The sequence below is a fragment of the Synechococcus sp. PCC 7502 genome, assembly GCF_000317085.1.
GTDB lineage: Bacteria > Cyanobacteriota > Cyanobacteriia > Pseudanabaenales > Pseudanabaenaceae > PCC-7502.
Map to the genome: position 1 here is coordinate 57672 of NC_019702.1, position 57671 is coordinate 115342.

Annotated in this window: 54 protein-coding genes (2 of these 54 cut by a window edge); 25 read left to right on the forward strand and 29 right to left on the reverse strand. The window is 40.7% G+C overall.

Features of this window, described 5'->3' with window-relative positions; all coding sequences use genetic code 11:
• The 3 genes from SYN7502_RS18015 to SYN7502_RS00295 form a co-directional block, all read right to left on the reverse strand.
• Positions 1-595, reverse strand: the 5' portion of a protein-coding gene (locus SYN7502_RS18015; RefSeq protein WP_015166891.1) for a hypothetical protein. It extends 149 nt beyond the left edge of the window; the window shows 595 of its 744 coding nt (coding positions 1-595); it begins with the start codon at positions 593-595; its stop codon lies beyond the left edge, outside the window.
• Between the two features lie 153 nt (positions 596-748).
• Positions 749-1258: an RNA pyrophosphohydrolase gene (locus SYN7502_RS00290; protein ID WP_015166892.1), complete on the reverse strand. Its 510-nt coding sequence runs from the start codon at positions 1256-1258 to the stop codon at positions 749-751.
• The gene (locus SYN7502_RS00295; RefSeq protein ID WP_015166893.1) at positions 1248-2138 is read right to left on the reverse strand and encodes a CoB--CoM heterodisulfide reductase iron-sulfur subunit B family protein; all 891 of its coding nucleotides are present in this window, start codon (positions 2136-2138) and stop codon (positions 1248-1250) included. The genes SYN7502_RS00290 and SYN7502_RS00295 overlap by 11 nt, the downstream gene beginning before the upstream one ends.
• A gap of 246 nt (positions 2139-2384) precedes the next feature.
• Here SYN7502_RS00295 and SYN7502_RS00300 point away from each other — a divergent pair, with 246 nt between their 5' ends.
• Both SYN7502_RS00300 and SYN7502_RS00305 read left to right on the forward strand, forming a co-directional pair.
• Positions 2385-2816, forward strand: coding sequence for a hypothetical protein (locus SYN7502_RS00300; protein WP_015166894.1), 432 nt, complete (start codon positions 2385-2387; stop codon positions 2814-2816).
• Positions 2817-2826: 10 nt separating this feature from the next.
• Positions 2827-5490: a ParA family protein gene (locus SYN7502_RS00305; RefSeq protein ID WP_015166895.1), complete on the forward strand. Its 2664-nt coding sequence runs from the start codon at positions 2827-2829 to the stop codon at positions 5488-5490.
• 237 nt (positions 5491-5727) lie between these two features.
• Here the strand turns inward: SYN7502_RS00305 and SYN7502_RS21130 are convergent, their stop codons facing one another.
• The 3 genes from SYN7502_RS21130 to SYN7502_RS00320 form a co-directional block, all read right to left on the reverse strand.
• The gene (locus SYN7502_RS21130; protein ID WP_256377865.1) at positions 5728-5850 is read right to left on the reverse strand and encodes a hypothetical protein; all 123 of its coding nucleotides are present in this window, start codon (positions 5848-5850) and stop codon (positions 5728-5730) included.
• A 172-nt stretch (positions 5851-6022) separates the two neighbouring features.
• Entirely contained in the window at positions 6023-6562 is a 540-nt protein-coding gene (locus SYN7502_RS00315) for a transposase (protein ID WP_015166896.1), read from the reverse strand.
• 2 nt (positions 6563-6564) lie between these two features.
• A complete protein-coding gene (locus SYN7502_RS00320) occupies positions 6565-6861 on the reverse strand; it encodes a transposase (RefSeq protein WP_015166897.1) in 297 nt (98 codons plus the stop codon).
• A 175-nt stretch (positions 6862-7036) separates the two neighbouring features.
• Here SYN7502_RS00320 and SYN7502_RS00325 point away from each other — a divergent pair, with 175 nt between their 5' ends.
• The gene (locus SYN7502_RS00325; RefSeq protein ID WP_015166898.1) at positions 7037-7456 is read left to right on the forward strand and encodes a DUF309 domain-containing protein; all 420 of its coding nucleotides are present in this window, start codon (positions 7037-7039) and stop codon (positions 7454-7456) included.
• A gap of 36 nt (positions 7457-7492) precedes the next feature.
• Here the strand turns inward: SYN7502_RS00325 and SYN7502_RS00330 are convergent, their stop codons facing one another.
• Positions 7493-7945: a hypothetical protein gene (locus SYN7502_RS00330; protein ID WP_015166899.1), complete on the reverse strand. Its 453-nt coding sequence runs from the start codon at positions 7943-7945 to the stop codon at positions 7493-7495.
• A gap of 68 nt (positions 7946-8013) precedes the next feature.
• Positions 8014-9618 carry a 2-isopropylmalate synthase gene (locus SYN7502_RS00335; RefSeq protein WP_015166900.1) on the reverse strand — a complete coding sequence of 535 codons (1605 nt, stop codon included), beginning with the start codon at positions 9616-9618 and terminating at the stop codon, positions 8014-8016.
• Between the two features lie 215 nt (positions 9619-9833).
• On the opposite strand from SYN7502_RS00335, the gene SYN7502_RS00340 reads away from it, so the two are divergent.
• The 4 genes from SYN7502_RS00340 to SYN7502_RS00355 all read left to right on the forward strand — a co-directional run bounded on the left by SYN7502_RS00340 (position 9834) and on the right by SYN7502_RS00355 (position 13645).
• A complete protein-coding gene (locus SYN7502_RS00340) occupies positions 9834-10742 on the forward strand; it encodes an RnfABCDGE type electron transport complex subunit D (RefSeq protein WP_015166901.1) in 909 nt (302 codons plus the stop codon).
• Between the two features lie 56 nt (positions 10743-10798).
• Positions 10799-12184, forward strand: a complete 1386-nt coding sequence (locus tag SYN7502_RS00345; protein ID WP_015166902.1) for a DUF2330 domain-containing protein — start codon at positions 10799-10801, stop codon at positions 12182-12184.
• 294 nt (positions 12185-12478) lie between these two features.
• Positions 12479-12850 carry an AbrB family transcriptional regulator gene (locus SYN7502_RS00350; protein ID WP_015166903.1) on the forward strand — a complete coding sequence of 124 codons (372 nt, stop codon included), beginning with the start codon at positions 12479-12481 and terminating at the stop codon, positions 12848-12850.
• Between the two features lie 15 nt (positions 12851-12865).
• Complete coding sequence (locus SYN7502_RS00355) at positions 12866-13645, forward strand: TatD family hydrolase (protein ID WP_015166904.1); 780 nt, start codon at positions 12866-12868, stop codon at positions 13643-13645.
• On the opposite strand, the gene SYN7502_RS00360 is transcribed toward SYN7502_RS00355, so the two are convergent.
• From SYN7502_RS00360 to SYN7502_RS20375, 3 genes are all read right to left on the reverse strand, one after another.
• Positions 13642-14481 (reverse strand): DNA-formamidopyrimidine glycosylase, encoded by an 840-nt coding sequence (locus SYN7502_RS00360; RefSeq protein ID WP_015166905.1) that lies wholly within the window; start codon positions 14479-14481, stop codon positions 13642-13644. The genes SYN7502_RS00355 and SYN7502_RS00360 overlap by 4 nt on opposite strands.
• Positions 14482-14491: 10 nt before the next feature.
• Entirely contained in the window at positions 14492-15517 is a 1026-nt protein-coding gene (locus SYN7502_RS00365) for a WD40 repeat domain-containing protein (protein WP_015166906.1), read from the reverse strand.
• 235 nt (positions 15518-15752) lie between these two features.
• Positions 15753-15992, reverse strand: coding sequence for a glycosyltransferase family 2 protein (locus SYN7502_RS20375; RefSeq protein ID WP_371257836.1), 240 nt, complete (start codon positions 15990-15992; stop codon positions 15753-15755).
• A 134-nt stretch (positions 15993-16126) separates the two neighbouring features.
• On the opposite strand from SYN7502_RS20375, the gene SYN7502_RS00370 reads away from it, so the two are divergent.
• The gene (locus tag SYN7502_RS00370; RefSeq protein ID WP_246828948.1) at positions 16127-17398 is read left to right on the forward strand and encodes an MFS transporter; all 1272 of its coding nucleotides are present in this window, start codon (positions 16127-16129) and stop codon (positions 17396-17398) included.
• Positions 17399-17514: 116 nt separating this feature from the next.
• Entirely contained in the window at positions 17515-18720 is a 1206-nt protein-coding gene (gene coaBC / locus SYN7502_RS00375) for a bifunctional phosphopantothenoylcysteine decarboxylase/phosphopantothenate--cysteine ligase CoaBC (RefSeq protein WP_015166908.1), read from the forward strand.
• Positions 18721-18757: 37 nt separating this feature from the next.
• Here the strand turns inward: coaBC and SYN7502_RS00380 are convergent, their stop codons facing one another.
• The gene (locus SYN7502_RS00380; RefSeq protein WP_015166909.1) at positions 18758-20422 is read right to left on the reverse strand and encodes an acetolactate synthase large subunit; all 1665 of its coding nucleotides are present in this window, start codon (positions 20420-20422) and stop codon (positions 18758-18760) included.
• A gap of 210 nt (positions 20423-20632) precedes the next feature.
• On the opposite strand from SYN7502_RS00380, the gene SYN7502_RS00385 reads away from it, so the two are divergent.
• Positions 20633-21247, forward strand: a complete 615-nt coding sequence (locus SYN7502_RS00385) for a MarC family protein (RefSeq protein ID WP_041429652.1) — start codon at positions 20633-20635, stop codon at positions 21245-21247.
• A 366-nt stretch (positions 21248-21613) separates the two neighbouring features.
• Here the strand turns inward: SYN7502_RS00385 and hemE are convergent, their stop codons facing one another.
• Complete coding sequence (hemE, locus tag SYN7502_RS00390) at positions 21614-22651, reverse strand: uroporphyrinogen decarboxylase (protein ID WP_015166911.1); 1038 nt, start codon at positions 22649-22651, stop codon at positions 21614-21616.
• 118 nt (positions 22652-22769) lie between these two features.
• Entirely contained in the window at positions 22770-24722 is a 1953-nt protein-coding gene (gene ftsH, locus SYN7502_RS00395; RefSeq protein WP_015166912.1) for an ATP-dependent zinc metalloprotease FtsH, read from the reverse strand.
• A 432-nt stretch (positions 24723-25154) separates the two neighbouring features.
• Here ftsH and SYN7502_RS00400 point away from each other — a divergent pair, with 432 nt between their 5' ends.
• The 6 genes from SYN7502_RS00400 to arsJ all read left to right on the forward strand — a co-directional run bounded on the left by SYN7502_RS00400 (position 25155) and on the right by arsJ (position 30434).
• Positions 25155-26087 carry a LysR family transcriptional regulator gene (locus SYN7502_RS00400; protein ID WP_015166913.1) on the forward strand — a complete coding sequence of 311 codons (933 nt, stop codon included), beginning with the start codon at positions 25155-25157 and terminating at the stop codon, positions 26085-26087.
• Between the two features lie 68 nt (positions 26088-26155).
• Positions 26156-26485 (forward strand): ArsR/SmtB family transcription factor, encoded by a 330-nt coding sequence (locus tag SYN7502_RS00405; RefSeq protein WP_015166914.1) that lies wholly within the window; start codon positions 26156-26158, stop codon positions 26483-26485.
• Positions 26486-26571: 86 nt separating this feature from the next.
• A complete protein-coding gene (locus SYN7502_RS00410; protein WP_015166915.1) occupies positions 26572-26949 on the forward strand; it encodes a DUF6232 family protein in 378 nt (125 codons plus the stop codon).
• Positions 26950-27091: 142 nt separating this feature from the next.
• On the forward strand, positions 27092-28111 hold the full coding sequence (locus SYN7502_RS00415) for a PstS family phosphate ABC transporter substrate-binding protein (RefSeq protein WP_015166916.1): 1020 nt from the start codon (positions 27092-27094) through the stop codon (positions 28109-28111).
• 41 nt (positions 28112-28152) lie between these two features.
• The gene (locus SYN7502_RS00420) at positions 28153-29175 is read left to right on the forward strand and encodes an ArsJ-associated glyceraldehyde-3-phosphate dehydrogenase (protein ID WP_015166917.1); all 1023 of its coding nucleotides are present in this window, start codon (positions 28153-28155) and stop codon (positions 29173-29175) included.
• Positions 29172-30434, forward strand: a complete 1263-nt coding sequence (arsJ, locus tag SYN7502_RS00425; protein ID WP_015166918.1) for an organoarsenical effux MFS transporter ArsJ — start codon at positions 29172-29174, stop codon at positions 30432-30434. Before SYN7502_RS00420 ends, arsJ begins: the two co-directional genes overlap by 4 nt.
• 37 nt (positions 30435-30471) lie before the next feature.
• Here the strand turns inward: arsJ and hemH are convergent, their stop codons facing one another.
• Positions 30472-31485, reverse strand: coding sequence for a ferrochelatase (gene hemH / locus SYN7502_RS00430; protein ID WP_015166919.1), 1014 nt, complete (start codon positions 31483-31485; stop codon positions 30472-30474).
• A gap of 266 nt (positions 31486-31751) precedes the next feature.
• Between hemH and SYN7502_RS00435 the strand changes: the two genes are divergently transcribed.
• Positions 31752-33539 carry a PP2C family protein-serine/threonine phosphatase gene (locus SYN7502_RS00435; protein ID WP_015166920.1) on the forward strand — a complete coding sequence of 596 codons (1788 nt, stop codon included), beginning with the start codon at positions 31752-31754 and terminating at the stop codon, positions 33537-33539.
• A 231-nt stretch (positions 33540-33770) separates the two neighbouring features.
• On the opposite strand, the gene SYN7502_RS19500 is transcribed toward SYN7502_RS00435, so the two are convergent.
• The gene (locus tag SYN7502_RS19500) at positions 33771-34004 is read right to left on the reverse strand and encodes a hypothetical protein (RefSeq protein WP_015166921.1); all 234 of its coding nucleotides are present in this window, start codon (positions 34002-34004) and stop codon (positions 33771-33773) included.
• A 124-nt stretch (positions 34005-34128) separates the two neighbouring features.
• Here SYN7502_RS19500 and ppsA point away from each other — a divergent pair, with 124 nt between their 5' ends.
• Positions 34129-36570 carry a phosphoenolpyruvate synthase gene (gene ppsA, locus SYN7502_RS00440; RefSeq protein ID WP_015166922.1) on the forward strand — a complete coding sequence of 814 codons (2442 nt, stop codon included), beginning with the start codon at positions 34129-34131 and terminating at the stop codon, positions 36568-36570.
• Positions 36571-36594: 24 nt separating this feature from the next.
• Here ppsA and SYN7502_RS00445 read toward each other — a convergent pair whose 3' ends face one another.
• From SYN7502_RS00445 to SYN7502_RS00470, 6 genes are all read right to left on the reverse strand, one after another.
• Entirely contained in the window at positions 36595-38808 is a 2214-nt protein-coding gene (locus SYN7502_RS00445; RefSeq protein WP_015166923.1) for a molybdopterin oxidoreductase family protein, read from the reverse strand.
• Positions 38809-38828: 20 nt separating this feature from the next.
• Positions 38829-40829, reverse strand: a complete 2001-nt coding sequence (locus SYN7502_RS00450; RefSeq protein ID WP_015166924.1) for an ABC transporter ATP-binding/substrate-binding protein — start codon at positions 40827-40829, stop codon at positions 38829-38831.
• A 39-nt stretch (positions 40830-40868) separates the two neighbouring features.
• On the reverse strand, positions 40869-41726 hold the full coding sequence (locus SYN7502_RS00455; protein ID WP_015166925.1) for an ABC transporter ATP-binding protein: 858 nt from the start codon (positions 41724-41726) through the stop codon (positions 40869-40871).
• A gap of 60 nt (positions 41727-41786) precedes the next feature.
• Positions 41787-42602, reverse strand: coding sequence for a nitrate ABC transporter permease (ntrB, locus tag SYN7502_RS00460; RefSeq protein WP_246829014.1), 816 nt, complete (start codon positions 42600-42602; stop codon positions 41787-41789).
• 198 nt (positions 42603-42800) lie between these two features.
• A complete protein-coding gene (locus SYN7502_RS00465) occupies positions 42801-44066 on the reverse strand; it encodes a CmpA/NrtA family ABC transporter substrate-binding protein (protein WP_015166927.1) in 1266 nt (421 codons plus the stop codon).
• A gap of 62 nt (positions 44067-44128) precedes the next feature.
• Complete coding sequence (locus SYN7502_RS00470; RefSeq protein ID WP_015166928.1) at positions 44129-45685, reverse strand: ferredoxin--nitrite reductase; 1557 nt, start codon at positions 45683-45685, stop codon at positions 44129-44131.
• Between the two features lie 266 nt (positions 45686-45951).
• Between SYN7502_RS00470 and rpmB the strand changes: the two genes are divergently transcribed.
• From rpmB to SYN7502_RS00490, 4 genes are read left to right on the forward strand one after another with little or no spacing between them, the layout of a single operon-like run.
• Positions 45952-46188 (forward strand): 50S ribosomal protein L28, encoded by a 237-nt coding sequence (rpmB, locus tag SYN7502_RS00475; RefSeq protein ID WP_041429145.1) that lies wholly within the window; start codon positions 45952-45954, stop codon positions 46186-46188.
• 50 nt (positions 46189-46238) lie between these two features.
• Complete coding sequence (locus SYN7502_RS00480; protein ID WP_015166930.1) at positions 46239-47084, forward strand: prephenate/arogenate dehydrogenase; 846 nt, start codon at positions 46239-46241, stop codon at positions 47082-47084.
• 15 nt (positions 47085-47099) lie between these two features.
• Complete coding sequence (locus SYN7502_RS00485; RefSeq protein ID WP_015166931.1) at positions 47100-47312, forward strand: hypothetical protein; 213 nt, start codon at positions 47100-47102, stop codon at positions 47310-47312.
• 34 nt (positions 47313-47346) lie between these two features.
• Positions 47347-48102, forward strand: coding sequence for a TIGR03943 family putative permease subunit (locus SYN7502_RS00490; RefSeq protein WP_015166932.1), 756 nt, complete (start codon positions 47347-47349; stop codon positions 48100-48102).
• A gap of 223 nt (positions 48103-48325) precedes the next feature.
• Here the strand turns inward: SYN7502_RS00490 and SYN7502_RS00495 are convergent, their stop codons facing one another.
• The 4 genes from SYN7502_RS00495 to urtC form a co-directional block, all read right to left on the reverse strand.
• On the reverse strand, positions 48326-49780 hold the full coding sequence (locus tag SYN7502_RS00495; protein WP_015166933.1) for an ArnT family glycosyltransferase: 1455 nt from the start codon (positions 49778-49780) through the stop codon (positions 48326-48328).
• An 81-nt stretch (positions 49781-49861) separates the two neighbouring features.
• Positions 49862-50569 carry an urea ABC transporter ATP-binding subunit UrtE gene (gene urtE, locus SYN7502_RS00500; protein WP_015166934.1) on the reverse strand — a complete coding sequence of 236 codons (708 nt, stop codon included), beginning with the start codon at positions 50567-50569 and terminating at the stop codon, positions 49862-49864.
• Between the two features lie 26 nt (positions 50570-50595).
• Complete coding sequence (gene urtD / locus SYN7502_RS00505; protein ID WP_015166935.1) at positions 50596-51342, reverse strand: urea ABC transporter ATP-binding protein UrtD; 747 nt, start codon at positions 51340-51342, stop codon at positions 50596-50598.
• Complete coding sequence (gene urtC / locus SYN7502_RS00510; protein ID WP_015166936.1) at positions 51317-52492, reverse strand: urea ABC transporter permease subunit UrtC; 1176 nt, start codon at positions 52490-52492, stop codon at positions 51317-51319. The genes urtD and urtC overlap by 26 nt, the downstream gene beginning before the upstream one ends.
• A gap of 220 nt (positions 52493-52712) precedes the next feature.
• Here urtC and SYN7502_RS00515 point away from each other — a divergent pair, with 220 nt between their 5' ends.
• The 3 genes from SYN7502_RS00515 to nagA all read left to right on the forward strand — a co-directional run bounded on the left by SYN7502_RS00515 (position 52713) and on the right by nagA (position 55117).
• Positions 52713-52913, forward strand: a complete 201-nt coding sequence (locus tag SYN7502_RS00515) for a hypothetical protein (RefSeq protein WP_015166937.1) — start codon at positions 52713-52715, stop codon at positions 52911-52913.
• Positions 52913-53950 (forward strand): fatty acid desaturase, encoded by a 1038-nt coding sequence (locus tag SYN7502_RS00520; protein WP_015166938.1) that lies wholly within the window; start codon positions 52913-52915, stop codon positions 53948-53950. The genes SYN7502_RS00515 and SYN7502_RS00520 overlap by 1 nt, the downstream gene beginning before the upstream one ends.
• 153 nt (positions 53951-54103) lie before the next feature.
• On the forward strand, positions 54104-55117 hold the full coding sequence (gene nagA, locus SYN7502_RS00525; protein WP_015166939.1) for an N-acetylglucosamine-6-phosphate deacetylase: 1014 nt from the start codon (positions 54104-54106) through the stop codon (positions 55115-55117).
• Here nagA and accD read toward each other — a convergent pair.
• The 3 genes from accD to SYN7502_RS00540 form a co-directional block, all read right to left on the reverse strand.
• Complete coding sequence (gene accD, locus SYN7502_RS00530) at positions 55026-55964, reverse strand: acetyl-CoA carboxylase, carboxyltransferase subunit beta (RefSeq protein ID WP_015166940.1); 939 nt, start codon at positions 55962-55964, stop codon at positions 55026-55028. The two genes, nagA and accD, sit on opposite strands and share 92 nt — an antisense overlap.
• 120 nt (positions 55965-56084) lie before the next feature.
• A complete protein-coding gene (locus SYN7502_RS00535) occupies positions 56085-57224 on the reverse strand; it encodes a serine hydrolase (RefSeq protein WP_246828949.1) in 1140 nt (379 codons plus the stop codon).
• 55 nt (positions 57225-57279) lie between these two features.
• Positions 57280-57671: the 3' portion of an RNA methyltransferase gene (locus tag SYN7502_RS00540; RefSeq protein WP_015166942.1), read on the reverse strand. The gene runs 385 nt beyond the window's last position; only the last 392 of its 777 coding nucleotides appear in the window; its start codon lies off the right edge, out of view; the stop codon is at positions 57280-57282.

Below are 57671 nucleotides of genomic sequence, written 5' to 3' on the forward strand. Positions count from 1 at the left end.
TATTAATTGCGACACCAACTCCTACATAGGGAGCAAACTGAACATCATTAAATAGCTGCTGAGGTGCAAAATCATAGGTTACAGGAATTAAAATAGTGGCAAAGTCTCTTAGGATTAAAATCCCTGGACGTACAGATATGGTGTCAGTCAACCCAAGTTTACTAATAATTGCAAAACTGGTACCACCGAGATTACTGCCACCGGTGAGTCCAAAATTAGCACCAACTCCAAAATAACTAGAGCCTGACCGAGTAGCTCTAAATATACGGTTACCATCACTGTCAGTGGGGGCGATTTGAGCCGTAAAGTTAGCAGAATTTTTGAGCATTTTTGCATTACCATGAGGTACATCGTTCAAAGCTACTACCCTTGATATTTTTCCCAATGGTAGTTTCTTAATAGCCTTAGCATCAACCGAAATAGTTGCCTGCATAGTTGAGAGATTTGCAGATTTGCTAATTTCATGTTGCTTAAGTAGGGTCGGACAATTATTCGCTCCGTTGCAGTTATTGGAGTTAATTGTCTCTGCTTCTACTCTGGGAATAAAACTACCTGTGACTAAGAGGGTTAAACCAATCAGAAGATTAAGTTTCATATTTCTGCTCCTTTGCAACCCTGATAAATTATGGGATTACTTAGAACTACACTGACATAGCCATGTTTGACTTCGTGAATAAGTTGATTGATTATTCAGAAATTGTAAACGGCTGGCTCTCAATCATCTCCTTAACAGGTTTATGCTTGATTACTATTTATTGCAGTAACGCAGGTAGGTAGCGATCGCTGGGGTAAAAATCTCTAAAAGCCGAATGTAAACTTCTCTCTTAAACTCCACCACTGCATCTACGCACTCAGAAAATGGCATAAATTTAACTTGGGTAAATTCCCGTTGATGAATATCCAGATCACAGTCAGTGGCGGGATGATTCCAATAAACTAAGAACCATTTCTGCATTTGTCCACGGTACGCTGCCATTCCTGAAGTCAGTTTTAGGCTTTCGGGAAAATCATAGTATAGCCATTCCTCCGATTCTTTAACCAACTCGGCATCAGATATGCCCACTTCCTCATAGAGTTCTCTTAGGGCTGCGGTTTTTGGGTCTTCCCCTGTATCAATTCCACCTTGGGGAAACTGCCATGCCCCCAATACGTTAGTGCGCTCTCCTGCTAAAACCTCACCATTTTGGTTAAAGACAATAATTCCCACATTCTGGCGATAGGGTTTAAGCTTATTTGGTGATGTATTTTTAGATGGCATTGAGGATTTGTAATACGGGTTTAGTAGACACAATATGACGATCCAAGCCTAGTGTAGCAGGAGCAATTCCGATCCCCAAACCAATTAACTGTGGTAGATGGAGAATAGGAATCCCGAGTTTTTGTCCAATTACTTTTTCCACTTCTGGTTGACGAGAATCTAAATTCAAATGACACAGGGGACAAGGTGTAACTATACAATCTGCGCCTGCGGCGATCGCACTACTAAGATGACGACCTGCCATAGAAAAGGAAGCATTGGTGGCATAACTGGAAATGGGCCAACCACAGCACTGTACTCTACCATCGTAATAGACAGGAGTTGCACCAAGGGTTTTAAAGACATTTTCCAAGGATTCAGGCTTATAGGGATCATCAAACCGAGTCACAGTTTGCGCCCGCAATAGATAGCAGCCATAAAAAGAAGCACATTTGAGATTACTTAGAGATCGCACTACTTTAGCTTTTAATCGATCTAAGCCATAGTCCCGAATCATCACCCACAGTAAATGTAAAACTTCTGTATTCCCTTCGTAGTGGTGGGGAGCGAGAAATTCATTAATGCGATTGCGCCGAGCTTCATTATGTTGGAGTTTATCGTTAACTCGACCGAGAACTCCTTGGCAAGTACTGCACTGGGTCATGATTGGTAACTTCAACTCTTCCGCTAGGGCAATATTCCGAGCATTGACTGTATCTTCTAAAAATTCATCGGTTTCCTTAAAAGTACCTGAACCGCAGCAGGCAGCTTTTGTTAATTCTACTAACTCTATTCCCAATTTCTGGGCGATCGCCACGGTTGAACCATGTAACTCTTTACAAGCTCCTTTGGAGACACAGCCGGGATAGTAGGCATACTTGAGGGTTTTTTCAGTGGTCATCTTAAGCTGAGCTTAATTGTTTCAAGGGCATTATAGCTTTAATGCGATCATCGCCAACAAATCAACATCAAAGTAGCGATCTCCCTAAACGTCTATATTTTTGCATCACTAACCTTAATACTTAACAAGACTTGATAGTAATTAAACTTGTTTTAGGAATTTTAGGAACATAATGTTTGCAGATCTTCATCATTTTACGCGTAGAATTAGCAGAAGACTAACGTAAAAAATAAAATCTTTAACGTAGTGGAAGATTATCAATCTGCATTTCTTCAACGGCATCAAGACACTGAAATACTTTGTCAATCAGCACGAAAAGTTGCTGCTATGCACTTTGGCGGTGTTACCGTAGAATGTCTATTAAAATCAATGATCTTAGCCACATTACCAAGAGGTGCAGACAGAGAATGGAAAAATGAATCTAATAATCCTGGTCACACAATTACCAACCCAGGTCACGATTTTCAAGATGCACTAAAGAGACATAATCGTCTACGTGACAGGATTCAAAAAGTTCCTCAAGTTAGAAATTGGCTAGTTAAAGTTGAGAATCCTAATCAGCACTTCATAGATATGCGATATTCTAGCAACGAACTTAATGATACAGACTACAAGGAATGGCATTCTGCGTATAATAGTCTTATCGGATGGTTGCAAAAGCAGTTGACTACACTTTAGGAAAATCACTATGCAGGAAGTCTGGCAAGTATCGTTAAAGCATCAACTTATAGATATTTATGTACAGAACCCAAGTAGTGAATGGGCTGAAATAAATATTTCAACCTCTGGACTTTTAAATTTAACGATTGTAAGCGATCGCTTTAAGGGATTATCGTTCTCACAACGAAGAGATAATCTCCAAAATGTTCTTAATCAATTTAAAATATCTCAAGGTTTTATTTCCCTATACACAGTAGAAGAAGCGAGATCGTTGAATTTATCAGTACCTCCAATTACTAATGAAAATTCTATTAATAGTTGGCAAGATTTAGCTTTATTGGCAGCAAATCCCCAAAATCAAAGACCATCTTTAGAATCTGAACTTCGCACTCCTCGAACCATCACATTTTATTCTTTCAAAGGAGGCGTAGGACGAACAACAGCCTTAACTCATGTAGCTTGGATTTTGGCTATGAGAGGGCGGAAAGTGGTAGCTGTTGATTTAGATTTGGAAGCGCCTGGATTAAGTACGGCTTTTCGTTTAGATCCATCACCTGAATTTGGGATTGTGGATTATTTCTATGAGCGTTCTTATCAACCTGATGGAGTAGAGCCAAATGTTTTAATTACTAAAATATTTGGTGAAGTTACGATACCTGATGCAACGGGAAGACTTTTTATTGTTCCTGCGGGGGCTTTGACTCTAGACTACATTTCCAAGGTTGATGATCTACGGGCAGCCACAATTCTTGATAATGGTGAAACTCTATGGACTCTTTTTAGGCGAGAAATTCAAGAGCAGTTAAAGCCAGATGTTATTTTGGTAGATTCAAGAACAGGTATAAATGAATGGGGCGCTTTATCTCTACTACAGGCTGCGGATGAAGCAATTATATTCTTGTTCCCTAACGAGCAAAACCGACAGGGGATTGATCTGCTCCTAAAATCACTTAATTCGTTCGGCAAGTTATCAATCAATTTTGTCTTTTCTCCTGTTCCAGATCTCAGTGAAACTGGCATGAAAAAAGTTACAGAAATTTGGAAGTTATTGTCAGACGTTATAGAAAAAGAACCAAATATGGAGCAAGTAAATGAAACTGATTATGAAATTGCTGATCCATTTATAGTACCTTATCTCCCCCCTATTGCCCTAGCAGATCATTATCCTGTAACTGGACTATTAGACTATTACAACCGAATAGCTAATTTAATTGATGAAGATAACAACCAAAAGCGTTTAGGAGAGATATTAAATACAAAGGATAGTGATGAAAGATGGAGAATAATTGAAAGCCTTAACTTCCCAGCTTTAAATGCTGCTGATCCCAAAGCTAATCTTATTGACTTATTTCAGAAAACAGCTAATTTTGAAAAGTTTTTAGATGGAAGCACCTGTCTTATTAAGGGCAGAAAAGGAACAGGGAAGACTGCGCTATACTCGCTTCTACTAAATCATGAACCAAAAGCTAAAGAATTAGCTAATGGTCGTTTAGATGCTGTAACTTTTTTCTCTGGTCATGGCACATTTGATCAAAGCCGTCCATCGAGAGATGAGTTTCAATTTATTCATCGACAGCTAGGAGAAACTGGAACATGGGAAGCTTTGTGGAGAGCTTATTTGATTCTTAGATTATTTCAGTCTAGACAGTTAAATTTGGCTAGAGGAAATAACATTGAGAAGTTTAATAATTTGAGAAATACTTTATCGAATCTACCTATTGGAAGGTGGCAATCCGAGCATACTCAAGCATTAATTCAACTGACAAACGACGATAATTTTAGATTAATTGTGAAAGATGCTCTAGACTTATTTGGTGAGCAAAAAATCCAGATAAATCAGACTATTTGGATCTTGTATGATGATTTAGATGAAGATTTTTCTGAGAAAAATGGGGTTAGAGAGCAAGCATTAACTGGTCTATTTCAACTTATTCAAGCTTGTGACGCTCGCCGATTAACTTCAGTTAGATTTAAGATTTTCATACGTGAAGATATTTGGAATCGCTTAAACTTTGACAATAAAAGTCATTTTAATGGACGTGATCTTCTTCTAAAGTGGACGAGAGTTGATTTCTTACGCCTTGCCTTACGACAAGCTATGCAATCAAGAGCCTTCAAAAATTTAGTGGATATGACCTCACCTATTGAAAATATTGATACTGCCACTGAAGAAAATTTAAATAAAGCACTGGATTTACTGTGGGGTGTGCGTAGAAGAACTGGTACTAAGGCTAAGTATGTTCATAGATGGGTTTATGAACGCCTATCAGATTTAAGCGGCGCTACTTTCCCTCGAAGTTTAAGTGTATTACTTCAGGGAGCAAAAGAACATGAACTCAGTTACAAGGGACAAGCATCATTAAAATCACCATCTGATCGGTTAATTCGTGGTACATCTTTAGAGAGAGGTCTAGAAAAAGCGTCTGAAGAACGTTGTGATGCAATTAGACAAGAGTATCCAGACTTAGAAAGATTTTTTGAATCTTTAGAAGGTGTTCCAGCATTGCCTACCAAAGAAGAACTTTATGTAGTATGGCAACAAAGTTATCTAGATTCATATCCTGACTTTGATAACTTTTCTGGTTTTTTGAGCGATATAGGATTAGCTAAATGGCGTGAAAAAGAGATTCGATATGGCTTTGCCGATATCTATGTATATGGATTCAAAATGATTCGGAAGGGTGGAAGATAAATGTAGGGAGGCTTGCGCCCCCTATAAAAGCTAGTTCTAACTCCCACCGATAAGTGCAACATCGCGGGAGTTAGCTTCAAAGGCTGCATTATCACCATTCCAACCATTCGCTAACAGTAAAAATGCTCAAAATTTAACAGCAACTTTCTCTATAGGTTCCACAATCCAAAACTTGATTATAGACTGGCGATCTATATCTAAACGGGCTGACTCTCGATCAATTGCCGAAATCATCCACTAAGGCAAATCAACAGAAATAGGCTGAGTTTCTAAAGCAGGACGTTTTAATGTGGATAGATCGAATAAATCTAAGATATCTTCACCATCATCAAACTTTTTATCCAACTCTTCAGCTTTCATATAGCTTCACCTCATTTTCGCGCGATCACCTTACAGAAATAATCCTAACCACAGAACCTCGATAAGTCACAATTGCTGACTAGTTTTTGCCGTCAATCTTGCCAATGATCATAAAACGAGGCTTGTCTGTTGATAAAGTTTAGATTTCAACCCTATAGAGTGTATTTGAGATCTAGTTTTCTGCAAGCCTGATGAGCAATAGCCTGAGGAAACAGAGATTCAATTTTGTTGAAGCATTAAATAGAGTTTTCTCAAAGTTCTTAACTAAAATCTTACATCTTTCAACCCAAGCATTCGACCTTTCAATTACCCATCTTGCCTTGATAGGGACAAACCCAGACTTTCCAACTGATGCTTTTTCTGCTTTAGTGGGCTTGTCCGATAGTTCAAACTTGATTTTGCTCATAATTTGAGGGTAAATCTTCTCTAGCTCCTGCCTAATGCGGTCTGGATGATACCCGTTATCCAGCAAAATTGTAATCTTAGGGACATTCATAGGCTTGGACTTAAAGTAATCAATATTTTCTGTGAACATCTCAATTAGTCCTTGGTCATCACTTACATTTGCTTTTGTACAATGAGTGAAAAATGGAAATCCTAAACTATCAACTGCTAGGTGTCTTTTGATCCCGTTTGTGGCTTTGTAAAAGCAAAAAACTTTTGACTCCACTCCTGCATTGCAAGTATTCTTAACTGCCTGTGAGTCAATCATAATCAGGCTTGTCCATTTTCTGTTTTTTTAGAATGTTCTCTCACCATGCCATGCAGTTGTTTCATTATTCTTGTGATTACCCCTGCATCTCGCCATTGCTTGTAGTGCCAAAATACCGTTGAGTATGGTGGGAAGTCTTTGGGTAAATCTATCCAATTACAACCATTCTTTAGTTGGTATAGGATGGCATCGAGTATTTGTCTCTTTGTCCAATTAGATGGTCTGGTCTGCTTTTTCTGTGGTAACAATGGTTCTATGATTTCCCATGCTTTGTCTGTTAAGTCGCTTGTGTAAGCCATTTTGGGTTTATACTACCATTTCTAGATGTCAAATAGGCTCTATAACAATCATTCCATGGCATTTTTGCCTTTTCAAAGTCGATTCCATGCTTCGATTGACTAATCTGACTTTTTACTAGATCGTACTAAAATCGCACAACTTTATTCAGGCTACAATAAATAATCTTCAAAATTAATGCGATCCCTTACAAAAACAGAAGAGTATATGGCTTTAGATTTAAACTCTATTCAATTTCTAGAAGCGATCGCCCAATTTAACAAACAAGAATTCTATACCTGCCACGATCTCTTAGAAGCAATATGGATGGATGCTTATTATCCAGAAAAAACTTTTTATCAAGGATTATTGCAAATTGCAGTGGGGCTTTATCACCTTGGAAATTCCAATTACAAGGGCAGCATGATTTTACTGGGTGAAGGCATAGGTCGGCTTAGGGACTTTCAGCCAGAATACAAAGGGGTAAATGTCAGTCAACTAATTCAAGACAGTGCTGAACTGCTGAGCAAAATCCAAAAATCAGGTAAAGGGGAACTAGAAAGCAAAATTCTCAAATTGCCTGAAATTGTTTATATTTCTAGTGATGAAGAGCCATAGATTAGAATTTTTCCAGCTTTGGGGTCGTGGGGTAGTTTAGCAATGCAGGCAGGGCACCGAAATTGCCACTATAACAATATACAAAATTGTTTTTGATAATTTTCGGGTGTGCAAAAATTGGGTATATCTCTCCCTAATAGCCAAATATTGTTCTTTTTGAGTAGAAGATAAAGGACAGTTTCGCAGAACCCGCACCAAGTCTTTATAAATGTATCCCGATCTAAAAAAATAGGGTCTGATTTCCAAAAAACTCAAGGCATAGGTGATCGCTTCTTGATCACCCGAGCGCAATCTGCTTCTAACCCCATTAATCCCACCTAAAAAAGCTAGATCATTATATTGACAATGAAACTCCTTACAGGCTTGCTCCCAAATTTTCCATTCCTTTTCACTCCTATCTCGATATTTCCAAGTCTCATGGATGCGATCATGAAGTGAGACAATTTTTGCTGTATTGCTTATAATTTGGTGTTCGTAGGGTAAAACCATAGACGGAAATTATACCTGATCACCTGCGGGAACAAAAACAAGTGTATGCAGGTACAACTTCCAGTAACCTATACTTTTTCTAGTTTCTGAGTTGATACTAAAGCATGGTGTAACTTATTCAAAGCATCAATGTAGGCAGTGGCAGAAGCGACGATAATATCAGTATTTGCCGCATGACCAGAAAAAATTCCCCGTTCATGTTTTAAGCGAATTGTGACTTCTCCCAAAGCATCTATCCCTGCGGTGACTGACTGTACAGAAAATTCAATCAGTTGATTAGGCACATCAATTAGACGGTTAATTGCCTTATATACTGCATCCACGGGACCAGTTCCGACGGCGGCATCGGTAATTTCTTTACCTTCGGGGGTAAGAATCGTTACAGTTGCTGTGGGTACGGAGCGATCGCCGCAACTAACCTGAACTTGCTCTAACTGGAATGCCTTAGTAACTTTACGGATTTCATCATTAACGATCGCCTCTAAATCCCAATCACTAATGTCTTTTTTCTTATCAGCGAGTTCTTTAAAGCGCACAAATGCCTTATTTAGCTCTTGCTCAGAAAGCTCAAACCCCAATTCATTTAATCTGGCACCAAAGGCATGACGACCCGAATGCTTCCCAAGCACAATTAAGTTATCGGTTAAGCCAATGGATTGGGCATCCATAATTTCATAGGTGAGCTTATTTTTGAGAATACCATCTTGGTGAATTCCCGATTCATGAGCAAAGGCATTGGCACCAACGATCGCTTTGTTTGCCTGCACTAACATCCCCGTGAATTGAGAAACCAAGCGGGAGGTTTTATGGATTTGAATAGTATCAATTTTAGTCAAAGGTACTTCGGAATCCACAGCCCGTCCCAAAAACGGATTGAAGTATTGACGACGCACATGCAAAGCCATTACCACTTCTTCTAAAGCGGTATTTCCTGCCCGTTCACCAATGCCGTTAATCGCACATTCTAGTTGTCTGGCTCCATTTTTCACAGCTTCAAGGAAGTTTGCCACTGCTAAGCCTAGATCGTTATGTCCATGCACAGAAATAATGGCTTTATCAATGCCTCGCACGTTTTGTTTAATACCACGGATCAAAGCTCCAAACTCTTCGGGAGTGCTATAACCAACGGTATCGGGAATATTTAGAGTGGTAGCCCCTGCCCTAATTGCTGCCTCTAGGACAGAATAAAGATAATCTGGATCGGAGCGGGTCGCATCCATCGGCGAAAACTCCACATCATCGCAAAAAGATTTGGCATAACTAACCATTTCTTCAGCGATCGCCAAGACTTCAGATCGAGATTTACGCAATTGATACTCTAGGTGAATATCAGAAGTGGAGATAAATGTATGGATTCTACCTTTGGCTGCGGGTTTAACAGCTTCGGCGGCGGCTTTAATATCTGCTTTGATCGCTCTTGCTAAACTACAAACGATAGGACCATCGACAGTGCCAACAGCTTCGGCAATTTTTTGGACTGCTTCAAAATCCCCCGGTGAGGCGATCGCAAACCCTGCTTCAATTACATCTACTCCCAGTTTCGCCAGTTGCCGTGCAATAATTAGCTTCTCTTCAACATTTAGGGTGGCACCGGGGCATTGTTCACCATCACGCAAAGTCGTATCGAAAATAATTACACGGTCTTGTTCGGCGGCTTGATCGGGAATAGACATGGTAGTTAACTCATATTCAATCTGTATTGATAATTTTAACTTGACTTTAACTTTCTGTGTTTAACTTTACATTTAAGTTTTTAAATTAGCTTCTGGATTGGCTTTTTAGATTAAAGGACTGTTTCATTTTTAGCAACAGAGCAAGTTTAATTTGGGGTACAGATATACTAAGCCCATCAAATTTATCTCAACACCATAAAACCTGTGAGGTTACGATGCTAGAAAATATCTCAAAGGATGCCAGAAGTTACCAAATTTTGTCTCTGTTTCTATTTTTAGTACTAGGAATTGGCACAAGGGATTGGACATTAAAGCCTGAATTAATGGCGGTTATTGCTGGCACTTGTTTAAGTACCCAAGTTTTGCTGTCATGGTTAACCTTTAAGTTGCAAACGCAGTTTCCCTTAGCAAATTTCTCTGCCCATCAAATTAATTATCCAGTTAATTATAGAGTCAAAAATCACATCTTGAAAGGATTACCCAGTGCCCTTGTTACGACTTTAGGCATGTGTTTATTACTCAGGGCAGGTAGTCCTTCAACTATGATCTTGGCTGCTTTTTGTGCGATCGCTTCTAAATTTATTTTTCGAGTTGGCGATAAACATTGGTTTAATCCGGGGAACTTTGGCATTGTTACCGCTCTTTTATTTACATCCGATGCTTGGGTTTCACCGGGGCAGTGGGGCGATGAGGTTTGGTATGCCCTTGTATTTTTATGTATGGGCGGCATGGTATTAAAGCGGGTAGGTAGATGGGATACGACAGCAGCTTTTTTTTGCAGTTATGCGGGCTTGGAGCTAATTCGTAATCTTTATCTCGGCTGGAGTTGGGATGTGTTGGGACATAGGTTAATGAGTGGCTCGTTGTTACTATTTGCCATGTTTATGATTACCGATCCTCGGTCTATTCCCAATGCTCGAAGTGCGCGGATCATTTGGGCGGTGGCGATCGCCTGCTTAACTTTTATCCTACGCAACTATTTCTTTGTATCTGATGCTGTTTTTTATGCCCTATTTGCCCTATCACCATTAACCTTAGTTTTGGATTATCTCTACAAGGCTCCTCGATTTACTTGGTTTAAGGATCAAGCGCCTCTAACTTCCAAGCCATTAGTCCTAAGCTAAATCTTGCCAATCCTATCAAATTTTTAGAATCGAATCTTTAGAGTAGAGATAAACCTATGAAACCTGTTCGTCTTATTTTCAGCCTGCTTTTAAGCCTAGTTGTGCTGTGCGCCTTTAATCCGATCGCTTGGGCATTTTGTGGATTTTATGTATCTAAAGCTGATGCCAAACTCTATAACAATGCTTCTCAGGTGGTAATTGCCCGTGATGGCGATCGCACGATTTTAACTATGGCAAATGATTTTCAAGGGGATGTCAAAGACTTTGCCATTGTCATACCTGTACCAACAATTTTGAAGCAAGATCAAGTGCGGGTTGGAGATGCCCAAATTATCGAACGTCTTGATAGCTTTAGTGCGCCTCGGTTGGTGGAATATTTTGATGCTGATCCCTGTGCGCCAGTATATCCAATGATGGAGTCTATGCGAGCGGCACCTAGTGCGAATGGAGTAATGGATGCCATGAAAACTCGTAAAGATACTTATTTAGGTGTCACCATCGAAGAGAAATTTACCGTGGGTGAGTACGATATTTTAATCCTCAGTGCCAAAGAATCTGGCGGACTAGAAACATGGCTGCTCGAAAATGGCTATCGCATTCCCCCAGGAGCAAGGCAAGTTTTACAGGCTTATATTCGCCAAAATCTGAAATTCTTTGTAGCTAAGGTCAATCTTGAAGAACTAGCAAAATCTGACACCCAATATCTTCGTCCCTTAATGATGGCGTTTGAGTCCAAACGATTTATGTTGCCAATTCGCTTGGGGATGGTTAATGCCAAAGGTGATCAAGATTTATTAGTGTATATTCTCTCACCCCGAGGACAAGCGGAAGTCACTAACTATCGAATGGTTAATATTCCCAGTGATGCCGAGATTCCAGAATTTGTTAAAAATGAATTTGGTGGTTTTTATAAGGCTATGTTCCAAACTGCCCACCGCCGTGAGGATAAAAGAGTGGCTTTCCTAGAATATGCGTGGGATATGAGTAGTTGTGATCCCTGTTCGGCACAACCTCTAACCCCTGAAGAGTTAACAAAAGCTGGTGTATTTTGGTTAAATTCGCCTGTACCTATGCCCTTAAACTCATCCTTTAACTCCATTCGCGATCGCCGCATTTCCGTCCCATCGAGGGGGAATGTATTTATTACAAGAATTCATGTCCGCTATAACCGTGATAAATTTCCCGAAGACTTAATCTTCCAAGAAACATCCAATCAACAACAGTTCCAAGGTCGATATATTATGCGCCATGCTTTTAAGGGAGAAGCTAAATGTGAAGCAGGTCAAGCTTACAGGAGGTCGTTACCTCAACGCTTTGAAAAAGAGGCACAAACTTTAGCGCAACTAACCGATTGGAAAATTGCAGATATTCGCCGTCGCTTACCCGTAGTCGATGTGCCTAGGAATCCGATTCAACAATTCTGGCAAAATATTTGGAGATAAATTAGGCTTAATTATCTGTGATTAATTAAGTAATTCGTGACTAAAATAACTAGCTAATTGGTCTGGTTAATTAATTGAGTGAATTCATAAAGCCAAAATCTAATTTTTAAATCCCTCTTCTTTTATTTGAGTTAAAGCTCTTAGGATGATTGAGGGTTTTTTAGTCTTAATTTTTTATTAACTTTTCATAAAATAGAAAAAAAATTTACTAATTTCGTGATCAAGTCTTATAAAATTTGCGTGAAATTTACCTGAAATTTAGATATTCTTAAATAGTAATAATATTAATCAACTATGTCTGAGCCGATCGCTCCATTAACGGGTAAAGCTTTACTCCAAAAAGTTAAAGAATCCAGTCATTTATCTAAACGAGAACAAGCCAAAATTTGCGGTTACTATTCTAGTAATAAAGATAGTGCCAATCTTACAGAATTTTATGAGGCATTAATTCAAGCCAATGGGATTCCCCTTGATCCAGAAACATCTAAAGATGGGCGGGGACGAGAGCCTAACTATCGTGTTAGTGTGCATAAAAATGGTCAAATTGTGATTGGTGCCACCTACACAGAAGAGATGGGATTAGTTCCGGGAGATGAATTTGAAATTAAGTTAGGCTATAAACATATTCAGCTTCGTCAAATTATTAATGAGGAAGACTCGGTATAACGTTAATATAAATCGATGCAGCTAGTTGACACCCATGTCCATATTAACTTTAAGGATTTTAACGATGATTTGCCATTGGTAAGATCAAGGTGGCAAGAGGCAGGAGTTACTCGGTTGGTACATTCCTGTGTGAAGCCATCGGAATTTAGTCAAATTCAAGCGATCGCTAATCAATTTCCTGAGCTTAGTTTTGCTGTGGGTTTACATCCATTAGATGCTCATACATGGCAACCTGAATGGCAGGAAGAAATCTTTAATTTAGCCAGTAGCGATCGCCGAGTTGTGGCAATTGGCGAAACTGGTTTAGATTTTTATAAAGCGGAAAATAAAGAGCAACAAATTTTGGCATTTCAAGCTCAATTAGATATTGCCCATCGTTTAAATATACCCGTAATTATTCATTGTCGAGATGCAGCGATCGCTACCCGTGAGGTATTAGCAGAATTTAATCATAAATATCCTGAACCTATTACAGGGGTAATGCATTGTTGGGCGGGAAATCCTGAAGAAACGCAATGGTTTGTTGATCTGGGAATGTACATTAGTTTTAGTGGAGTTGTTACTTTTAAGAATGCTCAAACTATTCAAGCCTCTGCCCAAATTGTGCCAAGCGATCGCCTACTTATCGAAACTGATTGTCCGTTTTTAGCACCCATGCCCAATCGAGGTAAACGTAATGAACCTGCATTTGTTTTATATGTGGCTCAAAAATTGGCTGAAATTAGAGGTGAACCTTTAGAGCAATTAGCTGAGGAAACTACTCAAAATGCACTTAGGTTATTCAAACTGGTTTAGCTAATCGGCTGACATTTAGGACAAAAGTGAGTAGATCGCCCACCAAGTTTAATTCTGGCAATAACCCCACTGCAAACTTTACAGGGTTGTCCCGTCCGTCTAAATACCCAAGCCGAATGAATATAGTTACCTTTATCGCCGCCAATATCCACAAAATCACTAAATGTGGTACCACCGTGGGTAATACCATCGCTTAAAACTCTCCGAATTGCTTGGACTAGTGATTCTAGTTGACTTTTAGTAAGTTGATTAGATTTAGTTTGGGGATGAATACCACTCAGGAATAAACTTTCATCAGCATAAATATTGCCAATACCTGCAATTACCGTTTGATCTAGTAATGAGTTTTTAATTGGGCGATCGCTTTTTCTCAGTTTATTCTGTAAGTATTCATAATTAAAATTGGGGTCAAAGGGTTCCATTCCTAATTTTTGAACGCCGCTAATTATCTCTTCAGGATTTATTCCTGACGGCACTAACCACATCTGTCCAAAGGTACGTTGATCGTTAAATCTTAGTTCTTGCTGGTTGGCAAAATAAATCCTAATGCGGGTGTGTGTATGAATCGGTAAAGAGCGATCGCACCACAATAATTTTCCTGTCATGCGTAAATGAACTCCTAGCCAACTGTCATTACTGAGTTCTGCTAGGAGATATTTGCCCCGTCTATGCCAAGACAGAATTCGCTTACCCTTTAGCCCTAGGTTAAATTCCTCTGGATTATGGGGATAAGCGATTGTCCGTTCTAGTAAAATCTCACTGCTAATAATTTGGCGATCGCAGGTGGATTCATGCAAACTACGTCGTACGGTTTCTACCTCTGGAAGTTCGGGCATTAATATATGGTTAGAATGGGTATTTCCACACTTTAATTATAGAATTTGCGGTGCTGGCAATACTTTTTTGATCGGGGCTAATGGCGATCGCACTAATTGGATCGACATCGCTTGCTTTAAACGTCTTTAGAAGCTTACGATTTTGCCAATCCCAAAAATTTACAGTGCCACGGAAATTACCTGTAATCAAAACCTTACCACTTGGACTCAAGGTCATAGATTCCACCGAGTCAGAATTCTCAGCAAAGTTCCGAATTAGTTTGCCTTTGGCTAAGTCCCAAACCATGATCGTATTGATCGCCGTATCCTTGGTTGCTATTTGCCCAAAACTGCCGCTAAATAAAGTTTTACCATCAGGGGTTATCGCAAGGGAACCTACTGGACTTTCTTGTTTCAGACTATAAATTAGTTTACCATTCACTAAATTCCAGACTTTAATATTGCCATACTGACTTACGGTGTTATCGGCATCACCACTGCTGCTGACTAAGGTTTTACCATCACGGCTAACAGCTAGGCTACTAATATAATCTGGATGCCCTTTAAGGGTATATAAAAGCTGCCCTGTGGGAAGATACCAAATCTTAACTGTGCGATCGTCGCTACCACTAGCAAGCAATTTACCATCGGGACTAATAGCTACAGCACTAACGGAGCGAGTATGACCATAGAGGGTGCGTAATAACCTATTGCTTTTTAATTCCCAAATTTTAACGCTACTATCAACATCTCCCGTCGCCATTACCGATCTATCTTCGCTAACGGCAATAGATGTAATACCTTGAGAGTTGGCTGATAGAGTTCGCAAAAGCTTTCGAGATGAAATATTCCAAACTTTGAGGGTATTATCCCTACTACCACTGATCAATGTTTTCCCATCGGCACTAAAGGCGATCGCACTGACATCACTAGTATGACCAGCAAAAACCTCTAAGGGCTTGACCTCTGTCTGAGATAGCACCTTAGTCCCGTAAGAACTCCCAATTAGGAAAATTGCCACAGCCGCCGCTAACCTGCTCCCAGAAATTAATTTCATTACCCTATTTCCTAGCATAAAACACAATATTGCAATTGATTTAAATCACAACTTTAATGTGATCTATATCATAGGCATGTGGCTGTAAGCTAGTGTTTTCAGTACATACAGCATATAAAAAGTCAAATTGACTAAGTTAGAACCACTAAACTACAGATATAGATACATATCCAGAATTTCTCTGCTAATTCTTAAGTTTTTATGAAAATTGACCAAATCTTGACTTTGTAAAAATTTAGTTTATTTCTACTTTAATTAAAGAGGAGATCGCCCCCGTCCACCATAAATTTCCATCTCCACTTAAAAGAATTACCTCTGGATATAGCGATCGGATTGCCTCACCAGAGCCATCATCAACTATCACTACTTGATATTTTGCTAAATCTCCGTTAATCCGCAAATTTCCCAAACAAGCGAGGGTAAGATGCTTACGATTACGAATGGGGATAATTATATAAACGTTCGCTGTATTTATATTGAGGTTTGAGGACTAGTAGGGAATGCTCTGCACGGGTGGTGGATATTTTAATTATTGATAATGCTACTTTTCCTTATTTTCGGATCAAATTGGTGGTTTGAGGTGACTCCTATAAAGTATATGGGAAGTATATGGGGAAAAGCTTTATGAGTGAAACGCGATCGCAGGTGCAATGGCTTCAAGTATGGAGTTTGGCATTAGTTCAGGGGGCAATTTCCTTGGCTTGGGTTGTTTATGGAATTTATTTGCCGAAGTTTATCGAGCAGGTTTTTGCCTATTCATTGGATCAAGCGCAGCAACTTACAGGATTGATTTTTGTGATTGAAGGGGCGATCGCTGTAATTATTGAACCAGTATTTGGTGGGCTATCTGATCGGTGGCAGCGTTGGTTTAGTTCACGGATACCCTTGATTGTGGCGGGAACAATTGTCTCCACGGGCTTATATATTGCTTTGCCCTGTGTTGTGATCTTTGGTGGTGCAAATGCGCTGACGCAATTAGTTTTACCGAGTTTGGCAATTTTATGGGCGATCGCCATGGCAACGTTTCGGAGTCCTTTACTATCTTTACTGGGTCGTTTTGCCTCTGAGACTCAATTGCCTCAAGCTGCGAGTATCGTAACCTTAGTTGGCGGTTTTATTAGTTCGATTCGTCCCTTGGCAACTAATTTTATTGTGGGTTTGGGCGCACCTATAACATTTACGATCGCCTCGATTTCTTTACTGGCTGGGGTAGCTGGGTTAAGATTTGCCATAATTTATGTACCCAAGGCAAAAAAGACAGAAGTAGAGATAGATCAAAATCAACCAATTCGAGCTTCTCTCAAGAATTTAATAATTATTTTGGTGGTTGGGACACTGATAGGACTATCTCTGCGCTTACTTTTAGGTGAAGTTATCCCTCATATTTTTACTGTCCAAATATCACCATTTTTAGGTATATCAGTTCCCATCTTAATTGGGGCAGCTTTTATCGCTCAGTCGCTTTTTGCTCTTATATTTGGGGCGATCGCTAAAAAAATTGAAAATAGGTTTCTAATGATTTGGAGTTTGCTAGGCATGACAGGATGTTTAGGGTTATTGTCTATTACTTTATTTATTAATAATGTGGCGATCGCTTCTAGCTTAATTATTTTGCTATTACTTGCCTGTATGAGCATAGTTAATAATGGCACGATTCCTTTTGCTTTGACTATGGTTCCTAAATCCTTGGCTGGAATTGGAGTTGGCACCTATTTTGGCGGAGTATCCCTAGCAGTTTCAAGCTTTGGGTTCTTGAGACCTAAGTTTACCGAAATATTTTCAATTTCAAATTTTTTCTTGATTACAGCGATCACATTTTTAGGGGCAGGTGTAGGAATTTTTATGGGATATTGGCTGCAAGCACCCTCAAAGGTGGAGTAATTAAGTACCTTAAAGCATTTATTGGCTGAGATTTTAAGAACCTATAATTTACAGCTTGTTGAACAATCAAGGGATACAGTAAAGATATTAAATATTAGTCTTAAATGACGAATTAAATGTCAAAGCGAGTTTTAATTGGCGTCACGGGAGGAATAGCTGCCTATAAGGTATGTGAAGTTGTTTCCACCTTGGCTAAAAATGGGATAGAAGTGCGAGTAATCCTCACAGAATCCGCCGAGGCATTTGTTTCGGGTTTAACATTTGCTACTTTATCGAGAAATCCTGCCTATAGCGATCGCAATTTTTGGCAACCGACCAATGGCAAACCTTTACATATTGAATTAGCAGATTGGGCAGATGTATTTGTAATTGCGCCCCTTAGTGCCAATACCTTAGCAAAATTAGTGTGGGGACTAGCGGATAATTTACTCACAAATACGGTACTTGCCTCTCGGTGTCCGCTTTTAGTAGCTCCTGCCATGAATACAACCATGTGGGAATCGGTACAAAATAATTGGCAAAGTTTACTAACTAATCCCAGAATCAGAGCGATCGCCCCCAGTTCAGGAATTCTTGCCTGTGATGCAGTTGGTAACGGACGGATGGCAGAACCAGAAGTAATTTTGAATTATATTGAGTCGGTACTTTGGACAAAGGGCAACCAGGATTTAATGGGTAAAAATATCCTTGTCAGTGCAGGGGGTACCAGAGAATTTATTGATCCTGTACGTTTTATTGGTAATCCTGCTACAGGTAAACAGGGGATAGCGATCGCCCAAGCTGCCCATCATCGTGGGGCAAATGTTACGTTAGTCACTGCTAATCCTAGTCTGAATTTAGAAGAATTTAAAGTAATCGCTGTTCAAACTTCGGCACAAATGCACAGAGAACTGTTATCTGAATTTACCAATACTCAACCCGACCTAACTATTATGGCGGCTGCAGTTGGGGATGTAAAACCTAAATATTATAGCGATCGCAAACTGCCTAAATCGGAACTGCCCAGTCAACTAGAGTTAGAATCAATTCCTGATATTTTGCAAGAATTAAGTAAGCACAAACAGTCGCACCAAAAATTAATTGGTTTTGCTGCCCAAACTGGAACTACTCAGGAAATTATTAACGCTGCTCAATTAAAGTTACAAACTAAAAATTTAGATGCGATCGCTGCCAATCAAGTTAATTCCACACAAACAGGTTTTGCAACAGATACTAACCAAGCAACTTTTATCCGCAGAAACGGTGTTCAAACTATTACACCCCTCTGTTCTAAGTTAGAACTGGCACATCGGCTATTAGATTTCGTCCTTAAACCTGAATAGTTATAATTGCAGCCTTAGGTGGATGTGTTTATGGACTTTAAGTAGTAGTCGCAGTAGTAGAACCAGATCGGCGGGAGAACAACATATTTTCACGATAATCCACAGGGCAATCAATAATTGTGGGTACTGACTGTGCCAGTGCTTCTTTTAATGTGGGGACTAAATCAGCCGCCGCTTCAATTCTGTAACCCTTTAATCCCATACTGTCAGCTAGTTTTACAAAGTCGGGATTGCCAAACTGAATATAAGCACTTTTGCCGTAATGTACCTGCTGCTTCCACTCAATTAAGCCATAGCCGCCATCATTAAAAATTAAAGTCACAAATGCTAGTCCTAAGCGCACTGCAGTTTCTAGCTCCTGCATATTCATCATAAAGCCACCATCGCCTGTGACTGCCACTACTTGACGCTCAGGATAAACTAACTTGGCTGCCAAAGCCCCCGGAATTGCAATGCCCATCGCCGCAAACCCGTTGGAAATAATACATGTATTGGGGCGATCGCAATGATAATGCCTTGCCATCCACATTTTATGCGCTCCCACATCTGAGATCACAATATCTTCAGCCCCCATCACCTGACGCAAATCATACACAATTTTTTGGGGCTTGACGGGATAGCCAGAATCTTCTGCGTACTGCTCGTAGTCAGCTTTTATACTATGTCTTAGCTCTAGGGCGTGGGGATTAGGTTTGCCTTGGCGATCGCACCGATGGATAATCTCATTTAAGGCATCGGCAATATCACCCACCACCTCTACCTTAGGGATATAGCTGCTATCCACCTCGGCGGCAAGTTCACTAATATGAATAATTGGGATTGCACCACTGGCATTCCATTTTTTGGGGGAATATTCCACCAGATCATAGCCCACGGCAATTACTAAATCCGTCTCATCAAAGGCATAGCTAATAAAATCTCGTTGCTGTAATCCCATCGTCCAGAGCGATAAAGGATGGGTATAGGGAATTACGCCTTTGCCCATAAATGTATTCACAACAGGAATATTAAGTTGAGTTGCAAATTCCGTAAGCGCATCACTGGCATAGGAACGAATTGCCCCATTGCCCACCAGCACCAGAGGGTTCTTAGCCTTGGAAATCAACCCTGCTGCCTCCCCTAAACTGTGATAGGAAGCATAAATTTTCCCGCTTTTACCCCGATCGCTGTCCCGATCATTGGATTGATGCAAAGGCGATCCAGTCACCGGCATAGCCGCAATATTTTCAGGCAAATCAATATGCACTGCCCCTGGTTTTTCGCTTTGTGCCACCTTAAATGCCTTACGCACAATTTCTGGAGTAATACTGGGACGGACAATTTGAGCATTCCATTTGGTTACGGGCGCAAACATTGCCACTAAATCTAAGTACTGATGGGATTCAATATGCATGCGATCAGTACCGACCTGTCCTGTAATTGCCACGAGGGGAGCACAATCAAGATTAGCATCAGCTACCCCTGTCATTAAATTAGTAGCACCTGGTCCTAAGGTGGAAAGACATACTCCTGCGGTTCCTGTCAGCCTGCCATAGACATCTGCCATAAATGCCGCCCCCTGTTCATGGCGAGTTGTAATAAATTGAATGGAAGACTTTTCTAAGGCATTCAAAACTTCCATATTCTCTTCCCCGGGCAGTCCGAAAATATATTTTACACCTTCATTTTCCAAGCACTGCACCAGAAGCTCTGCCGTATTCATATTTGTAATTTTATTATTTGATTTTATTATTTGTAAGTTGAGGTCTTTAATTTCAGAAAACTAGCCAAAAGTTTAGCAAGGATTTGGGGTGTTTGTGGGTAAAGTCCCTAGATTTAAGGATTTCTGCCCAAGCTAGTTGTTTCGTCAGTCAAATCATGGTATTCAGATAGCAACTCATCATTCTCTATGCTAAAGGCAATAGATTTTTTCATGTGGCAACATATCACCCAAGATGCAATTACCTTATTTGTAATAATTGACCCCATCGCCCTTGTTCCAGTATTTATCAGTATTACCCATCGAGAGGAGCCAGAGGCAAGACAAAAAATTGCGCTCCGTGCCGTTCTGCTCTCAGCAGGCATTTTAGGTGGTTTTTTAATATTTGGACAATTTTTACTCGCTGCTTTAGGTGTAAGTTTACCCGCCTTTCAAATTGGGGGAGGATTAGTGCTATTGATTGTGGGACTGCAAATGGTGCTGGAGGAGGCAAATGATACCAAAGAAGAGATAACTTCCCTAGGAGACGTGGCAGTCTTTCCGTTGGCAATTCCTTTTATTGCTGGTCCTGGTGCGATCATGTCGGTGGTACTACTTACTGATAATAACAAGTTCAGTATTCCCGATCAAGCAATTACGGGGGGAGTAATAATTATAATTTTGGCTTTTACCTACTGGATACTAATGCAGTCCGAGGGAATTCAAAATTTATTAGGAAATACTGGAGCTAACATGATCACCCGCATTATTGGACTAATTGTGGTGGCGATCGCTGTCCAAACTATGCTGACAGGGGTAAGTAACTTTTTCCAACTGAGTCAAGGTTAATTTTTAATATAGTTAGATAAAAAAATATCCACACCCAATAAGTCACTGTATGTAGTAAAACATTAGTAACGTTATCGAGAATGGATGGGGATGGATCATCAAACCAATTAACCAGCCGCCAGTAACTTAAATAGAAGCTAAATATTAAACTACTTACTGAAAATATTTAGACTATGCTAAAAAAGTTGTAACTGTAGCAGTTAGAGTTTGATGATCCAAGCATTTATGATTTTCTGTTTGCATGGACATCACCTCCCGTTGCCTAATTGGACAAAATATCAAACTTTATAAGCTTTTTAAGCTGTATCCAATATAACATATTGCTTAAAAAAATCCTACAAAAAATTTTGTAAAAATCCAAGAATTTTAGGAAAAACTCATGCTTTTAACGGTTTCAAAGAAAAATTGGGCATTTTCTTCTGGGGTTGTGGATAAAATCCCATGTCCTAGGTTCATAATATGTCCCATTTGCCCCGCTTTGTTAACTACATCAAAAATGCGATCGCGAATATAAGTCTGACTACCAAACAAAACACAGGGATCAAGGTTGCCCTGAACTGCTATATTTCCTAACTTTGCCCTTGCTTCAGCTATATCCACTGTCCAGTCAAGGCTAATAATATCTACTCCAGATTTAGGCATCCGCTCTAAAATTCCCGCACTGCCATTGATATAGAGAATTAAAGGGGTGTCAGGATGGGTCGTTTTTACTAAATCCACAATCATTTTCTCGTAGGGTAGAGCAAAGGTTTCATAGTCTGTCGGGCTAAGTTGTCCCGCCCAAGAATCAAAAATTTGGACTATTTGGGCACCACAATCAATCTGATGCCTGACGTAATCAGCGATCGCCACTGCTAATTTTTTTAAAAAACTATGGAGTATTTGAGGTTCAGAGTAAGCCATAGACTTAATGATGGTATAGTCCTTAGAACTTTTACCTTCGATTGCATAGGCAGCTAGAGTCCAAGGCGCACCGACAAAACCTAGGATGGTGGCTTGATCAGCAACTTCATGTTTAATCGCTGCTAGAATTTTTTTAATAAACGGCATTGCTGTATCAGGATCAAGCTCTGTTAGGGCATCAATCTGTGCCTGAGAGCGAATTGGATCGGCAATAATTGGTCCTCGGCTTTCGATAATATCAAAGTCAATGCCTAAGCCAGGTAGAGGGGTCAGAATGTCAGAGAACATGATCACACCATCGGGATGGAATGCCCTAAATGGTTGCAAAGAAATCTCCGCAGCTAATTCAGGTATTTCAGAACGCTCCCGAAAGGTTGGATATTTTTGCCGCAGGTCTCGGTATGCTTTCATGTAACGTCCTGCTTGGCGCATCATCCATACTGGTGGACGGTCTAGTTCTTGTCCCCTAGCTGCCCTGAGTAACCGATCATTCCCTCCCATAAGTCCTCTATATCCTTTAAAGTCTAGGTGTAAATTATAGGACTTATTGCGATCGTATTCAGTGCTACTTATTCATCTATATCTTTCTTTTTAATCTTGATTAATTTAAAAAATTGATTTAGAACTTCACTGGTTCACGATGCTTTTCAGGAACGGGCGTATATTCAGCCACAATTTTACGAAAATCATCACCTTCAAGGGTTTCAGCTTCCACTAAAATATCTACTAGGCGATCGCACAAAGCCCGATTTTCCGTAATGATTTGTTTGGCGTGTTCGTAACATTGCTTAACTAAACGCCGCATTTCTCGATCAATTTTAATGGCAATCCGACTGGAATATTCAGATCGATGATCCCACCATTGGCGATCGCCATCATCAAGAGCAACTAGCCCCAAGTTAGACATACCCAACTGAGTCACCATGTACCTAACTAGCTTGGTAATATGCTCAATGTCAGAGGCAGCTCCATTAGTAACTTCAGCTTTACCAAATACCACTTCTTCAGTTACTCTTCCGCCCAGAGAAACGGTTATATTCGCTAAAATCCAACTACGGGAATATAAACCTTCTTCTTCACTAGGTACGCCACGGGAAAACCCCCCAGTACCGCCAGATCGAGGAATAATCGTCACTTTATCAAGGGGGTCAGCATCTTTAATTAGAGTTTGCAATAGGGCATGACCAACTTCATGATAGGCAACTAGACGTTTTTTCACACTGTCTAGCATGGGACGCATACTCATGCCAATGGTTACCCGATCAAGGGCATCGGAAATTTCTAAGTCCGTAATTTCTGGTTTCTGACGGCGAGCAGTGAGAATGGCAGCTTCGTTTAATAAATTTGCCAAGTTAGCTCCAGCGAATCCGGGTGTACGGCGGGCAATAACCTCTAGGGAAACACTTTCGGCAATGCGTTTATTGCGGGCATGTACCTTGAGAATTTCTAAACGTCCCTTAAAAGTTGGGTAATCCACCATAATTTGGCGATCAAATCTACCAGGACGTAGTAAAGCTGCATCTAGGACATCAGCACGGTTAGTAGCAGCAATAATAATTACCCCCGTATTACCCTGAAACCCGTCCATTTCCGTTAAAAGTTGATTGAGGGTTTGCTCCCGTTCATCGTTACCTCCACCAATACCAGAACCCCGTTGTCTGCCCACAGCATCGATTTCATCAATAAATACAATGCAGGGAGCGTTTTCTTTTGCTTTATGGAATAAATCTCGTACCCGTGATGCTCCGACTCCTACAAACATTTCCACAAACTCAGAACCAGATAGGGAGAAAAATGGTACACCTGCTTCGCCAGCGATCGCCTTAGCTAACATGGTTTTACCTGTACCGGGGGGTCCGATTAGTAATACTCCTTTAGGAATCTTGGCACCAACCGCAGTAAAGCGATCGGGCTGCTTTAAGAAAGTTACAACTTCTTGTAGTTCTTCTTTAGCGGAATCCACCCCTGCCACATCGTCAAAGATTACACCTGTTTTTGCTTCGGGAGAAAATTTTGCCCTGGATTTACCAAAGCTAAGGGTTTGGGCGGGACCGCCGGGAGAGTTATTTACTTTTCTAAATAGGAAAAACAGCAGAAAGATTAATAAAACTGGAATAAAAAATGTACTTGCCAATTGCCAAAATACTGAAGGCTGCCTAATCGGTTTTACCCCGATATCAACTTTGTTTTCTTTAAGTGCCTTAATTAGCTCAATATTGCCATCACGGGCGACCAAGTCAACGCTAACTTTACTATTATCTTTGAGTTGAGCTTCTAGGATTAACCCACTACTGTCGATATCAACTTTTTGGACTTGCTTGTCTTTAACTTTGGTTAAAAACTCACTGTAGTTCATAGAGCCAGTATCCCCTTCTTTTTGGGCATAGGCATAGTTGGGGACAGCAACTACGAGGCTAGATGAAGCTACTAGAGTGATTGTTAATGCCTTGAGTCGTTGCCACATAGAATAACGGAGTGAGGGTTTAAGAATTTTAGTTTCAGGAATTTTAGCAATGAAAAAATTTACCGTCGATCGCTCCTTGATGGTAGCAATACTCATTTTAATACGCATTTCTTGTACTAGTTTAGTCTATTGCTGAAAAGTTATGTAGGGTATATGCAGAGAGAGTGTTACAAATCCAGTACAAATCCATTGTAAGTTTGATTTTTTTTGCAGTTTCTTGTGAGGTTTCTAAAGATTTATGAGCCAATATTAAAAGCTACAGCCTATGGGTTAGGTTGTAATTAATCAATATCTCTACTCTGACTATGGATTAGGTGACTATGGATTATGTCTATTGGTTGCCTGTAAAGATAGTTAATAGCCATCCTATACGGATTGAGTAGGTGGGGTTTCACATCTTAACCCCTCTCACAAATCACTTGTGATTGCTATATCGATTACTTAGTTTAAATTCATTTAATTAATCTTTTTAACCTCATCTCCAATTTAATTTCTAATTTATCTGATGCTGGCGATCTATAAAATTCCTATAACTCACCTATGATCGATATTCCTTTTACCCTTGACCAACTCCGCATTTTGAAGGCGATCGCTGCCGAAGGAAGTTTTAAGCGGGCGGCAGATAGTTTATATGTATCCCAGCCAGCCGTTAGTTTACAGGTGCAACATCTGGAACGCCAATTAGATGTACCGTTGTTTGATCGAGGGGGAAGAAGGGCGCAGTTAACAGAGGCGGGAAGACTTTTACTATCCTATGGCGATCGCATATTAAATTTGTGTCAAGAAACCTGTCGAGCCGTAGAAGATTTACAGAATCTGAATGGGGGCACGTTAATTGTGGGGGCAAGCCAAACCACAGGAACCTATTTGATGCCCAGAATGATTGGTATGTTTCGGAAAAGATACCCCGATGTCTCTGTGCAACTGCATGTGCATTCCACAAGGCGGACGGCTTGGAGTGTTGCCAACGGACAGGTGGATTTGGCAATTATTGGTGGAGAAGTTCCCGCCGAGTTACAGGATTTGCTCACAATTACTCCCTATGCCGAAGATGAGTTAGCGTTGGTGATCCCTAGTTCCCATCCTTTAGCAAACTTAGGAACTTTACCCCGTGAGGAGCTATATCGTTTGAAATTTATTACCCTAGATTCTCAATCTACAATTCGGAAAGTGATTGATCAGGTATTGGGCAAAAATGGTGTGGATTTACGCCAGCTAAGTATTGAAATGGAACTAAATTCAATCGAGGCAATTAAGAATGCTGTACAGGCGGGACTGGGGGCGGCATTTTTATCTTTAACCGCCATTGAAAAGGAATTACAAATGGGAGTAATTCAAAGGGTAGCGATCGAGGGTATAGAAATTAAGCGTATGCTCTGTCAAATTCGTAATCCTAACCGCTATCTTTCTAAGGCAACAGAGGCTTTTTGTGGCGAAATATTACCAATGTTCAAGGATAAGTCTCTTCCCTAGAAATCTTTAGCTACCGCTAAGTTAAGCTGGTAATTTAAATTGTTTTCAAGTTAAATAAGTTTCAAGTAATGGCAAACCCATCTGTTTCTGTGGCAATATCTCCAATTCTGGCAGGATTTCATGCTCTATCTGACCCCTTGAGAATTAGGATTTTGGAATTGCTGCGATCGCAGGAGTTATGTGTGTGTGATTTGTGTGAACAACTAGATAATATAAGTCAATCTAAGCTTTCTTTTCACCTTAAGACTTTGAAAGATGCTGGTTTATTGCGATCGAGACAAGAAGGTCGATGGATTTATTACAGCCTGAATTTAGCTAAGTTTGTGGAATTAGAACAATACCTTGCTGAATATCGTCGGTTTAGTCAAATCCTACCAGTTCGTAATTGCTCAGATTAATTTTATTTGATGTGTCGTTCCATACTTCACATATCAAAAAAATTTGAAATAATATATTTGTGTCTTAAAGCATAGGGATATTAGTTATGACTAATCGAGATATTGCTGAACAAGTTTATTACGACCAAAAAAGAATCAGGGTTACGAATAAAGGGATCGATATTCGTGGAGAGTTCTATCCATTTTTTAGAATTAATAAATATGCGGTCAGGATAATTAGTCCAGATCGTAAAGCTGCGATCGCATTTATAGCATCTGGAATTTTATTACTAATTGTAGGTATTGGAATAATCTTTTTGATTGCTGGAGTTTGGCAGTGGGTTAAGCAAAAACCTGCCTATTGGCTTGTATTTGAGACTGATGAGATTAAAGATGATGTGGTTTATCAAACTTACTATAAGGAAGAAGCAGAAGCAATCCATTCAGCCTTAAATGTAGCGATCGCTAACGGGGTTCCCACTTAAACACTTAGGCTTTAGCGATAACTCATCAAGTTTTCTTAAAATGATGTGTTAATTATTATTAAATTTATGCTACTCGTTTTAATTAATATATCAAAATTTATTGATATATTATAACTATGTAATTGTGACCGAGGATAAATAAATGAAAAATTCTATTATAAATTCGAGACAGGCTTTTACATTATTGGTATTGGTGGGAACTATTGCTATTGCCTCACAACTCTCGCCTATGCAGGCATCGGTAGATAACACAGTTAAAGTTGATGGTTCAAGTACCGTTTACCCCATTACCAAGGAAATTACCAAAAATTTTAATGCTGCTAATCCAACAATAAAAGTTGAAGTAAATTTTTCAGGGACAACAGGCGGATTTAAAAAATTCTGTGCGGGGGAAATTGATATTAGTGATGCTTCTCGACCCATTACTAAAACTGAAATGGCAGCTTGCAAAAAAGCAGGTATCTCTTACTATGAGTTGCCGATCGCCTATGATGCCTTAACTGTGGTAGTAAATCCTAAAAATACATGGATCAAGGATATTACCGTAGCGGAATTAAAGAAAATTTGGGAACCCAGTGCCGAAGGTAAAATTAAACGCTGGAATCAGATTCGTCCAGAATTTCCCAATCAACCCATCACCCTATTCGCACCGGGTAAAGATTCAGGTACCTATGATTACTTTAACGCCGCCATTAACGGCAATGCTACAACCACCCGCAAAGATGTAACCACTAGCGAAGATGATAACGTTCTGGTAAAAGGAGTTAGTCAAAATCCTAATAGTCTTGGCTACTTTGGGTTTGCGTACTATGAAACTCATGCTAAAGATTTAAAGGCAGTAGCGGTCGATAGTGGTAAAGGCGCAATTTTACCTTCACGGCAGGCAGTGGAAGCAGGCAAATATCAACCCCTTGCTCGTCCTTTATTTATTTACGTTAGTGCTAAATCCTTTCGGAAACCAGAGGTTAAAAGTTTTGTGAATTTTTACCTGAAGGAAGCTCCCCAGTCTGTGGTAACGGTTCAGTATATTCCTCTTCCTGCTAGGGGCTATAAATTAGCAGAGAGTCGGCTGGTATTTGGTAGAGTCGGCACGATCTTTGCAGGTAAAACTGAGTTGAACTTATCCATTGGCGAGCTATTGGGTAAAGAGTTGGCTTTGTAGGTGAATCAACACATAAGTAAATTAATCAGAAGATAAAAATAATGACTGTTAAGATTGGCATTAATGGCTTTGGTCGAATTGGTAGACTGGATTTAAGGGCAGCTTGGGGTTGGTCAGAGTTTGAGATTACGCATATTAATGAAGTTAAGGGCGGTATTGAGGCTTCGGCACATTTACTGAAGTACGATTCCGTTCATAGTAAGTGGGATCATGATGTTTCAGTGCAAGGAGATCGCCTCCAAGTTGATGATAAATCCCTAAGCTTTAGCGCCTATGCTACACCTGCCGAAGTTCCTTGGGATGATTTGGGCGTGGATATAGTTTTAGAATGCTCAGGAAAATTCATCACCCTTGAAAAATTAAATTCCTACTTTACTAAAGGCGTAAAAAAGGTAATCGTCGCTGCCCCTGTGAAAGAAGCAGGAGCCTTAAATATTGTGATGGGAGTTAACGATCATCTCTACGAGCCGCAGATTCATCATGTGGTTACGGCTGCCTCCTGCACTACCAACTGTCTTGCGCCTGTAGTTAAGGTCATTCACCAACATTTGGGGATCAAGCATGGCATGATTACCACGATCCATGACAACACCAATACCCAAACCCTTGTGGACGCTCCCCATAAAGACCTGCGGCGTGCCAGAGCTTCCAGTTTATCGCTCATTCCGACTTCCACTGGTTCCGCTACGGCGATTGGATTAATTTATCCCGAACTCAATGGCAAGTTGAACGGTTTAGCAGTCAGAGTGGCTTTACTCAATGCTTCTCTAACCGATTGCGTATTTGAAGTAGAAAGACCAACCACAACATCAGAAGTCAATGCGTTGCTGAAAGCCGCCGCCGATGGAGAACTTAAAGATATTTTGGGCTACGAAGAATTACCCCTAGTTTCCATTGATTACAAAGATGATCCGCGTTCGGCGATCGTTGATGCTTTATCGACAATGGTTGTAGATCAAACCCAAGTCAAGATTTTAGCTTGGTATGACAACGAATGGGGCTATGCCAATCGCATGGTTGAACTTGCCCGTAAAGTCGCCCTAGCTTTGGAGTCTCAGCCATGACCATCGAAGCTAATAAAAGTGCCAACCTGAGAAACTACATTCTTGTTACTGCATCCTATTGGGGTTTTACCATTACCGATGGTGCTTTGCGGATGCTGGTTTTGCTTTATTTTAATACGATTGGTTATTCGCCCTTACAGATTGCTTTTCTGTTTTTGTTTTATGAGGTGTTTGGGATTATTACCAACTTTTTGGGTGGCTGGATTGGCTCTCAGTTTGGTCTAAAGCTGACTTTATACGGTGGGATTGGCTTACAGATTTTTTCCTTAGTCATGCTTTCGTTTTTAAATCCCAATTGGGGACAAGGAATAGCGATCGCCTACATTATGGTGGCACAGGCATTTTCAGGGATCGCCAAGGACTTAACCAAAATGAGTACCAAAAGTGCGATTCGATTAGTGGTTCCCCAAGAGGCGGAGTCAACTTTATTTAAGTGGGTAGCGATTCTAACTGGTTCTAAAAATGCGCTGAAGGGCATCGGATTCTTTATTGGCAGTTTACTGTTAGCTGGTTTTGGCTTTACCAATGCTTTATTAATTATGGGGGCATGTTTATTTTTAATCTTGCTAACTGGGGTGATGCTACCGCAGGGTATGGGCAAAATCAAGGCAAAGGTTAAGTTCAAACAGCTATTTTCTAAAAGCCCAGAGATTAATATTCTTTCTGCTGCCAGATTCTTTTTGTTTGGTGCGCGCGATGTTTGGTTTGTGGTTGGACTGCCCTTGTTTTTATACAGCACACTCCATTGGCAGTTTTTCCAAGTGGGTGGATTTCTGGCATGTTGGGTAATTGGCTATGGTATTATTCAGCTTTTGGCACCGGTGATCTTGAAGGCTATGGGGCAGGGACAATCTCCTCAAGCTAAAACTATTTTATTTTGGACTTCGGTTTTGGCATTCGTACCTGGGGCGATCGCATTAGGATTACAACTTCAACTTCCTCCTAATTTGGTGATTATTATTGGCTTAACAATCTTTGGTTTAGTCTTTGCCTTTAACTCGGCAGTGCATTCCTATTTAGTTTTAGCTTTTACCGCCGATGATGATGTTGCCCTTAATGTGGGGTTTTATTACATGGCAAATTCGGGCGGTCGTTTGGCGGGAACGGTGCTATCTGGCTTAGTATTTCAAAGCTTTGGCTTAATTGGATGTTTGTGGGTTTCTACAGCATTTGTGTTAGCAGCAAGTTTAATTACCATAAAACTACCTGATCCTAATCCCCAAAAGGCGATCGCTTGGCAGGCTAGTGATGGTGATTAATTTAACCCTTATTTAATCCTTAAAAAATATACAAAAACTAAGAAACTCCAGTCAACGGGATCGGGCTTTCAAGGGATTCTAGGACTAGTTCAGCTAGATCATTAATAAATACAGGATGACTATTTAGAGCAGGAACTCGGGCAAAATTGTGAATGCCTTCAGACTCGGCAACTTCTCGGTATTCGATGTCAATTTCCTGTAGGGTTTCAATATGTTCAGAAATAAAGCTAATTGGTACGACCAGTAAATCCTTAACTCCCCGCTTTGCTAACTGGGCGATCGCGGATTCTGTGTAAGGTTGCAACCACTGCACGGGACCAACTCGGCTTTGGTATGCCAAGGTATGGGGATTATAGCGTTGGTAGATTTGGCGAAGGGATTGCATTACCAAGTCAACACAGTTTTCAATTTCGATCTGATAGGTGTCCCCATACTCAGTGACATACTTTTGCGGCACACCGTGGGCACTGAAGAAGATATGGACTTTTTCGGGATCGGCAAAGGATTTAATTTTTTCCTCGATTACCTCTGCCATTGCCTTAAGATAACCTGGGCGATCATACCAAGATCGCACCACAATTTTTTCAATCTGTTGTAACTCCTTATCTTCTTTCCATAGCTTTTCCAGTAATCTGAGGCTAGAACCAGTGGTACTAATGGAGTATTGGGGATAAAGGGGTAGAATCACTAGCTTAGAAATCTGATCTTTCTTAATCTGGGCGATCGCCTCTTCGGTAAAAGGATTCCAATAGCGCATGGCTACATAAACCTTGGCATTGAGTCCTCGACGCTGTAGGGCATTTTCAATGGATTCTGCTTGTTCTTCGGTAAGCTGCCGCAAAGGTGATTTACCACCTATGGCTTTATAGTTTTCTTGGGAAACGGGCGATCTAGTAGCAGCAATTAGAGCCGCCACTGGCTTCTGTAAAAATTTGAAGGGTAAACGGATTAAATCAGGATCGGAGAATAGGTTGTATAGGAATAGGTACACGTCCTCTAGTCTTTCGGGACCGCCTAAATTTAGCAACAAAACACCTACACGACTATTCATGATTTAAGTTTCCTATATATTTATTTAATGACCTTGTTAATATATTTTAATAATAGCTTAATAGTTCCACGGATAGTCTTAAATCATGCCCCATTTGCCCAAACATTTAACTAAATTAGTAACCAATTTAATTTGAATTAATAGTGATTAATGGTAAGAAAGTTGGTAAAGTCTTAAAAATCACAAAGTTAGGTTTTGATTCAGTGAGATTATTGACAATTAAGCCTAATGAACAGCAAAATCTTATGTCAGGCTGAATTGTACTCATGGTAAAAGACGATCAATCTACTTTCATTAGTCAACGTTATCTCTGGGCAGTAGGACTTGCGGTTGAGGATTTCCCTCCAAGTTCTATTTTAAGCGATCGCTACCGAGTGGTGGAATCGCAGGTGGTTTCTGATACCCAGATTTTTAAGTTTCCAGATATTCCTGATGAAATTCCCCCCTATGTATCTGCCTATTTGCGGCTGGCTAAGCTCCCCCTGCATATTCCCCGTCCCTATGGCTTAGTTAAAGTCGGTGAAGATGACAATGCCCAAGAGCTATTATTACTAGATCGAGCCCCAATTTCCCCCGAAGGTAAGCTCTATGCCAATCTTAGGGATCGATGGATAGAAGGTTCCGCACTACGACAGATTGATCTAATGGGGCAGGTTTTAAGGCTTTGGCAACCATTATTAGATGTGGGGATGGTTAGTACATTGCTTACTCCTGACACTTTGAGAGTATTTGGTCCTTGGGTACGCATCCTAGAACTGATTGTGGATGAAGATGAAGTTAAGTTATCTGATTTAGGGAATTTATGGATTGATTGGCTAGAACATGCTAAGCCTGAAATTAGTGATGCCCTTGCGGATTTTTGCTTTGGACTCAGTCGGAGTGAATTTAGTCTGGATCAGGCGATCGCAACTTTAGACCAAATTGCCCAAAAACAAGCAGAAACATTACCAATTAATATTCGCATTGCCAGTGGTACAGATACGGGACCAAGACGAGATCATAATGAAGATAGCTGTTATCCAACTCCTGAACGCCAAAAGCGATCGCAACAACCAAAGGTACTACGGGATCGTCTGGCAATTATCTGTGATGGACTAGGTGGGCATGAAGGTGGGGAAGTTGCTAGTGACATGGCAATTAAGACTATCGAAAAGGAACTGGAAGTTGTATTTACACAAATGGATAATAATCCTAATCCCTTTAGTCCCCAAGAGTTTATACAAAAACTTGATCGGGTCGTGCGTATTGCCAATGATCAAATCGTTGCCCTTAATGATCGATACCAAAAACAAGCGCAACAACGGATGGGAACAACTTTGGTAATGGCGGTAATTCCCTATCCCCACGAAGTTTATGTTGTCAACATCGGCGATAGTCGGCTGTACTGGATTCATAGTGAAAGTAGCGATCAAGTAACCGTTGATGATGATGTGTGCACCCGTGATGTGATCTTGGGCTATAGTTTTCCAGCGATCGCTGCCCAAAGAGTGGATGGAGGATCATTAATTCAAGCATTGGGGACCCGTAGCTCGGATGTGTTATATCCCCATATCCAAAGATTACCCTTGGATGAAGATTGCTTACTATTACTATGTTCCGACGGTTTAAGTGATTATGATCGGATTGAAGAAATGATGGATGTGCATATACGTCCGATCTTGACGAATAACTTACCTCTCCATGAATCTGTAAAAAAACTGATTGATCTGGCAAATGAGCGCAATGGGCATGATAACGTCACTGTGGCTTTAATGCGATCGCAACTTGCAGAAACCGAAGATATTGAAGAGGAAGACACCTTACCCACAGAAGCAGATCAATTTCATGGATTCTTTGGTGATGATTTACCCCTATCAGCCCCAACCAGTTCTAGTGTAGATGAAGAGAACGAATCAGCTACTGAGACTTCTGCTCCTCAAGACTTTAATTTGCGGCTAGTAATTACTGGGGTTCTAGTATTGGTACTATTGGTTACTGGAGCGATCGCTATTAGCCAATTTACACCTATTAAAGATTTATTCCAACCATCGGTACCAACTAATGGTAAACAGTAAACAAGACGTGTAATAAAACTGCTTTTAACCTTGTTATAGCTTGTAAAGGATACGTTGTGTGGGGACTCTAGGGATGGAGCTATTTAATTATTCATCCATCATCACAATTATGATATTCAAGCTAATCTTTTCACCATACCCTCTTGGTCACTAGATTTTTTGCCACTCAGTTAAGCCGTTATCGTGAACCGATGGGTTAGTTAAAGTTATCCGTTTTTAGCCAAGATTGTGTCACTCAAAATGGTTGGCTTCGGTTTTGAATTCGGAGAAATTATGGGCGATTCCTTTCAGGATGTGTTCCGCCGCAAAGACAAATAATTGTGAAGAGAGGGGGATAGATATACTGATGAACCACCGTAATAAAAATGGCAATAAAACTTTAGAGTCAAAGATTTGGGTTCGTGGGAGAATTAACTTAGATAGAGATTTGACTATCGAACTATATAACTCCAACCAATTAATCATATTGTGAGTATATTGTGAGTTCCCTGAATATTAAAATTAGCCAACCCTAGTCAACTCTGTCTTCAGATATATCATCTTCCGATTTATACCCATTAGGTACGCCCTAGGGAAAGGAGATAGTTTTATGACCTGCACAGATATTTTAGGCAGAAAAGGTGGCACAGACTGCAAAGAAGATGCTTTTGTCCTGTGGTTTGATCAAGTGGGAATTGCCGATATTCCCTTGGTTGGTGGCAAGAATGCTTCCCTCGGAGAAATGATCCGTGAGCTCAAGGTAAAAGGAGTCTCTGTCCCCAATGGCTTTGCCACTACTGCCCATGCCTATCGTTACTTTATTCAAGCGTCAGGTATAGACGATAAGCTCCGCCAGTTATTTGCCATGTTGGATGTGGAAAATATTAATAGTTTGCGGTGTGTTGGTAAACAGGCAAGATCACTGATTCTGAATACGCCGATGCCCATAGTGATCCAAGAAGCGATCGGGCGCGCCTATGCCCAGTTATGTGGTGAATATGGGGTAGAAACTGATGTGGCAGTACGTTCTAGTGCTACCGCCGAAGACCTCCCCGATGCTAGCTTTGCGGGACAACAGGAAACCTATCTCAATGTGCATGGACTAAGTACGGTGTTGATGGCTTGCCAGAAATGCTTTGCTTCAATTTTTACGGATCGGGCGATTTCTTACCGCACAATTAAGGGCTTTGACCATTTCAGTATTGCCCTGTCTGTGGGGGTACAAAAGATGGTGCGTTCCGATCTTGCCACCTCTGGAGTGATGTTTTCCATTGATACCGAAACTGGATTTAGGAATGCTGCTTTAGTTACTGCAGCCTACGGTTTAGGGGAAAATGTGGTACAGGGAGCAGTTAATCCCGATGAATATTTAGTATTTAAGCCCACCCTCAAGCAAGGATTTCGACCCATTATCAGCAAGCGCATGGGCAGCAAAGAAATCAAGATGATCTATGACCTTGGTGGTAGTAAATTAACTAAAAATGTCTCAGTACCGACCTCGGAACAAAATTGCTTTGCTCTGAGTGATGATGAGATTTTACAACTGGCAAAATGGGCTGTGATCATTGAAGATCACTACTCACTGGTACGGGGTCAAGACTCTCCCATGGATATTGAATGGGCAAAGGATGGAGAGACTGGCAAGTTATTTATTGTGCAGGCTCGCCCCGAAACCGTAGAATCTCAGAAATCTCAAAGTGTGTTGCGTAACTACCATCTCCAAGAGCAATCCAAGGTGCTAACTACAGGTCGAGCCGTAGGTGCCATGATTGGTCAGGGTAAAGCCCGAATTATCCTTGATGCCCCTAATCTTGATCAATTTCAAGCAGGTGAAGTTTTGGTTACGAATAAAACCGACCCTGACTGGGAACCAATTATGAAAAAAGCCAGTGCGATCGTCACAAATCAAGGTGGTCGTACCTGCCATGCTGCGATTATTGCCCGTGAACTGGGGATTCCTGCGATTGTGGGTTGTGGTGATGCTAGTAGTGCGATCGCTAACGGTCAAGCAATTACGGTTTCCTGTGCTGAAGGTGAAGAAGGTCGAGTTTATACTGGACTCCTACCCTTTGAAATTGAAGAAACAAACTTGGATCATCTCCCCCGCACTCGCACTAAAATTCTGATGAATGTGGGTAATCCTGAAGTCGCCTTTGGGTTATCGGCAATTCCTTGTGATGGCGTGGGTCTAGCAAGATTTGAATTTATTATTGCTAATCACATCAAGGCACATCCACTGGCACTGATTCACTTTGATCAATTAAAGGATTTTTTTGAGAAACAACAGATTGCTAGGTTAACAGTGGGCTATCCCCACAAGCCCGACTTCTTTGTGGATAAACTTACCTCTGGGGTGGCGATGATTGCTGCAGCTTTTTATCCTAAACCTGTGGTAGTGAGAATGTCTGACTTTAAGAGTAATGAATACGCTAACCTTTTGGGTGGTAAGCAATTTGAACCATCGGAAGAAAATCCTATGATTGGCTGGCGGGGTGCTTCACGTTATTATGATCCTAAATATAGCGAGGCGTATGGTCTTGAGTGTCAGGCAATCAAACGAGTGCGAGATCAGATGGGCTTAACCAATGTGATCCCGATGATTCCTTTCTGTCGTACCCCTGATGAAGGTCGTAAAGTCCTAGCCGAAATGGAAAAGCATGGATTAAAACGGGGTGAGAATGGATTGCAAGTTTATGTGATGTGTGAAATCCCCAGTAATGTAATTTTGGCGGAGCAGTTTAGTGAAGTATTTGACGGATTTTCCATCGGTTCCAATGATTTGACCCAGCTTACTTTAGGGCTTGATCGTGATTCGGCATTAATTGCCCATATTTTTGATGAACGCAATGAAGCTGTTAAACAAATGATCAGTATGGTAATTGCTAAGGTAAAAGAATGCGATCGCAAAATTGGTATTTGTGGACAAGCTCCCAGTGATTACCCCGAATTTGCCCGATTTTTAGTTAAAGAAGGTATTGATTCAATTAGTCTTAATCCAGACTCGCTCTTAAAAACTATGCTAGCTATCGCTGCGGCGGAGAGTGGACAATAGATTAAAACCCCAATAATTTGCTAATCATAACTTAATAATCTGGACAGCACAGGCTTTAAGTTCGGGTTGGAAGGAATAGGGATCGGCTTCGGGATGACTGAGATTATTAGCTTCAGCATTGTCTGCCCACAGAGAACCCCAGTGCATTGGCGCAAATAGAACTCCGGGAGCGATCGCCTCGGTAATTAAAGCAGGAAATTTGGCAATACCACGGCGCGACTTTACCTCGACTAAATCACCTTGACTAAGATTATATTTTTTTGCATCCTTAGGATAGATTTCCAGAAAAGGATGGGGGTGCATTTGATTAATTTTTTTGATTCTGCCTGTGCGGGTCATCGTATGCCAATGCCCATAGACTCTACCAATGGTAAGGACAAAAGGATAGTTCTGATCGGGTGGTTCTGCTAACCCTTTGGAATGATAGGGGGCAAAATTAGCTTTCCCATTGGCGGTATGAAATTTTAGGTCGGTATATAGCCTTAATCCTCCCCACTGTACAGCCCCAGTTTTGAGCAGATCGTGGTTGATTTTAGTAAGATCACAGGGGCGATCGCTAGTAATGGCAGCAAATTCTGCATAGACTTCCGATGAATCTTTAAAGTTGAAATGCTTTGTAAATCCCAATCTGCGTCCCACTTCTGCAAAAATCTGCCAATCATCCCTTGCCTCACCTAGGGGTTCATGGAATGCTTCACACAGGGTAATTCTCCGTTCAGAATTTGTCATCGTCCCCGTTTTTTCACTCCATTGGGTCGCAGGTAAAAGTAAATGGGCAAAGGCAGAGGTTTCCGTGGGATAGTAGGCATCTTGATAGACCGTAAACGGCGATCGATTTAAAGCCTGTTTTGTTCGTTCTAAGTCAGGAAAACTTACGGCTGGATTAGTCGCAGCAATCCATAGAAACCCTACTTCCTCTGATTCTAAGCCTCGAATCATATCCCATGCGGTTCTGCCAGTGCGGTCAGAGATCTGTCCCGTCGGCAACTGCCAATGTTGTTCTAATTCAGCCCGATGTTGAGGATTTGCCACAAAGCGATAACCGGGAAGAAGATGACTTAATCCCCCTGCTTCTCTGCCACCCATAGCGTTGGGCTGTCCAGTGAGGGAAAATGCCCCAGCCCCGGGCTTACCTATTTGCCCTGTGAGTAAATGCAGATTAATAATAGATTGAACTTTAGCTGTTCCTTCCGTGGATTGATTTACGCCCATTGACCACAGAGATAAAACTCGTTGCGATTCTGCCCAAAATCTTGCTGCTGTTTCTAAATCTGCGATCGAGATGCCGCAACGATCCGCCACTATATCAGGAGGATAATGGGAGATTAAAGCAATAAATTCACCATAGTGATTAGTATGATTTTGGATAAATTCATGATCCACGGCATGGTAGTTTTCTTTTTGATTCAGAATTAAATAGGCAATACCATTCAGTAAATCTATATCTGTACCGGGGCGAATGGCTAAATGTAAATCAGCGACTTCGGCGGTTTGGGTACGACGGGGATCAACTACGATTAATTTTACATCGGGATTCTGTTTATGATGTTTGCGTAGGCGATTAAAAATAATGGGATGACATTCTGCGGTATTGCTACCAATTATAAATGCACAGTCGGTAAGGTCTAAATCCTCATAGCAGCAGGGCGGACCATCAGCCCCAAAGCTTTTCACGTAGCCTGAAACGGCAGAAGACATACATAGTCGGGAATTGGCATCAAAGTTATTCGTTCCTAAGCAGCCTTTAAATAATTTTTGGGCGATATAGTAATCTTCCGTTTGGAACTGCCCCGAACCATACATACATAGACCATCTGCACCTTGGGTATTCAGAACAGTGGTAATGCGATCGCAAATGGCAGTTAATACCTCTTCCCAACTAACTCTCTGGAAATCCTGATCTAAAGAACTTCGCATCATCGGATAGGTTAAGCGATCGCGATCTATCGATTCGGCTATAGTTGCCCCTTTGACGCAGACCATACCTTGACTGGATGGGTGGGTGCGATCGCCTCGAACTTTAACTAAATCAACTAAAAACCTATTACTTTCTTGGCATTTAATTTTGGGCTGATCTAATGAATTAACTTTGGAATTAACTACTGGATTATCTATACCTCGGTGAGCAGAATTTTGCAGTTCTATATCTTTTTCAGTATCTTTCTGAGTTAAATGCACAACTTCTAAGCCACAGCCCACGCCGCAGTAGGGACAAAGAGTTTTAGTAATATTGGACATTTTGATTACATTAAGGGAGCCTATACCAATTGGCGATCGCCCACAAATTCTCTAATTTCAGCCGTATCAGGTAGGGCAGACATCGGTGCAGTCGGGTCAAAAATTTCACCATCTGCCAGCACAATCGGAGCCAAAGAAGCAGGAGCAACGGGTAAATCTAATTCCTCTGAAGCTCGGCGATAGATATTGGGAGCAAGCATTTTATCCAAAATCTGATCATAATTACTGGGAAAAGGAATCAAATTCCAGCGTGCCATTTGCGCCATCACCCACAGATGCTCAGAGCGATTAGGAGAGTTATCACCAAAGAAAATATTAAAATCCTTCAGATATAGATTTTCTCCAGAACCCTTACGATAGGGGCTATTAAAACCACAGCGCACATAAACGGATTCTGCATTGAGATAAGCGGGTTGACAAATAATTTCTAGTACCTCTTCTCGATTCTGCTCTGGTTGGCAATAGGCACAGGCTTCCAGTAATGCTTTAGTTAATGCTAAATGGCTATTGGGATATTTCTCCGCCCAGTCTGCTTTGACTCCCAACACCTTTTCAGGATGACCATTCCAAATATCTAAATCCGTAGCGATAATATATCCCAATTCCTCATGGACAGCACGGGAGTTCCACGGTTCACCCACAGAGAAGCCAATAATATTACTAGAAATTAGGTTAGATACCATTTGGGCGGGCGGAATTACCACCACATCTACTTGAGTATCTGGATTAATCCCCGCATTTGCCAGCCAGTGGCGCAGTAGTAGGTTGTGCATAGAAGCAGAATGAACCATCCCAAATATCGGGCGGTGGGTCTGCGCTTGGACATATTGTTTTAAGCTAGCTAAATCCCTTACTCCTGCATTCCAAACTGCTTTAGCGATCGTAATTGCATTCCCGTTACGGCTTAAAGTTAATGATGACACTACAGGTACAGGTTCTTTTTTACCCATACCCAGAGTAATTGCTAAGGGCATTCCCGTTACCATTTGGGCTGCATCTAATCTACCTTCTCTAACCCCATCGGCGATCGCTCCCCAACTTTTTTCACGGGATAAGGTTACTTCTAAGCCATGTTTGGCAAATAGTCCTTTTTCCTGTGCCATAACCAACGGTGCACAGTCTGTTAAGGGAATAAAGCCAATGGTTAAGTTCACCTTTTCAATACTGCCACGACTGATCACAGCTTCGACTTGGCGTTTAGCTTTTGCCACCTTATCTTTCTTCTGGCGGTTCAAAAACTCGACTAATTCTCCCCGCATTCTGTAATAACTAGGATTATTGACAATTTCCATGCGATGCCGTGGACGCGGTAAATCCACTTCTAAAATCTGTCCAATATGGGCGGAAGGTCCATTAGTTAGCATTACAATGCGATCGCTCAGTAATAAAGCCTCATCCACATCATGGGTAATCATCACCACCGAAAGATGATAGTCTTCGCAAATTTTCATTAGCTGCTCTTGTAATCTGCCTCTAGTTAAGGCATCTAAGGCACCAAAGGGTTCATCTAGCAGTAATAGCTTGGGACGAATGGATAATGCCCTAGCAATTCCAACCCGTTGTTTCATCCCACCCGAAATTTCCTTGGGATACTTATCGGCGGCGGGACGTAAGCTCACTAGATCAATATGTTCCTCGACAATTTGACTGCGCTCTTTTTTAGATTTCTGCTTAAATACGCGATTAACCGCCAAGGCAATATTTTGTCTAACCGTCAGCCACGGTAAAAGCGAGTGATTCTGAAATACCATCATGCGATCGGGACCGGGTTTTCTAACTTCCTTTCCTTCAAGAACAATTCCACCATTAGTTGCCCGATCTAGTCCAGCGATAATATTCAGTAAAGTTGATTTGCCACAGCCTGAATGTCCGATCAAGGTTACAAATTCACCCTTATTTACTTTTAAGTCCACATTACTAATGGCAATATAGTCTCCTTCTTTCGTAGGGAAAATGCGATCGACATGATCGATTTCCAAGAATGGCAAATCTGAAGGTAAAGCACAGCGATCGTAAGTCATGGTTTTAAGCAGGTAAAGTAAGTATTTAGCTAAAGGTGATTAATGGGCATCATCAGTTAGGGCAAAGCGATTAAAGAGGAAGTCTAAAGCTTCATTTCGTAAGCCGTAATATCTGGGGTCTTCGGCAATTAAAGTGCGATCGCGGGGACGGGGAAAAGGCACTTCTAAGATTTCGCCAATCGTGGCTTTAGGTCCATTGGTCATCATCACAATGCGATCGCTCAACAACACGGCTTCATCAATATCATGGGTAATCATCAAAACGGTCACCCGATGCTCTTGCCAAATTTTTAAGAGTTCTTCTTGTAGTTCCTCACGGGTTAGGACATCCAAAGCGCCGAAGGGTTCATCTAAAATTAAAACCTGAGGACGAATAGCTAAGGCTCTGGCAATGGAAACTCTCTGTCTCATTCCTCCCGATAACTGTCTTGGCTTTTTATTTGCACCCGCAGTTAATCCCACCATTTCCAGATGCTCTTTCACAATTTCCGTATTTTGAGCTTTAGAGTTTTGGGGATAGACATTCTTTACTGCCAACATCACATTCTCAGAGGCAGTTAACCACGGCAGCAAGGAATAGTTTTGAAATACAACCATGCGATCGGGACCTGGTTTAGTAATTAGCTTATTTTGCAGTCGAATCTCCCCAGTCGTGGGCTTATTAAAGCCTGCCACCATATTGAGAAGGGTTGACTTTCCACAACCAGAATGTCCAATGACGCAGACAAACTCACCTTCATATACCGTTAAATTGATATTCTCCAAAACCACGAAGTCACCACGGCGGGTAGGATAAACCTTAGAGACATTTTCAAGTACCAAAAAAGGGTCTTTCTTAGGATTGTTGTGAATGCCTTGCTCAGAGCTATGGGGAGAATTTGAAGTAAGTGTTTGCATATTATGCCTTCTGAATTATGTCTGGATAATTTATCTCGATAATATAAATAAAAGGAGGATTTAACTATCTGTCTGTACCGTAAACTTACTGATGTAAAACACCACCTTATCTAGTAATAAACCGACAATTCCTACATAGAAAAGTGCCACAATCATTTCACTATACTTACCACTGTTGTAGCTATCCCAGATAAAGAAACCGATACCTACCCCACCCTTGAGCATTTCTGCTGCCACGATCGCCAACCACGATAAACCAATGGCAATGCGTAACCCAGTGAAAATATAAGGAGCCGCCGAAGGAATTAAAATTGTGACAAAGTATTCAGTGCGAGAGAGCCTTAAAACCTTAGCAACATTGCGATAATCCTGCGGTACTTGTTGTACACCCACGGCTGTATTCATTAATACGGGCCACACCGAGGTAATAAAAATTACAAAAATGGCGGAAAGCTCAACCGCATCAGTACCTAAGAACTTTAAAACATCACTTCCTTTCATTGATTCAAACACAGCCGATGAAATTGGTAGCCATGCCAAGGGGGGAACCGTTCTTAACACTTGAAAAATTGGATCAAATGCTCGATACATAACTACATTAGTACCAATTAAAATGCCCAAACTGATTCCAAATACAACCGAAGCACTATAACCAATACCTACCCGTTTTAAGCTTTCAAAAATATGCCGCCCCAACCCCTTATCAGTACCGCCATTATCAAAAAATGGATCGGCAATTAAGTTCCAAGCCTCACTGACGACCTTAGTTGGTGGGGGTAAAGGTGGAGCTTCTCCCTCACACAAAAATTGCCAAATTAAAAGTAATATTCCTAACGCCAGCACGGGTGGCACGACAAATTTAAGCTGCCCCTGCATCCATTCAGTTAAATGACTTAGAGAAGATTTTTTGAGTAGGTTATTTGAAGTCATAGATTTAGTCATCTCCTTATAGGAATAGAAATAAAGTTTAGGGGTTAAATTAGGAGTTAATTTAATGGATGGGATAAATCGCCACCCGTTTATAACCTATCTCCCTTTATCTGATTTAGAGACAAAGGGATAAAATGAAAACTCCTAGACCTTCTTAATTTTGAGACTCTTAAGATAAGCACTGGGATTAGCAGGATCAAACTTCACGCCATCAAAGAAGGTTTCCACCCCACGGGAAGTAGATTTTGGAATTGCGGCGGATTGCCCGATCGCCTTAGCAGCAGCACGCCAAATATCTTCACGGTTAACCTTATCCACTAGTTGCTTAGCATTAGTACTAGCGGGGAAATAACCCCAACGCATATCTTCAGTTACAAACCAAATGTCATGACTCTTAAATGGATAGGAAGCACTATCTCGCCAGAATTTCATGGAAATATCTGAATTCTGAGCCTTACGACCGTTGCCGTAATCAATTTTGCCTTGAATCCTTCCTAAAATCTCAGCAGCAGGTACCTTTAACCATTTATCTGCCCCGATGATATTACACAGTTCTACATGATTAGCAGGATTATCACACCAAATTTGAGCTTCTAACACTGCCATAGTCAGAGCTTGTGCTGCTTTAGGGTGTTTATTAACCCAAGATGCGCGCATCGCAAAGGCTTTTTCAGGGTGATTCTTCCATAGTTCGCCTGTAACTAAGGCTGTATATCCGTGCTTTTGAGCAACGAGACGAGCATTCCAAGGTTCCCCTACACAAAATGCTTCCATGGTGCCACTTTTCATATTCGCTACCATTTGCGGTGGTGGAATTACAATGGTGGAAAGGTCTTTATCAGGATTAATTCCGCCCGCAGCTAGCCAGTAACGCATCCATAGATCGTGAGTACCGCCAGGGAATGTTACTGCCACTTTTAATTCTTTGCCACCAGCTTTTGCCTTTGCCAATGCCTGTTTGAACCCTTCACTTTTTACGCCCAACTTTAAATTACTGTATTCATTAGCGATCGAAATTGCTTGACCATTAATATTTAGTCTTGCCAAAATGAACATTGGTACCTTTTTGCCATTAGTTACTGTACCTTCAGAAATCTGATAAGGCATTGGTGAGAGAATATGGGCACCGTCGATACCACCGCCTTCAGAACCAGAAACAAGATTGTCACGGGTAGAACCCCAAGATGCCTGCTTTAGTACCTCGACATCACTCATCCCATGTTTAGCAAAATATCCCTTTTCTTTAGCAATAATTAAAGGAGCCGCATCGGTCAGAGCAATAAAGCCAAGTTTCGCCTTAGTAGTTTCTGGGGTAATTTTTGCTTGTCCTAATGCTGCATTGGCTGCTACGGTACCTAGAGCTGATGCTCCAGCAGTGACGATAAATTGGCGACGAGAAATATTAGACATAGATTAGAGTTTGGATAGTTTTTAAGTTAGATATAAGTTAGATAAGAGTTAAACAAAATACTTTAGACAAGAATCAATTCAGATTTATTGACCGTAGCCCTAGATTTAGGAACAGCACCAAAATTCTCAATCAATAGTTTCTGCACCACATCTTTGAGGTCTTCGCAGGGAATTTTTTCCATAACGCATTCACCCAAATGGGCATCTTTCCCGACTTCGCCCCCCATATAAATATCAACAGCATCGACCATAACGCCATTTTTACGAGCTTTACAGCCAATGAAGCCAATATCACCCACTTGGGGTTGCCCACAGGAGTTCGCACATCCACTCCAATGGATTCTCACGGGGCGGGGCAAAGATAGTTCAGATTCTAATGCCTCCACTAGTGCCAGACTTCTGTTTTTAGTTTCAATAATTGCTAAATTACAAAACTGAATGCCAGTGCAAGAAACTAAGGCTCGGAATAAATTACCCGGATAGGCAGAGAATTTTTGGAGTAAAGGTTCTTTGAGTAAAGCTCCAATCCGAGAATCAGGAACATCTGGAATAATAATGTTCTGCTCTACGGTTAAACGTACTTCTCCACTACCATAGACATCTGCCATCCGAGCTAGATTAAACATATCGGAAGCATAGAGCCTGCCGACAGGGACATGTAATCCCACATAATTTAAGCCCGATTGCTTTTGGGCATGGATACCGATGTGATCGCGTTTATTCCACTCAATTTCGTCTTTAGGTGAAGCAGGTAGAAGAGTATATCCAAGTCGCTTTTCCACCTCATCGCGAAATTTGGCTATGCCCCATTCATCAATCAGCCACATAAGTCGAGACTTTTGCCGATTTTCCCTCAGTCCATGATCTCGAAATACTAAAAGGATAGCCTCACACAACTGCACCACATCACGAGGATCAACCCAAGCATTGAGGGGAATTGCTTCTGCAACGCGCTTGATGGAGAAGAAACCTCCGACTAAGACATTAAAACCTATCGATGCTCCTTTTTCTCCACCTTTATAAGCGGGAATAAAGGCAATATCATTGATTTCGGCATGAACAGAATTATCTCGACAACCTGCGATCGCAATATTAAATTTCCGAGGCAGATTACTAAAGGATTTATTGCCGTCACCGTTGTTAGTAATCATGTCTTGAATTTTGCGTGCCAAGCCACGGGTATCAATCAATTCATTCGCATCTATGCCCGCTACAGGAGAGGCAGTGATATTTCGCACGTTATCCATACCAGATTGAATGCTAGTTAAGCCTGATTCGCTAAATTTACGAAAAATTTCTGGAACATTGCTTAAGGCAATCCCGCGCATTTGGATATTTTGGCGAGTGGTAATATCAGCAACACCATCTTCACCGCACTGCTGGACTACTTCTGCCAGTACTCTCAATTGCCCACTGGTTAAGATGCCACTAGGAATTCGCATCCGCAGCATAAATTTGCCGGGGGTACTTTTGCGATAGAACAAGCCTAACCACTTGAGCCGATGTTCTAAATCATCAGAGGGTACTTCTTCCCAACCAATCTGGGCAAAATGCTCAAGCTCAGCTTTTACATCTAATCCATCTTTTGCTGATTTTAAATCTTCAAACTTATTTGCCATTGGAATTACTCCATTTGTGTAGTTATGTTTGCAGCACATATATTTGCATCACAACTTGGAAGCAATTTAAGCTTTTAACAATAAGCATTTCGTATAATGTATTACAAAGTTTTAAAGATTATGAAGTTTTGACAATAAAATTATGATGATTTTGCATAAACTTTAATTTTGGGATTTGCATAGACGAAGGCGGTAAATTTTAGGTTGGATCAATGGCGAAAAGCCTGTATAATTATCAACTGCACTAAAAATCTAGGAATAGTCTGATCATGCGTCAATGCCAACTTACTGGAAAGAAAGCCAATAACGGCATTTCTATCTCTTTTTCCCATAAGATGCACAAGCGTCTGCAACACGTTAATTTACAAAATAAAAGAATTTGGTGGGCTGAAGGCAAGCGATTTGTTACTTTATCCATCTCTACTAAAGCAATTAAGACCCTGCAAAAGAAAGGTTTATCAGCTTTTGCCAAGGAAGCAGGGCTAGACTTAAACAAACTCTAAGGTTACTTGAATCAATCTTAAATTAATAAACTCAATCAAAAATTCACAGAATGCAGATTGGCATCATTGGCTTAGGTCTAATTGGTGGTTCTTTGGGCTTAGATTTACGATCGCATGGTCATTACGTTTGGGGTCTAAGCCGCAGTCAATCTACCTGTGAAGAAGCCAAGTCCGTAGGAGCAGTTGATGAGGCTGGTGTAAATTTAACTGAAATTAAAAGCCTCGATCAGACCGAGGTTATTTTTGTATGTACACCTATTGATAGCATTATTAAAACTATTGCGGCGATCGCTCCTCAGCTAAAATCCTCAGTCATTATTACCGATGTGGGTTCTGTTAAGTCGGCAGTTATCGATCAAGCTCAAACCCTGCATCCCAGATTTATCGGCGGACACCCTATGGCAGGTACTGCTTTTAGTGGTATTAGTGCGGCTCAAAAGAACTTATTTCAAGGTCGTCCCTGCGTTTTAACGCCAAATCAAACCACCGATCAAGAAGCACTAAAAATATTACGATCGCTTTGGCAGTCAGTGGGGGCAGTAATGTATGAATGTGATCCAGAGGCGCATGATCGGTCGGTAGCGTGGATTAGTCATTTACCAATTTTAATTAGTGCGGGTTTAATTTTGGCTTGTGATCAAGAGTCAAATCAAGCGATCGCTCAACTGGCACAACATTTGGCAAGTTCAGGATTTCGGGATACTAGCCGAGTGGGGGGAGGAAATCCGCAGTTGGGAAGTTTAATTGCGGAATATAACCAAGTAGCTTTATTAGATAGCTTAAAAGCATATCAAAGGGTTTTAGCTGATTTAATCCACCAAATTGAAGCAAAAAACTGGAGAAGTTTGGAGCAATCTTTAACTGTGGCGCAGCAATTACGAAATTTATATTTATGAATGGAAGATTAATTTATGTCCCCTCAAGCATCAATTATTAAGACAGTTCAAGGTATCCTTGCTGGTGATGGCAATTTGTACGATCCCATGAATGCAGAACAGGGTGGCATCGTCTTACCCGATTGGATTTTTGAAATTATGAACTATTGCAAGGCTTATGGCATCACTGTGAATACGATAAGGCAAGAAGCAAAACGGGGTAAACTGGCAGAAATGATCGAGGTTTGAGTAATTCCTATGGCATCAGAAGCTTTCAGAATCTATGTTTAAGTCTTCAATGGGATTGGGATTAGTTGCGATCGCCGCATGGGGAATTCTACTAATCAAGCTTTGGCTATTTGGGCAACTTTATTTATTAATTCATCCCAACTATATAGGCTTAACTATAGGCGCAGGCATTGTATTACTAGGACTAAGTAGCTACAAAACATGGGAGTTACTCAAAAGTTCACAATCAATTGCTCAAGCTAAACAGAAATTTAGCCAAATGCAACACTCAAACCTATTACCTAGTCGGTTAAGTAGCGGATTACTATTAGCAGCAGCAATTATTGGACTAGTCATTACCCCAAAACCCTTTGCCAGTGACGCAGCGATGCACAGAGGGGTTGGTGATCAGTTAGGTGCTATTCGTACAGTACAGCAATCCTTTCGCGCCAGTAATCGACCTGAAGAGCGATCGCTAATTGAATGGATTAGAACCTTAAATGTTTATCCTGAACCTGATGCTTATACTGGACAAAAGGTTAAAGTTACTGGTTTTGCCGTGCATCCTCCCGATTTACCCGATCAATATATGTTGATCTCTCGGTTTGTGATTACCTGTTGTGCTGCCGATGTTTATCCCGTCAGCTTGCCCGTTAAACTTAATCAAAATAGGAGTAATTATCCCGTCGACCGTTGGTTTGATATTTCAGGAACCATGGTTACAGAAAACCTTAATGGCAGACGACAGCTAACTATTCAGCCTACAACCATCACGGCGATCGCAGAACCGAAAAATCCCTACGACTATTAGACTACAGTATTTTTCTATAACATTGTTTTTGACAATATTGGTCTTGTAAGGAAAAGTAAACTTCACAAGCCCAGTCGGTATAGTCAAATATCAGAACGGAGTTATCGTCGGCAATTACAACATATTCAACTTCATCAAAGGTAACACCGACCTGATAGAACGGGCAATTCCAGCAGTGGATATCTAGTGGAGCGTTTTATGTTTAATTAAACCTAGCTACTTACTACAATTTTACTAAAAAGAATTTCTCACTATTTAATAGCTGGGATGATGATTTGGAGACAATTTCTTTAATTATTTTCTTATCTTTTTCTGCCATAGCTAATTGATAGGTTTGTACAAAATTGTATCCGCCAGCCAAATATTTAGCTCCATCCTTAGCTCGATCTAATAAATAAGCTGGATTGATCTGATCAGGTGTAGGAATCCATCCTTTTCTTTCCGATAGGTAGAGAATTGTCGGATCATTACCAGTTGTCACTACTATCAAAGAATTCTTAGGAACAGTTTGCTTAATAATCTGTGCTAGTTCAAATAATTCTGAATTGCTAGGATTTTCTTTAGTTATATATTCCACTGAATAAAATAATGAGCCAGCCATTAGAAAAATTATCAGAAGTATATTAATTATTTGCTTAGGGTAGCTAACTCTTGTAAAGGCTTTACCTATATATATTGAAGTAGGAATAAGTAGTGGTAATTGATAATATTCATGAAAAGAGTTTAAATTTCCAAACACAAGAATATATAAAATATTTGATATAAATAACAAGTCAAAAAATATTTCTTCCTTCTTTTCCCTTTTACAAAATATGCCAAATATCATAGCGATAAATCCGATAACTAGAAGATGGCGAACTGCTATAAAGTAGATAATTTGTTCAAACATTATTCCTAGTCGCTTGAAATTCCAGCCAAATCTTTCAGAGCCAAACCCAAAGCTTAAGCCATACTCATTAGCAATTTGATAAGAATGAAAGTACCAAGCTAGTGTGGGAATAATTATGATGAAAGTATAAAGATAAAGATTGAGATTTGAGAACATTTTAGATTTAAATTTTTGCCAAGCCAAGTATATAAGCGGCAGAGAAAGATAAAAAGCGGGAACTACTTTAATAAGACATGCCAAGCATATTAATAAAGATGATGTAAAGAGATATTTTTTTTGATCATTTTTTATCCATTTATAAAAGAAGTAAGTTCCTGAAATAGCACACATTAATACTAATGACTCAGGCTGAAATGTTCTACTGTAATAAATATTAGTTGGAATAATTATGTAGAAAAAGCATGACCAGAATGATAGCTTTTTATCTTCAGTAATCTCTAAGCAAAGTTTATAGAAGAAATAAATTGCAATTAAGGAAAAGATAATCGACGCAAGCCTACCTATACTTTCATGAACACCAAAAAATTTATAAAGTATGGCAATGAAAAATGAATAAATTGGAAATTCTGTTTGACAATAACCTGCTAGATTGCCACCCCAGTCAATTTGTGGATACAAAAAGTTATATCCATTTTCATAAAAATTGCGTGCCATCGCCGCAGTATCAGCTTGCCTCCAAGCATGGACACCCAAAATTGGTGATTGGATACTATATATTCTCAAACAAAATGCTAAAGATAATAAAAATCCCAGTGGGTTTGAAGTTATTAGACTTCGTATTTTTAACATTTATAGACCTAGAAATAAGTATAGACTTAGATTTAATCACAACAAAGCTATTGATCCAACCTTAAATCTAGTTCAAGCTATTTATACCGCTAGGAATTGCTGAATAACATCATTACTTAATTCAGAAGTAGCTCCCGATGAAACAATGCTCCCTTTTTGCATAGCATAGTAACGATCTGCTTGTTTAACAAAATGTAAGTGCTGCTCCACTAATAATACGGATAAACCAGTTGTGGCAACTATCTTCCGCACGGCAGCTTCTATTTCTAAAATAATTGAGGGTTGAATTCCTTCGGTGGGTTCATCTAAAACTAATAACTTCGGTTTCCCCATTAACGCTCGGGCGATCGCCAGTTGTTGTTGTTGTCCTCCACTTAAATCGCCTCCCAACCGAGATAGCATAGTTTTAAGTACGGGGAATAGTTCAAAAATTTCTTCAGGTATGTCTTTGCTAGGTTTGGTTTTCTGGCGATCAGTCAATGCCTCTAACCCTAAGATTAAATTCTCTTTTACCGTTAACCGAGGAATTACTTCCCGACCTTGGGGAACATAGCCAATTCCCATTCTTGCCCGTTGATCTGAAGTTTTATTAGCGATCGCCTTACCATCAAAGTTGATATAGCCACCACGGGGTTTAATTAAGCCCATCAGTGTTTTGAGAAGTGTAGTCTTGCCCACGCCATTTCTTCCGATTAAGCACACCATTTGCCCAGATTCAACATGTAAATCCACGGAACGGAGGATATGACTTTCGCCGTAGTAAACATTTAGACCTGATATTTGCAACATGGGATTTTCCTACTTACTTTTTTTCTCTAATCTTCTTGATTACCAAGATAAACTTCTATAACCTGTGGATCATTTTGCACCTCATCCATAGTCCCTTCGCATAGCACTGAGCCTTGATGTAGCACTGTGACCTTACGGGCGATCTGGCGCACAAATTCCATATCATGTTCAATCACAATAATGGAGTGGGACTCGGCAAGGGAGATTAATAATTCTCCTGTGAGCTCGGTTTCCTCGTCAGTCAGCCCCGCCACCGGCTCATCCACCAATAATAAATCGGGAGACTGTGCCACTAACATTCCGATTTCTAGCCATTGCTTTTCCCCGTGGGAGAGTAAATCAGCTTTGAGGTCAGCTTTAGCAATTAGACCTGTGGTATATAGCAATTCCTCCACGGTATGTTTTTCTTTGACGGTGGGCTGTCCAAATAAAATACCAAATACGGATTTATCTCGGCTGCAAGAAAGAAATAGGTTTTCGGTAACGGTTAGGTTTAAATAGACCCTAGGAGTCTGAAACTTTCGTCCTACGCCTAGTTGTGCCACTTGATACTCGGCAAGCGATCGCACGTTGCGCCCCTTAAATCTTACCTGTCCAGTCGTGGGCTTAACTTTGCTAGTAATTACATCTAAAAATGTGGTTTTTCCCGCACCGTTAGGTCCGATTACTACCCGTAATTCACCCTTATCCATCGAGAAATTGAGATTATTCAAAGCCTTAAAACCATCAAAACTGACAGTTAAATCCTCAATCTCCAAGATTTTTTCGTTCATACTGTACCTCTGGGTCTTCTTCTAAACTGGGATAAGTAGCAATTTCACGGTTTCCTTGGATTTTCTGCCAAAGCTCATAGCCTTCGGTGCGTAACCACCCAACTAAGCCATTGGGGAGAACCATCACCACAATTAAAAATAATGCACCTTGGAAGAATAGCCAGACTTCAGGAAATTGTTCACTCAATAAACTTTTGGCAAAGTTCACAACTAAAGTCCCAAGTACGGCACCAATTAGGCTGCCTCTCCCACCAACTGCCACCCAAATCACCATCTCAATGGAAAAGCCAATATCCATTTGCCTTGGGGAGATAATACCTGTTTGGGGGGTAAATAAAGCCCCAGCAATACCTGCTAAAGCTGCGGAAATCGCAAATACCATCACCTTAAATCCCGTGGGATTGTAACCTGAAAATCTCAGGCGGTTTTCATCATCTCGAATTGTGACTAATAATCTGCCAAACCTTCCACTGGCAAGCCATCGACACAAATAATAGGCACCGATTAACATGATAACTGTAATTATGTAAAATGCTCTTTGGGTTTCAGGCGATCGCACCGTAGCCCCAAAAATTGTCTGAAAGTCTGTTAATCCGTTGGTGCCATTGATTAGCTTTTGCTGCCCGTTAAAGAAATTAAAAAAGATAATCGTAGTCGCTTGGGTCAAAATCGAGAAATAAACCCCACGAATTCGGTTTCTAAATACCAAGTATCCCAACACTGCCGCCGTAATTCCGGGAATTAAAATAATCGCTAGGAGCGTAAATGGGAAGGAGTTAAAAGGTTGCCAAATTAGTGGTAACTCAGTGACACCATACAAGCCCATAAACTCGGGAAGCTTGCTAGTGGCTGACGCTGGGATTTGCAGCTTTAAGTACATGGCAAAGGCATAACCACCAAGGGCGAAAAATACTCCATGCCCAAGGCTCAGAATGCCCGTGAATCCCCAGATTAAATCAATGCCCAAGGCAGCGATCGCTAATGCCAGAAACCGACCTAAAAGACTGACTCGAAATCCTTGCCCTGTTGCTTCTAGTACCCAAGGAATTACAAATATTAGGAGTAAAGCAATAACTAAAACTATTCCTAACTCTATACCGATCTTACCTAAGGGCGATCGCTTTTCAGTTATTGGAGAATTAACGGTCATCAGTAACTAAAATTATGAATGAATCCAAGGGCAAAATATCATACCCACTCAGATTTTAGGTATCCATTTTTACTTAATCTTGGGCTACTTAATTTTGTAATCTTGCAAGTCAAACTTTTTTTGATCCCACATAAGAAATGTAATTTGTTAACAAATCTCAATATAAATTAGGGTACAATACTCTGCGGTTCCACAACTAGTTTCAAAACTAATAGTTAGCATGAGTAAAGAAATTGATTTCTCAAAAGAAGCTAAATCTCAGCCGCTTCCCAGTTCCATTCTTAGTTCCAAGTCATCCACAGTTAACTTTAATCAGGTGCGGATGCAAGCAGAACTTTTAGAATTAGAGTTTGATATTGACACGCTACTAGGACAGTTACAAAACCTTAGCCGCTTAAGCCAAACTGGGAGTAAAAAATAATGGTTACGGTATCCCAACCGCAAGTATCATCTGCGCCCAAAACTCTTCCGCCAGACACCACACTCCGATCAATTATTAAAACCTTACCGCCCGAATGCTTTACCAAGAATCCCCTTAAAGCTTGGTCTGGCTTACTATTCAGCGTTATTGCAGTAGCCTTAGGTTATGTCAGTATCGCCCTATCTCCTTGGTACCTATTGCCCTTCGCTTGGATTTATACTGGCACCGCTCTTACAGGTTTTTTTGTAATTGGTCACGACTGCGGTCACCGTTCTTTTTCTAATCGCAACTGGATCAATAACTTGGTGGGGCATATTGTGTTTTTGCCTTTGATCTTCCCATTTCACCCTTGGCGATTAAAACATGATCATCACCATTTACACACCAATAAAATGGATGAAGATAATGCTTGGTATCCCTTTACTGAGGAGTTATATAAGGAAGTTAAGCCTTATGAACGTACTGCTTATCGCTTGATTCGAGGTAAGTTTTGGTGGTTAGGTTCCATAATTCACTGGGCAAATCTGCACTTTAACCCTAGCCTCTATCCTGAGAAGCAAAGAAAAGAAGTGATATTCTCGGCAGGTTTAGTAATTGCCTACGCAGCGATCGCTTTCCCGTTAATGATTTTGGCGGGTGGTATCTTCGGCTGGGTTAATTTTTTCCTAATGCCTTGGTTGGTTTATCACTTTTGGATGAGTACATTTACGATTGTGCATCATACTATGCCAGATATTCCTTTTAAGACTAAGGAAGCATGGAATGCCGCCCAAGATCAGCTTACAGGTACAGTCCATTGTGAATATCCTGCTTGGGTAGAGCTATTGTGTCATCACATTAATGTCCATATTCCTCACCACATTTCTACGGGTATTCCTTCCTATAATTTGAGAATGGCACATGAATCTCTGAAACAAAACTGGGGTGATTATCTATATGAAACCACATTTAACTGGAAGCTAATGGATCGTATTAGTTCTGAATGTCACATTTATGATGCGGAAAATTGTTATAGGCGGTTTGATCAGTTGTCTTAGATTTTAAAACTTTTTTAGCTTGAATGTTTACACTTAATTTTTTCGGTTAATTTTTAGAGACAACTAAACTTTAAAAAACTTGTTATTCTAATTTCATCCTAATTCCTGTGTCATTGGCATAGGTTTTTTTATTATTGTTTTTATTATTTGTATATGCGGCGATCGCCTAAATTTATTTGCTATTCCAGTGGTGGGATCGATTTACAGATTAATGGGGCTTTGGGCATAGCCTTTAATGAATTAAATAGCGAGAATAGTGCATCTTTGGCTAAAGTTTGCGAATATCTATGGAATTGTGGCATTGACGGATTTTTACCAACTTTAGTTACTAATGCCCCTGAAAAAATTTTGAGTTCTTTGGCAGCGATTCATCAAGCGATCGCCCAGCTTAAAAATGCTCCCAACTCAGCCCAAATTTTAGGAGTGCATTTAGAATGTGCTTTTTTCCATCCCGATCGCCGTGGAGCGCATCCTAGAGAGTATCTTAAACCTTTAACCATAGATTCACTCAAACAATTAGTTGGCGATCACTTAGAAATTATTAAGCTGATCACCCTTGCCCCAGAGCTAGATGTCACGAATACTGTTATTCCCTTTTTAGTCGAACGGGGGATTATTGTCAGCCTCGGACATTCCACAGCTACATCTAGGCAGGCTCAATCTGCTTTTAATCTGGGTGCAACTATGGTGACCCATGCCTTTAATGCCATGCCACCTTTGCATCATCGAGAGCCGGGGTTATTGGGGGCAGCGATTTTAAATCCGAGGGTTTACTGTGGTTTAATTGCCGATGGGGTCCATGTCCATCCCCAAATGGTTGAGATATTATGGCGACTGAAGGGCAAAGAAATTGTTTTAGTCAGTGATGCCCTTGCCCCTTTAGGCTTACCCGATGGGATTTATCCGTGGGACGATCGCACCATTGAGATCAAAGATTTTACGGCACGATTGCCCGATGGAACTCTATCTGGGACAACTCTTTCGCTGTTTGATTGTGTGCAGAATCTGGTCATATGGGGAATTTGCTCTCCCCAAGAAGCGATCGCCCTAGCAACGGAAAGTCCCAGAAAAGTTCTTAATCTGCCCTTGTTTCCAGCTTCTCTAGCTTGGTATTGGCAGGAAGAGGAGGCACAACTGACTTGGGAACGCTGCGATGGATACCGATGATCATAGCTAAGGTGGACTTAAGCTGCTTACGGGGAATCACTGCATCAACTTGCCCATGAGCAAGGAGGTACTCGGCAGTTTGAAAGTCATCGGGGATTTTTTGTTTGAGGGTTTGCTCAATTACCCTCCTGCCCGTAAAGCCAATCAGTGCCTTCGGTTCAGCTAGGATAATATCTCCGAGCATGGCAAAACTAGCGGTAACTCCGCCTGTAGTGGGATAGGTCAGAATAGGGATGTAAAGTAATTTAGACTGGCGATGGCGATCGAGGGCAGCTGAGGTCTTTGCCATTTGCATTAAGCTTAAAATTCCCTCCTGCATTCTTGCGCCTCCAGAAGCACAGACAAGGATAACTGGAACTTGCTGTTGGGTTGAGGCTTCAATTAGTCTAGTAATTTTTTCCCCTACCACCGATCCCATACTGCCTGCCATAAACCGAAAGTCCATGACCCCTAGTCCCACAGGTATGCCTTCTAATTTGCCAAATCCAGTTACAATTCCATCCCCAAGACCAGTGCTTTTCTCGGTTTCAATTAATCGATCTTTGTATGCTTTGCGATCGCGAAACTCCAAGGGATCACAGGAACGTAGGTGCTCATTGATTTCAACCCAAGTATTTGGATCAATTAGCTGACTAATTCTTTGGGCAGAAGTAACTTGCACATGGTGTTGGCATTCGGGACAAACCATATAGTTGGTCTGCAAATCTTTAATATAGGTTAAGGCATCGCAGGATTCGCACTTGTACCATAGCCCATCGGGTATATCCCGCTCTTGATAGGGAGGATCATACGGCAATTCAGGAGTAGGAGATTTACGGCGATCGGCAAACCAGTCAAACAGCGACATATTTCACTCTAAAGAGTTTATCAAAACCCTAAAAAAATTATCAAATCACATCAAATCATAACTCAAGGAATTACATCCCTAAAATTATGATTCTAAATGAATATCCTAATTAACCTGTGATTAATTGGCAACTGGTTTCGGCTTAGGCATATCTTGCAGGTGCGTATAAACCGTTCGGGAAATTTGCCGAATTAGTTCATTTGCCCTTTGATCGTTACTAGGTCGTTTAGCGATCGCGGAAATAATATATCTTTTCCCATTTGGCATATCGATAATTCCGGCATCACCAACTACGGATTTAATATCACCGGTTTTGTGAGCAATTCGAGCATCAGGGGGAATACCTTGGGGCAGAAGGGTATTAGTTTTAGTACGGTGCATAATATCCATCAGGCGATCGCGGCTGCGCGGAGAGAGGATTTTACCCTGTTCCACCATTGATAAAAGGTTAACTAAGTCCTCTGGGCTGGTGGTATTCGTCCCAGTTAAATCAGGGAGGGGATTACGAATGACCGTAGAAGTTAAGTCCCAACTTAAAAATCTTTGATTTGCCTCCTCTATGCCACCGATGCGCTTAATAATCATATTAGTAGCAGTATTATCACTGATGATGATCATCAAGGTTATAGTTTCAAGGGCAGATATTTTAGTGCCAACGGGTTCGTACTGCAAACCTCCCGATTCACCGACAATCACATCTTTACTTAGCACTAACTGCTCATCTAAGCGGGCTTTACCAGCATCAACATCCTGCAAAAATGCGACTAATACTGGAATTTTAATCATACTGGCGGAAGCGATCGCCTCACTACCTTTAATATTGACATACCCCCCGCTATCAAGGTCAGTTAAGTAGGTCTCCACAGTAATGTCTGGCTGGGATTTAGTCAGGGCATTAATTTTGGTGGTTAATTCGGTTAATTCAGTTTTGGTAGCAGGTTCAGGGAGAGGTGAGGTAGTTGGAGTTGTCTTAGGCGTATCAGTCGGGGTAGTTTCGGGGGGAGCAACCACCACAGGTTCAGGGCGAAAAAAGGCAATGGATGTACCAGTTATTACACTTATGCCGATGCCAATAATTACTAACTGGAGGAATATGCCGAAGAATGGTAAAAATACAGATTTTTTAGGTGCTTTTTTGACCATAGTTCTTCTTCTCCCCGTTACTGTAGTTGGGGTGGTTGATGGTTGCGGTTCTGAAGTAGAACGTTTAGAACTTAGTCGCGTTGGTCGATCTGTTGCCACAAATTTTTGTTTACTCACACCTTGTGACAAATATAGTAACTAAATTTTGTAAAAATTCAAATCATTATTCAAATTATTTCTCTTGTGCTGCCCAATTAATTTGACGGATAATGCCACGTAACATATCAATTTCAGGTTTTGTCAGATTTGCTTTATTAAATAAATGTCGTAATTTTTGCATGCGACTAAAGGATGTGTGAGGAAAAAGATAGCCAATTTTTAATAAAACCGCTTCTAAGTCTTGATAATATGCCTCTAAGTGTTCTAGGCAGGCGATCGCTGATTCGGAATCTGTATTTTCTTTATTTTTTAGATTTTGAGAAGCAGAATTTACTGGAGGTAATAAAATCTGAAGCTGATAACAACAGATTGCTACTGCTTGGGCAAGGTTGATTGATGGGTAAATTGGCGATACGGGAATTTGGATCACCTTTTGGCAGTAGGCAATCTCAGCATTTGTTAAAC

Bases quoted from the DNA above. Each gene is read 5' to 3' on its own strand.
- SYN7502_RS00290 (WP_015166892.1), bottom strand. From the start codon at position 1,258: ATGCCATCTAAAAATACATCACCAAATAAGCTTAAACCCTATCGCCAG.
- SYN7502_RS00295 (WP_015166893.1), bottom strand. From the start codon at position 2,138: ATGACCACTGAAAAAACCCTCAAGTATGCCTACTATCCCGGCTGTGTC.
- SYN7502_RS00305 (WP_015166895.1), top strand. From the start codon at position 2,827: ATGCAGGAAGTCTGGCAAGTATCGTTAAAGCATCAACTTATAGATATT.
- SYN7502_RS21130 (WP_256377865.1), bottom strand. From the start codon at position 5,850: ATGAAAGCTGAAGAGTTGGATAAAAAGTTTGATGATGGTGAAGATATC.
- SYN7502_RS00315 (WP_015166896.1), bottom strand. From the start codon at position 6,562: ATGATTGACTCACAGGCAGTTAAGAATACTTGCAATGCAGGAGTGGAG.
- SYN7502_RS00320 (WP_015166897.1), bottom strand. From the start codon at position 6,861: ATGGCTTACACAAGCGACTTAACAGACAAAGCATGGGAAATCATAGAA.
- SYN7502_RS00325 (WP_015166898.1), top strand. From the start codon at position 7,037: ATGCGATCCCTTACAAAAACAGAAGAGTATATGGCTTTAGATTTAAAC.
- SYN7502_RS00330 (WP_015166899.1), bottom strand. From the start codon at position 7,945: ATGGTTTTACCCTACGAACACCAAATTATAAGCAATACAGCAAAAATT.
- SYN7502_RS00335 (WP_015166900.1), bottom strand. From the start codon at position 9,618: ATGTCTATTCCCGATCAAGCCGCCGAACAAGACCGTGTAATTATTTTC.
- SYN7502_RS00340 (WP_015166901.1), top strand. From the start codon at position 9,834: ATGCTAGAAAATATCTCAAAGGATGCCAGAAGTTACCAAATTTTGTCT.
- SYN7502_RS00345 (WP_015166902.1), top strand. From the start codon at position 10,799: ATGAAACCTGTTCGTCTTATTTTCAGCCTGCTTTTAAGCCTAGTTGTG.
- SYN7502_RS00350 (WP_015166903.1), top strand. From the start codon at position 12,479: ATGTCTGAGCCGATCGCTCCATTAACGGGTAAAGCTTTACTCCAAAAA.
- SYN7502_RS00355 (WP_015166904.1), top strand. From the start codon at position 12,866: ATGCAGCTAGTTGACACCCATGTCCATATTAACTTTAAGGATTTTAAC.
- SYN7502_RS00360 (WP_015166905.1), bottom strand. From the start codon at position 14,481: ATGCCCGAACTTCCAGAGGTAGAAACCGTACGACGTAGTTTGCATGAA.
- SYN7502_RS00365 (WP_015166906.1), bottom strand. From the start codon at position 15,517: ATGAAATTAATTTCTGGGAGCAGGTTAGCGGCGGCTGTGGCAATTTTC.
- SYN7502_RS00370 (WP_246828948.1), top strand. From the start codon at position 16,127: ATGGGGAAAAGCTTTATGAGTGAAACGCGATCGCAGGTGCAATGGCTT.
- coaBC (WP_015166908.1), top strand. From the start codon at position 17,515: ATGTCAAAGCGAGTTTTAATTGGCGTCACGGGAGGAATAGCTGCCTAT.
- SYN7502_RS00380 (WP_015166909.1), bottom strand. From the start codon at position 20,422: ATGAATACGGCAGAGCTTCTGGTGCAGTGCTTGGAAAATGAAGGTGTA.
- SYN7502_RS00385 (WP_041429652.1), top strand. From the start codon at position 20,633: ATGTGGCAACATATCACCCAAGATGCAATTACCTTATTTGTAATAATT.
- hemE (WP_015166911.1), bottom strand. From the start codon at position 22,651: ATGGGAGGGAATGATCGGTTACTCAGGGCAGCTAGGGGACAAGAACTA.
- ftsH (WP_015166912.1), bottom strand. From the start codon at position 24,722: ATGCGTATTAAAATGAGTATTGCTACCATCAAGGAGCGATCGACGGTA.
- SYN7502_RS00400 (WP_015166913.1), top strand. From the start codon at position 25,155: ATGATCGATATTCCTTTTACCCTTGACCAACTCCGCATTTTGAAGGCG.
- SYN7502_RS00405 (WP_015166914.1), top strand. From the start codon at position 26,156: ATGGCAAACCCATCTGTTTCTGTGGCAATATCTCCAATTCTGGCAGGA.
- SYN7502_RS00410 (WP_015166915.1), top strand. From the start codon at position 26,572: ATGACTAATCGAGATATTGCTGAACAAGTTTATTACGACCAAAAAAGA.
- SYN7502_RS00415 (WP_015166916.1), top strand. From the start codon at position 27,092: ATGAAAAATTCTATTATAAATTCGAGACAGGCTTTTACATTATTGGTA.
- SYN7502_RS00420 (WP_015166917.1), top strand. From the start codon at position 28,153: ATGACTGTTAAGATTGGCATTAATGGCTTTGGTCGAATTGGTAGACTG.
- arsJ (WP_015166918.1), top strand. From the start codon at position 29,172: ATGACCATCGAAGCTAATAAAAGTGCCAACCTGAGAAACTACATTCTT.
- hemH (WP_015166919.1), bottom strand. From the start codon at position 31,485: ATGAATAGTCGTGTAGGTGTTTTGTTGCTAAATTTAGGCGGTCCCGAA.
- SYN7502_RS00435 (WP_015166920.1), top strand. From the start codon at position 31,752: ATGGTAAAAGACGATCAATCTACTTTCATTAGTCAACGTTATCTCTGG.
- SYN7502_RS19500 (WP_015166921.1), bottom strand. From the start codon at position 34,004: ATGATTAATTGGTTGGAGTTATATAGTTCGATAGTCAAATCTCTATCT.
- ppsA (WP_015166922.1), top strand. From the start codon at position 34,129: ATGACCTGCACAGATATTTTAGGCAGAAAAGGTGGCACAGACTGCAAA.
- SYN7502_RS00445 (WP_015166923.1), bottom strand. From the start codon at position 38,808: ATGTCCAATATTACTAAAACTCTTTGTCCCTACTGCGGCGTGGGCTGT.
- SYN7502_RS00450 (WP_015166924.1), bottom strand. From the start codon at position 40,829: ATGACTTACGATCGCTGTGCTTTACCTTCAGATTTGCCATTCTTGGAA.
- SYN7502_RS00455 (WP_015166925.1), bottom strand. From the start codon at position 41,726: ATGCAAACACTTACTTCAAATTCTCCCCATAGCTCTGAGCAAGGCATT.
- ntrB (WP_246829014.1), bottom strand. From the start codon at position 42,602: ATGCAGGGGCAGCTTAAATTTGTCGTGCCACCCGTGCTGGCGTTAGGA.
- SYN7502_RS00465 (WP_015166927.1), bottom strand. From the start codon at position 44,066: ATGTCTAATATTTCTCGTCGCCAATTTATCGTCACTGCTGGAGCATCA.
- SYN7502_RS00470 (WP_015166928.1), bottom strand. From the start codon at position 45,685: ATGGCAAATAAGTTTGAAGATTTAAAATCAGCAAAAGATGGATTAGAT.
- SYN7502_RS00480 (WP_015166930.1), top strand. From the start codon at position 46,239: ATGCAGATTGGCATCATTGGCTTAGGTCTAATTGGTGGTTCTTTGGGC.
- SYN7502_RS00485 (WP_015166931.1), top strand. From the start codon at position 47,100: ATGTCCCCTCAAGCATCAATTATTAAGACAGTTCAAGGTATCCTTGCT.
- SYN7502_RS00490 (WP_015166932.1), top strand. From the start codon at position 47,347: ATGTTTAAGTCTTCAATGGGATTGGGATTAGTTGCGATCGCCGCATGG.
- SYN7502_RS00495 (WP_015166933.1), bottom strand. From the start codon at position 49,780: ATGTTAAAAATACGAAGTCTAATAACTTCAAACCCACTGGGATTTTTA.
- urtE (WP_015166934.1), bottom strand. From the start codon at position 50,569: ATGTTGCAAATATCAGGTCTAAATGTTTACTACGGCGAAAGTCATATC.
- urtD (WP_015166935.1), bottom strand. From the start codon at position 51,342: ATGAACGAAAAAATCTTGGAGATTGAGGATTTAACTGTCAGTTTTGAT.
- urtC (WP_015166936.1), bottom strand. From the start codon at position 52,492: ATGACCGTTAATTCTCCAATAACTGAAAAGCGATCGCCCTTAGGTAAG.
- SYN7502_RS00515 (WP_015166937.1), top strand. From the start codon at position 52,713: ATGAGTAAAGAAATTGATTTCTCAAAAGAAGCTAAATCTCAGCCGCTT.
- SYN7502_RS00520 (WP_015166938.1), top strand. From the start codon at position 52,913: ATGGTTACGGTATCCCAACCGCAAGTATCATCTGCGCCCAAAACTCTT.
- nagA (WP_015166939.1), top strand. From the start codon at position 54,104: ATGCGGCGATCGCCTAAATTTATTTGCTATTCCAGTGGTGGGATCGAT.
- accD (WP_015166940.1), bottom strand. From the start codon at position 55,964: ATGTCGCTGTTTGACTGGTTTGCCGATCGCCGTAAATCTCCTACTCCT.